A 57,671-nucleotide genomic window follows, 5' to 3' on the forward strand; every position below is an offset into this window, starting at 1 on the left:
TTTACGCGACTCGAGGGGCTAGGCGCTGTAGCTAGACAATAAAGAAAAGCGCAAGCGCCTGTTCAGCCCCGACAAGCGCTGTCTAGACGCTATAGGAATAAGTTGGTCTAGCAACGCAGCGTACTTTGCTGCATACAGGAGGGATACAATTTAATTCCTCCTCGGACGACTTATGACCCAAGTGTCTGGTGCCCGGAGCCTAGACAGAGATAAAAACGTATACTTTCTTATTTCTGAATAAAAGATAGGGATAAAACCAGCATTGTGCAAGAAGGGAGTCATTCTATGAAACAGTTGGGGGAAGGGCAATTTTTCTTAATAAGGGAAGATGTACTAACAGAATCGATGCAGAAAATGCTTGAGGCGAAGCGGCTCTTGGCGAGTGGAGAGGAATCGACGATTCAAGACGCCACAAAAAGGGTTGGTCTATCCCGTAGCGCATTTTACAAATATCGGGATACTGTTTTCCCGTTTGAATCGATCGCAAGAGAACGAATCCTCACGATTTTCATTCAGTTGGAGGATCGAAAAGGCTCACTTGCGACATTGCTGCAGATTATTTCGGAGACGAAATGTAATGTACTGACAATCCACCAGACGATTCCTGTTCAAGCACGTGCGAACATAACATTATCACTGGATGTAACAGAAATGAAGATAAAAATGGAGGAATTCCTGCAACGACTGAAATCGCCTGACTTTGTCGAGTCAGTTGTTTTAGTCAGTTCAGGAGCACTTTGAAGGGAGTATTATCGTATGAAAAATGAAAAATTCACACCAACTGTCGCTTATCTAGGACCAGAAGCATCGTTCACGCATGTTGCGGCAAACCATCTTTTCGGGGGGGCTGGACTTATGCCATACCCAACAATCCCGGATTGCATCGAGGCTGTGGTGGCCGGTCATGTCGCTTATGCGGTCGTCCCACTTGAAAATGCGTTGGAAGGTTCTGTTCCAATGACAATCGATTATCTGTTTCATGGCAGCGAATTATTCATCAACGCCGAAATTGCAACGCCAATCGAACAGCATCTAATGGTCAATGAAAAACAAGCAGATTTTGTCGATGAAATCGAGTCTGTTCATTCTCATCCACATGCACTTGCACAGTGTCACAAGTACTTGCAATATCGTTTTCGTCGCGTCCCGCTCATGCAGACAACATCGACAGCGGCTGCCGCGAAATATGTTTCTGAAAATCCAGATGAAAAAATTGCGGCAATTGGAAATAAGATGGCGGCAGTAAAATATGGATTGCATCTAGCTGATGAAAATATTCACGATTTCCATTTCAACCACACAAGATTTGTCGTCCTATCTTTACGGAAAGAAAAACTGGTGTATAAAGGGCATTCAGCTTCTATTAAAACGACGTTGATGGTGAAACTACCTGAAGATGACCGTTCCGGAATGCTGCACCAGATTTTATCTGTTTTCTCATGGCGCAGACTAAATTTAAGTAAAATCGAATCAAGGCCATTGAAAACCGGTCTAGGCAATTATTTTTTCATTATCGATGTACTAGAATCTGAAGAGCACCCGATGATGAAAGGGGCGATGGAAGAACTCGCTGCATTAAATTGTACTGCTCGATCATTCGGATCTTATTATACATATGAACAACAGCCGTTACGTCATTCCTAATGACTGTAGCGGCTTTTTACTAGGATGAACCTGAACCCCCAGAGAACGCGCGCAAGCAATCAATCCCGCTGTCGAAGCGACTAATCTTCGAATCAAGCGACTGATATTTGAATCAAGCAACCGATTCGCGCGTCGAAGCGACTGATATTTGAATCAAGCGACCAATTCGCGCGTCGAAGCGACTGATATTTGAATCAAGCGACCAATTCGCGCGTCGAAGCGACTGATATTTGAATCAAGCGACCAATTCGCGCGTCGAAGCGACTGATATTTAAATCAAGCGACCAATTCGCGCGTCGAAGCGACTAATATTTGAATCAAGCGACCAATCCGTGCGTCGAAGCGACTAATATTTGAATCAAGCGACCAATCCACACACCTAAAAATCAGCAACTGCGTTTTTCTCATGTATATAATGACCTGCTCCGCAATATACATGGGAAGAGGGGAAGTTCCGTATGAAATTCTCTTCACAAAGGCGGGTGTCTATTCATACGATGGATTGATGGAAGGAGGAATTTTTAAAAGTGAAAGTCCATATTGTTGTAAAAGGGGATACGTTGTGGAAAATAGCGCGGCAACACGGCATCCCGTTCGAAGAATTGAAGCGGGTGAACGCGCATCTTGCTAATCCAGATTACATTGTGCCTGGGATGAAAATATTTTTGCCTGAAAAACACCAAGGGAGCCATGGTGCAAAAGTTCCTGGTAAAAGTCCTATAAAAGGTCCGGAGAAGGGGAAGGAACCGGTTAGACCGACGCCACCAGTGCCTGTAAAACCGACTCCGCCGACGCCACCAGTACACCCAGTACATCCGCCGCCAGTACGACCAACACCACCAGTACCGGTTCCACCAATACCAATACCAACGCCACCAGCGCCGATACCGCCGACACCAGCACCGGTTCCACCAATGCCAATGCCATCAACGCCGATACCAATGCCGCCTCCGATGCCAGTACAATCACCGGTGCAAACGTTCCCGATGTCTCCTTGTATCCAGCCGATTATCGGAATTCCATGTGGATGGATGCCGATATACGATGCGGATTGTTTTCCATTCGTACATTCGGGTCAAATCCAAGCCGTCCCGGCAGTCCAAGCTGCTGAACAACAAGCGCCAATGCCAATGCCGATGCCAATGCCACCACCAATGCCGCAGATGTCACCACCAATGCCAGCACCGCAACGTCCAATCTTTGAGATGGAATCTGAAGAGTCACCCATCTTCTCAAGTCAAGGTCCAGCAATACAACCGTCATACAATCAAATGCCAGACGGCTGGCAACTGCTTGAATCGCCAAACATGACAGAAATGGCAGGCATGGCAGACATGACAGACATGGAATCGCCAGCCATGTGTATGCAATCTCCACCAATTTGTTCACCTGAACAAGGCTATATCCCGCAAGTTGTTTCGCCCGCTATGCAAGGCGGATGGGGCCCTATGCAGACAGGTCATTCGATGATGCATTTCCCTGCATTTTATCATTTTTGTGGGTGCGGCGGACAACATCCAATGATGCCAATGCATTGGGGTCACCCATGCCATTGCAATGTACCGATGCAGCCTACTCCTTATCAAATGATGCCGATGTCTAATCAGGGATTCCACGGGTACGGAGCAGATTGAGCAGCGTATGGTACCGGATGGGAAATTAGAAAAAATCAAAGACAATGTGTGGAAGATGGAGAAGGAAGGTAAACATTTTTCAGTGAAAAGGTATTATTCCATTTCGACCGCTTTGAAAGTGCATCGTATTCATGATACCTTGCATTCCATCGATTTCCCACATATCGTACCAGTGATGTCTGAAGAGAGGCAGCTGGCGTTTATTCAACCCTGGGTGGACGGTGCGAAAGCAGTCAACTTTAAGAAGAGGGCAGATCGAACAGACTCGCTATCGGCTCTTCAGACGCTCCATGAAACAGCATCACATATTGATTGGCACGCCTCGACGTACTTGCATCCGTACCCCCTCATTGCGAAATGGGAGGATCGGATTCGTCGTTTCCGTGAAATTAGCGGAGCATGTGAGGCGTATATCGGAAAAGGCCATGTTGATGAAATCCTTTATTATGCTTTAAACGCGTTTAGTATTGTAAAAAGAAATGACGCAGATACAACGGAGGACACTTTGCTTCATGGTGACATAGTCCACCATAATATTCTCCGAGACCAAGACGGCATCATTCGCTTCATCGATTTTGATCTGGCCTGTACTGGACCTGCAGACACCGAAATCGCATTATGGATTCACCGTGTATTACCTCATATCGACTACGACATCGATTTTTTATTGGATGAACAGCCTTCATTGCGAGAGTTGGATCACGCATCAAAGACATTGCTCCTTTTTCCGAATGAATTGCTTCGTGAATGGCTCCATCTCTTTACATTGTCACCCTCGGGTAGGGAGAGACAGGTGAAACAACTAATCCCTTTCACAAAATCCGCACTCTCACATTGGCCGAAATTATGGTATGATGTAGGACGGAATAACATATAGGGTAAGGTCGTGGCTGGCCATTCCAAGTGGGAAAACATTCAAAATCGTAAAGGTATTTAAGATACGCTGACGAAGATTAGGTCATCATGGCGGCGCTCGAAGCTAGAGGAATCGAATTTGTTTCAGCTGAAATCGAGATGATTCCATCGATGTATATGGAACTTACGGAGACAACGTCGAGATGTTCAAGAAGATGCTCGAAGTGTTTGAAGACGATTAATGACGCTCAGGACAGCTATCATAACGCAAGTAAGTGACCAGTGGCCGCCGACAAAGCGGCCATTTTTTTCTGCGTCGGAAGTGATGGATTATGGCAAGGCGGTGATAACCAAGTCCAAGGCGGTGATAACCAAGTCCAAGGCGGTGATAACCACAAACCATTACTCCCGCGAATGAACAGCTAAAACTTCTATAAAGGAAGAAAGTGCGTTCGTATGGTATAATCGACTTTGACCATTAGGGTAGGGGGAGAATTTCTTGTACGACTACATAAAAGGGCAGATTACACGCGTGACGCCAGAATACATCACACTCGAACAAGGCGGAATTGGCTGGCTTATCCTAACACCGAATCCATATGCATTTCATAAAACGGAAGACATTCAACAGGTGTTCACTCACTTGCATGTACGAGAAGATATCCAGATGCTACTTGGTTTCAAGACACTTGAACAGCGGGAACTCTTCAAAAAACTTATCACCGTGTCAGGCATTGGTCCGAAGGGGGCTTTGGCCATCCTCGCGAGTGGCATTCCATCTCAGGTGATTGGCGCGATTGAACGTGAAGATGAAACGTTCCTTGTTCAATTTCCAGGCGTGGGCAAAAAGACAGCTCGCCAAATGATCTTGGATTTGAAAGGGAAACTACATGATTTATTCAGCGAAATCGATTTGCAGGATGAAGACATTACACTGCCTACGATGGTGGAAAATGGTGCACTAGATGAAGCACTCCTAGCGCTTCAGGCACTTGGCTACTCACAGCGTGAATTGACAAAAGTGAAACCAGAATTGGAAAAAGAAGAGCTTGACACAGAAGGATATATGAAATTGGCACTCCGGTTATTATTGAAACAGTAATGATCGATGTAGATGTCAGAAAGGAGGCGGACGATGGAAGAGCGTGTCATTTCGAGTGAAGTATCGGATTTTGATGAACGATTTGAACAATCACTCAGGCCACAATTCCTAAGCCAGTATATCGGTCAGGAGAAAGTGAAAGATAATCTAAGCATATTCATAGAAGCAGCGAAGGGCCGTAAAGAAAGTTTGGATCATGTCCTGTTGTATGGGCCGCCTGGTCTCGGGAAAACGACACTCGCAACAGTCATCGCCAATGAGATGGAAGTGAACGTACGAATGACGAGTGGGCCGGCAATTGAGCGCCCTGGTGACCTTGCCGCAGTTGTCTCTTCACTTGAACCAGGAGATGTGTTATTCATCGATGAGATTCACAGATTGAATCGTGCAATCGAAGAAGTTCTTTATCCGGCAATGGAAGACTTTTGCCTTGATATCGTAGTAGGAAAAGGCCCGTCTGCAAGGTCTATTCGGCTCGACTTGCCACCTTTTACACTCATCGGAGCAACGACCCGAGCCGGTGCATTGTCCGCGCCTTTACGAGACAGATTTGGTGTGCCACTTCGTCTCGAATATTACGAAGTGGAGCCGCTTCAGGAAATTGTCGTTCGTAGTGCGGGACTGTTTGATGTGTCAATTGTTGAACAGGCGGCAATGGAAATCGCTCGGCGTTCTCGCGGCACTCCGCGAATCGCGAACCGTCTATTACGACGAGTACGTGATTATGCACAAGTGAGAGGGGACGGCAACATTACAATCCAGATGGCGAATGAAGCGCTGGAGATGCTGCAGGTAGATTCTCATGGACTGGATCATATTGACCATAAACTGCTTACAGGAATGATTGAACGTTTCCGTGGTGGTCCTGTCGGTGTTGAGACGATATCCGCAAGCATTGGTGAGGAATCGGTGACGATTGAGGATGTCTACGAACCATATTTATTGCAAATCGGTTTTATTCAACGAACCCCGCGTGGACGAGTTGCGACACGACTTGCTTATGATCATTTCGGCTATGTATTTCCCGAACACAACGACCATTAACTCAAAAGTAAAGGGAGACCTTATAAAAATGGAAGTAAATGATTTTGATTTTGACTTACCTGAACGACTTATTGCACAAACTCCGCTTAAAGACCGTACCGCCAGTCGGCTCATGGTGCTCGACAAAGTAACTGGGGAAGTGGAACATCGTCATTTCCGGGATCTTTTTAATGAATTGCAGCAAGGAGATGTCCTTGTCCTAAACGATACACGTGTCCTCCCAGCTCGTCTGATGGGTGTGAAAGAGGAGACGGGTGCGACAATCGAAGTTCTTCTTCTAAAGGAAACGGGCAATGATGAGTGGGAAACGCTTGTAAAACCTTCAAAACGGGTGAAGCTTGGAACAATTGTTACATTTGGAGACGGGCAGCTGCAAGCCGAATGTACCGGCATTTTAGAACAAGGTGGCCGTACGTTTAAATTTATTTATGTAGGGGTTTTCTATGAAATCCTCGATGCACTTGGACAAATGCCGTTACCGCCTTATATTACGGAAACACTAGATGACCAAACGCGTTACCAGACCGTTTTTGCGAAAGAACGTGGCTCCGCCGCTGCTCCAACTGCCGGTCTTCATTTTACGGATGAAATATTTCAGGAACTCCGGGCGAAAGGCGTCGGAATTGAATTCATTACACTGCATGTTGGGCTTGGCACATTCCGCCCGGTCAGTGTCGATTCGATTGCAGAACATACGATGCACTCCGAATATTTCAGTGTGGCCAAAGAATCCGCAGACGCGATTAACAAGGCGAAAGCGCAGGGTGGACGAGTGATTGCTGTTGGGACGACTTCGGCAAGAACACTTGAAACGATTGCCGCAGCGAACAATGGAAAAGTTGTTCCTTCAAGTGGCTGGACATCAATTTTCATCTTCCCAGGTTACGAATTTAGACTACTGGACGGGCTTTTGACCAATTTTCATTTACCTAAATCGACTTTGATCATGCTCGTTTCGGCACTTTCGACTCGAGAACATGTTCTTAACGCATATAACACAGCAGTCGCAGAAAACTATCGCTTCTTCAGTTTTGGAGATGCAATGTTCATTAAACCGCCCAAGAGGAAGGAATCATAAAAATGGTAGCAATCAGATACGAACATATCAAAACATGCAAACAGACCGGAGCGCGACTCGGAATTGTTCATACGCCGCACGGATCATTCGAGACGCCAGCGTTCATGCCGGTTGGTACACAGGCGACTGTGAAGACGATGTCACCGGAAGAACTAAAGGAGGTCGGCGCAGGCATCATCCTAAGTAACACCTATCACCTATGGCTCCGTCCGGGTCAAGATATCATAAAGGAAGCGGGCGGGCTACATAAATTTATGAACTGGGACAAGCCGATTTTGACAGATTCGGGTGGTTATCAAGTATTTTCATTGAGCAAATTCCGGAAAATCGAAGAGGAAGGTGTCCATTTCAGGCATCATTTGAATGGTAGCAAGTTGTTCCTCAGTCCCGAAAAAGCAATGGAAATTCAAAATGCGCTCGGTTCGGATATTATGATGGCTTTCGATGAATGTCCGCCTTTTCCTGCGACGTATGAGTATATGAAATCGAGTGTCGAACGGACGTCTAGATGGGCTGAACGTTGTCTGGCCGCACATGCACGCCCAGAAGATCAGGGTCTATTCGGCATCGTTCAAGGTGGAGAGTTTGAGGAATTACGTAAACAGAGCGCGAAGGATCTTGTATCACTCGATTTCCCAGGCTACGCAATCGGTGGTCTGTCTGTTGGAGAACCGAAAGACATTATGAAACGGGTACTCGAATATACGACTCCGCTGTTACCGCAAGACAAACCGCGTTACTTGATGGGCGTTGGTTCACCCGATTCACTCATCGACGGCGCAATCCGTGGCATCGACATGTTTGATTGCGTGTTACCGACACGCATTGCTCGCAACGGGACACTCATGACGAGTGAAGGGCGACTAAATATCAAAAATGCGAAATTCGAAAGAGACTTCCGTCCGCTCGATGAAAAATGTAGCTGTCATGTATGTAAAACATATAGTCGCGCATATATCCGACATCTAATCAGAGCAGATGAGACATTTGGAATTCGTTTGACATCGTATCATAATCTCCATTTCTTGCTTAATTTAATGGAGCAGGTTAGAGAGGCAATTCGCCAAGATTGCCTGGGCGATTTCCGAGAAGAATTTTTTGAAAGCTACGGATTTAATAAACCGAATGCAAAAAACTTTTAAATCTTGTATAATGAATCGTGAGTGAAAAAGGGGGATAAATTAATGGGACAAAGTGCTATGCAGATTTTATTGTTCGGAGCAATGTTCGTAGTCATGTGGTTTTTGCTAATCAGACCGGCGCAAAAGAAACAAAAAGCGACGAGAGCGATGCAAGAAAGCTTGAAGCGCGGTGATCACGTCATCACAATCGGTGGACTTCACGGTACAATCGAAGCAGTAGACGAGTCATCGATTTTTCTTAAAGTGGCAGAAGGAACGAAACTGCAATTCGATCGACAAGCAGTAGGACGCGTGACTGATTCTAAAGCATTGTAATGAAAGTAAAGAGGCGATGATTTTGACGGAGAACATTCTGTCAAAATCATCGCCTTTTTTTCTTGAAAATAACATGGCAACTAATTTTTGAATCAAGCGACCAATCCCACCCACGGTGTACTCCTCTTAAATTCATTACAGGTATACAAATTGAACCAACAAGGGCATCCTTCTAGGAAAAGGGGAGGATCTTTGTGCATGATTTATTCATCATCGGCTACCGGACCGTATTTCTTTACGTATTAATTGTAATCATCTTACGGATTATGGGGAAACGTGAAGTCGGGGAACTTGGTGTTATCGACATTGTCGTCTTTGTCATCATGGCGGAAGTTGCCGCATTTGCACTTGATTCCCCTGATCAAAAACTGATTCAATCGATTGTCCCCATGTTTATTTTGCTTGTGATTCAGCTCGTGTCATCCTTCTTTTCATTGAAAAGCAAACGGTTCAGAGATATTGTAGATGGTGAACCGACGATTATCATCAGACATGGCATAATTATGGAGAAGGAAATGCGGAAACAACGTTATAATCTTGACGACCTGTTCCAACAACTCCGCGAGCAACAGATTGGCTCCGTTCACGAGGTTTCTTTCGCCTATTTGGAGCCTTCGGGAAATCTATCCGTCTTCACACATGATGCTAGCCAACCGGTTCTCTCGCTCGTTTCCGATGGTGTCGTTCAAAGTAAACATATCAACCTCATTGGTAAGACGGATGATTGGCTTAAACAGGAACTACAGATGCTTGGAGTAACGGACATCTCAACAATTTTTTATTGCACGTTTGAAAATGGTGAACTTAGATTTCAACTAAAAGAGGCGCATCAATGACGGCTCAACAATCTTCTAAATAGGAACAAATCGCTTTTCTTTACCTGACCTGTCAAAATCAGAATGACAAGCAGGAATAGCGTTGTAATCGCGCATTCAATTAGTAATCCGGAGTCACCGACCGGTATAAAAATGGGTCGCATGATGGACGTCATGATGAAAGCGGCATAAGGTAATGCAAAAATAGTAAAACCTGTATCGGTTGATTTGTTTTTACGCAGTGTCGCGATATGAAGAAACGATGTAATGAGCACACCGAAACCAATCGCAAGAACCGCACCTGTTTCCTGAAGGCCGGGCTGGGAGGCGAGGATGAACATCACACCGAGTTTCGCAACGCCACCGTACACCGAGTTCATCATCCCTGCTTTGGCGTCCCCTGTCGCCTGTAAAATGGAGTAGAGCGGGCTCTGGATATAATAAAAGAAAAAAACAGGTGCAAGCAACGTCATATAAGATGCTCCCTTAGTAACGTGGAAGAGCGATTCAGCCATCGCCTGTCCGTGGATATAGAAAACAGCCGCTGCAAAAGTCCCGGTCAAAGCGGATAATCGAAGTGATAAATGGATTCGTTCCTTTAATTTTTTCGTGTTTTTCGAAGCGGCGGCACCGCTAACCGCTGGCACTAGGACGACAGATAACGCGTAAGGAATGAAAGCCGGGAAAAGGAGTAGCGGAATAAGTACACCCGAAATAATTCCATATAATGACGTGGCAGCGATTGCAGTGACGCCCGACATTGACAGGGCGCGTAGAAAGATAATGGGTTCTAGAAACCATGTAAACGTGCCAAATAAACGACTTCCTGAGGAGGGAAGTGCAATCGCAAGAAGTGGTTCGAGTGGGAAACGTTTTGACTTTTCTTGCTCTTTTGGTGTTCGCTTTTTCTGTTGACCATATTTGAATAATAAATAAAGAACGGAAAGCACCTCTGCAAGAAACGTAATTCCCATGGCATACGCTGCATTCATTGCGGTATTCCCGTTCACGAGCAGATAAGGCAGCAGCCATGTAATAAGAATGATACGGAAAAACTGTTCAATAATTTGTGACCAAGCTGTTTCTTCTATCCGTGTAATCCCCTGAAAATACCCGCGAATCAGCCCTCCGATTGCAGCGACCGGAACGATGGCGATTCCAACATACAATGTCGTGGACGATGCCGAATTCCCAAGCAACGTCTCCGACAAGTAAGGAACGAACATGATACAGGCTGGGATGAAGACAATTCCAGTCAAAATTGTAATGAACGAAGCAGTCTTCATGACTGAAGATAGTTTCGCAGACTGCCCTTTCACCTGGAGTTCAGCAATCACCTTGGCGATGGCGATTGGAACGCCGAGTTGGACGAGTGATAGAAAAAAGATGAAAGCGGGGTAAGCGGTCATGTAGACTCCTACTGCCTCTTCACCTGCAATCCGCATAAATTGGATTCGGAAGACGAACCCTAAAAGTTTAGATATAAAGACAGCGACCATGAGGACGACTGTTCCGCGGATGAATGAAGACACTAAAAAAACAACTCCTTCTCAATTCCGGTCATTTCATATACACTAAACGTATGCAGGAATCTACGTGGATACAACTGTCCCTGAAAGGAATGAAGATGATGTCAATTCAATTCAGAAAAATTTTCATTCATATGTTACCTGTTATTGAAAGTAAAAAGACATCACCTATCGCGTAATCTACGTCTCAAATCGAATGATGAAAATGAAACAGAAAATATCGAACACCTTACGGTCGAAGGTGCTGAGCAATTTGCACGAATCCATGGCTTCGTTTTCACCCTACTAAAAATAGAACCGTGAAGTACTTTCTTTCCTTCTAATTTCAGTTCAGTGTGGTAGTTTTCTTTCAATTAAGTAACGCCTACTTAAAAATTATATCTTTAGTGAAAAGTACCCTATCCCGACGCAATTATGAATTGTGTCGGGATAGGGTACTTTTCGTTTTTTTTATTTGTAATTAAACTCCTATAATGATGATTTTTCATGCAACTTGAATAATTTGATAAACCTGCCAACCCGTACGATGAAGGCTGCATAGAGAGAGGCGCATTAGGCTTAGCTTTTTTATACATTTTCAATATAAATGAATTAATCATGAAGTTTAAATAGAATTGTATTAAGGAGTGGCGGCGTTATTCGCAACATTTGACATGTGTCTAGCGGTTCTTTGTTGTCCTTATAATGAAATCTCTTCATGACGCCTTATCTTTTTCGTTTCAGAGTCTTAGAAATCGCTTCTGAATTTGTAGTTTTTTTATTCGTCACTTCAAGTACGTCAAGTAGGAAAACAAAAACTGGTATTCCGATGATTAGCCCCCAAATACCAAAGAAATTTTGTGAAAAGATAAGGACTACAAACGTATAAAAAACAGGTAAATCCGTTTTTGAAGACATTAGCTTTGGATTCAAAATATATGCTTCAATCGCATGAATGATCATGATTGCCAATACAATATAGACAACTTTAAGAAATCCACCAATCGTAAAGGCGATTAAAGTAAGTGGAATGAGAGAAATAATTACTCCAGCAACAGGGATAAGCCCTAAAAAGAAAATCAAAATTGCCAATCCAATTATTTGTGGGAAACCTAAAATCATTAATGCAATTACTGACAAGATGGTATTGATGATAGCGATGATGAATTGAGCTTCAATCACTTTTCCAAACGTACGAGTAAATTTTTTGGAAAAGTAGTCAATCTCGTTGTAAAAAGGAGCAACTTTGCTGTTTTTAAACTTGATAGTGAATTCTTTTAATCGTGGTTTTTCGAGTAGGAAAAATAAGCTTAAAATCAAAGCTATCATTACTTGAATGCTTGTTTTACTGATGTCAGTGAAAGATTTCAAGAGAAAAGAAAAACCATTATCTAAATATGAGGCAATTTGATTGTTAGAAATAATTGTTTTTATGTAGTTAATTAAAACATTGTCGTGCGGTTGTGTATAGAATCCCGTAATCTGCTTGACGAGTTGACTAATCTGCATTGTGATAAGAGGTAAGTATTTCAGAGCTCCAAAAGTCAACAGTCCCACAATTAGTATATATATCAGGATAACTAGGAATTTACGGTTTATTTGTATACGCTTGACCATGAATTCTACGAGTCGGTCCAATAGGAATGTGAAAATAAACGTAAACAAAATTAAATCTATCATACTTCTCATGCTAAAGAGAAGTAATACAATTAAACTAAAAATAATAATACGTTTTACTCCCTTTTTTTGAAAAAAATTCGCTATAACATCCATATAATTCAAAACCCCTTATTAACTTTTTCGAAGTGGAAATATTCGTTACAAAGCTTCTTATTTCAGTATCTTCTTGTATCAAAGAGATTACAAGCAGGAACATCATTAGTCAATCACCTTTCTACATATATCACCCATTTAAATGGATAATATATGTAAAAAGGTGAAAATGAGATGAATATATTTACATAAAAGGACTTGGAAACCTAACTTTGACACTTAGTCAAAGACGCAAAAGCGTATTCTTTATTAATAATCCATTATTTTACAAGAAATTCAGGTTAGATTGGTGCTACGGAGGTCAAGATAGTAATCCATACAGGGTAGATTGAGTGTAAAGCTACGCGATTTTTCATGTCGAAAAATGGGTAAATTGGTGTGAAACAGTACAAGTCAATTGATAATTTGATATACTAAGCGAATACAGAAATGTGCATAGAGATGAGTGTCCTCGAGAGGAATGGAGATTATGTCAATTCAATTCAGTAAAATTTTCACTCATATGTTGCCTGCTATTGAGAGTAAAAAGACCGAATTCCATTTATTTGGCTATCCGACAGTAACCGAAGAGGAAATTTGGGCCTATTGTATCCAGAAAAAGTGGCGTAAAAAAGATATCAGTTCGATGAGCGTGCATGAAATTGTAAATGGAATCCTACGAATTACACCAGCAGAATATATGACGTACACACAAATCGAAGAACAACGAAACTCTGATTGGTTTTCCGATTTGAACAGTGACGAACTCCAAATTTTACTTGCACCACAGAAATCCAGAAAATAAGTTATACTAGATTAACGTAAGTCCATTTGACACATGGATGTCCATGTTTCATAATGGACATATTGTGTTTTTTGGGTCTAGGCTACAGCGCATATACTAAAGCGTTTGTGCTTTTCTGTGAGTACATACATAGGAAGATGCCGTGCCGCTCCATATAAAGAGGGGGAAATAAGATTATGAAAAAAAGAGGACGGATAATTGCGTTCTTGTTATTGCTCATCATGCTTGGTTCGATGATTGGAACAACTGTAAATCCGATTATGAAAGATGTGAAACTGGGGCTTGATCTGCAAGGTGGGTTTGAGGTCCTTTATCAGGTTGAACCATTGAAAAATGGTCCGAAAATAACAGAAGCTATTGTTAATGATACACAACAGGCGTTAGGTAGACGAATCAACGTACTTGGTGTTAGTGAACCAAGCATACAGGTTGAGTCGGGGAACCGAATTCGTGTGCAACTCGCTGGGGTTAAGGACCAGCAAACAGCACGTGACCTACTTTCCACTCAGGCAAATTTAACGTTCAGGGATTCGGATGACAACATCATTCTTGACGGTAATGATTTGAAAGCAGGGAAAGCGAAAGCAAACTTCGGGGAGAACAGCAACCCTGTCGTCACGCTTGAAATGAAAGACCCAAGTAAATTTGGTGAAGTGACGACAGCTATTTCAAGTAAACCAGTTCCAGAGAATGTCCTTGTCATTTGGCTCGACTTTGTAGAAGGTGTCGATTCATACAAAGCTGAAATGACTAAGCCGAATCCAAAATACATTTCGGATCCACGAGTCAAGGCGCCAATAAATTCATCGAACGTTGAAATATCTGGTTCTTTTAGTGTGGAGGATACAAAAAACCTTAAGGGAATCCTAAATGCAGGTGCGTTACCTGTCCATCTAAAAGAAGTCTACTCGACTTCGGTAGGAGCGCAATTCGGTGAACAGGCACTTGACAAGACAGTATTTGCGGGGATTATCGGTATCGCCCTTATTTTCGTCTTTATGTTGGTTTATTACCGTTTACCAGGATTTGTGGCAGTCGTCACATTATCCGTTTATGTTTACCTTATCTTGCTCGTCTTCACGCTCATTAACGGTGTGCTGACGCTACCAGGTATTGCTGCACTTATGCTCGGAGTCGGGATGGCAGTCGATGCCAATATCTTGACCTATGAACGAGTAAGGGAAGAATTACGAGTTGGTAAGTCCGTGAAGACAGCGTTCATGGCAGGGGCGAAATCATCGTTCACTGCAATTCTTGACGCCAATATCACGACACTTCTTGCAGCGACTGTTCTATTCGTTTTTGGGTCAAGTTCGGTTAAAGGCTTTGCAATCATGCTTATCATCAGTATTCTCGTCAGTTTCTTGACGGCTGTTTGGGGATCACGCATGCTTCTTGGATTGCTTGTTAACAGCGGAACTCTTGACGGGAAAACGTGGTTGTTTGGTATTCCGAAAAGCAGGGTCCATGCACCTAAAGAGCAAGTGGAAACACTTGAACTTACAACGAAATTTGACCGCTTTGACTTTGTTCATACGCGCAAGCGTTTCTATATCATCTCGTCTGTGTTGCTTATTACGGGTATCATCGTGCTTGGTATCTTCAAATTAAATCTAGGCATTGACTTCTCAAGTGGTACACGTGTTGAGGTGCTTTCCAAAGACGCTTTGACGAAAGGTGAAATTACAACATACCTGGACAAGATTGGACATCCGTCAAATGATGTAGTCATTTCAGGTGACACAAAGAATATTGGAGTTATCCGCTATAAAGTAGAATTCAAGCAAGAAGAAATAAACAAAATCAAAACGGAGTTCAAGTCTGAATATGGATCTGAACCGAATATATCGACCGTTTCAGATACGGTCGGTAAGGAACTTGCGAAAAGTGCGTTTTATGCACTCCTTTGGGCGGCACTTGGAATCGTCATTTATGTTGCATTCCGTTTTGAGTGGCGAATGGGTGCTTCAGCCATCATTGGTCTACTCCATGATGCATTCTTCATGGTAGCGTTGTTCAGTATCTTTAGGCTTGAAGTTGACATCACGTTCATTGCGGCAGTCCTGACAATCATCGGGTATTCTATCAATGATACAATCGTCACATTTGACCGTATTCGTGAAAATATTAACCATCGCGGCCGTATAGATAATGAAGCTGAACTTGCAGATATCGTCAACAAGTCCCTTCGCCAGACGCTAGGCCGTTCCGTAAATACGGTGCTAACAGTCGTTCTTGTTGTCACAGCATTAATGATTTTCGGCGCAGAATCTATCCAGACTTTCTCGATTGCACTTTTAATCGGATTGTTTGCAGGAACCTATTCTTCAATCTTCATTTCAGCTCAAATTTGGTTTGATCTGAAAAAACGTGAAATTAAAGATAAGGGCGCTATCAAAGTTGATCAAGATAAAAAGCAATGGGGATCAGACGAACCTATCGTCTAAACCGTTTCATATTTAAGATGAACAGGGTATACATTGGTATATCCTGTTTTTTCATAAAGAAAGGGGAAATTTTCATAAAAGTTCAATGGACATTGTTATTCGGTCTTTTATTTGCCATCATTATCGCTGTTTTTGCTGTCATCAATGTTGATGCGGTACAAGTCAATTATGTATTTGGCAATGCACAGTGGCCACTCGTCCTTATCATTCTATGTTCAGCTCTCCTGGGTGCTGCGGTTAGTGGTCTCTTTGCCATGTTCAGGTCTCTCCAATCTAATCGACGCATCAAAGAACTTCAAAAGGAAATCACTTCAAAAGAACTGACAATCGCGACACAACAGAATGAAATTGCGGAACTGCAAAAGCAACCAGTACTTGCCACTGAAAAAGTTGACATCATGAAAAATAGTACAGAGTAATAGACCAGCACCCTCCCGGATTAATTTCTGCTAAGGGTGCTTTTTTTATGGATAATTTTTAGGCGCACTGCTAAAACGACTGATCTCCGAATCAAGCGACCAATCCCGCCGTCGAAGCGACTGATCTCCGAATCAAGCGACCAATTCCGCCGCCGAAGCGACTGATCTCCGAATCAAGCGACCAATTCCGCCGCCGAAGCGACTGATCTCCGACTCAAGCGACCAATTCCGCCGCCGAAGCGACTGATCTCCGAATCAAGCGACCAATTCCGCCACCGAAACGACTGATCTCCGAATCAAGCGACCAATCTCTTAAACTAGCAATCAATCCACACAACAAAACAGCAAATCCTTCACTTTCAGAATCCGAGTCCATCCGTTATACTAAACATGAGGATGTGAAGTATTTTGATCGAATCAATGAAAAAATGGACCATGGACTACCCAGATAATGAACAAGTAGATTCTCTAATAACTAATCTTGGACTTTCATCGGTCCATGCAAAAATACTTGCTTCAAGAGGGATTACCGATTTAAAAGAAGCGGAAGCTTTTTTACATATGGATGCATCGTCCATGCACGACCCTTATTTACTGCATGGCATGGAGCATGCGGTTTCTATCATTAAAAATGCAATTAGTGCGAATAAGAAAATAGCAGTCTATGGAGATTATGACGGCGATGGTGTAACAAGTGTGACTGTTCTAATAACTGCATTAGAGCGTTTAGGGGCAGATGCGTTCTTCATCATTCCAAACCGCTTTGAACACGGCTATGGCCCAAATAAGGAACTCTTCCTTGAGATTTATGAAAAAGGAGCATCGGTAATCGTCACTGTCGACAATGGTATTTCTGGCGTCGATGAAATTACTTACGCAAAATCGCTTGGAATGGAGGTTGTTATTACAGACCACCACGAAATGGGCGATGTGTTGCCTCCAGCAGATGCAATTCTGCATCCACGGCATCCTTCGGGCAATTATCCATTCGGAGAGCTTGCGGGTGTTGGCGTGGCGTTCAAACTTGCCTGCGCGCTACTTGAGGATATCCCGTATGATCTGTTAGAGTTAGTCGCCATCGGTACGGTAGCGGATCTTGTACCCCTTCGAGGGGAAAATAGATATTTTGTCAAAGAAGGCATCAAGCATTTACGCATTTCAAAACGTCCGGCCATCCAAGCGCTTGCACGCATTTCAAGCACTGAACAATCGCAACTCTCGGAGGAATCGATAGGTTTTATGATTGGTCCCCGTCTCAATGCCGCAGGACGTCTGGGTGATGCTGCCCCGGCGGTTGATTTACTGCGAACGGAAGATCTAACGCTGGCGATGACATTAGCAAAAGAACTCGATACATTGAATAAAGAAAGGCAAGCGATTGTCTCTGCTATAAACAAAGAGACCGAAGAACTGATTGCGCAAATGTATGGAGAAAAGATTCCACTCGTTTTCGTCATTGCAGCAGAAGGTTGGAATGCAGGTGTAATCGGCATTGTCGCTTCACGTATTACCGAAAAATATCATCGTCCATCGATCCTTCTATCCATTGATGCTGAAACGGGGATCGCAAAGGGCTCTGCCAGAAGTATTGAGGGGTTTGACATGTTTGTCGAGCTATCCAAAAATGCCCACTTGCTCCCGCATTTCGGAGGTCATCAGATGGCGGCGGGTATGTCTCTTGCAATTTCGGATGTTGAAGGATTGCGTCATAATCTTAATGAACAAGCTGAGCAAGTGCTGACGACGGAAATGCTAGTGCCACAATTGACAATCGATGTATTGCTGTCGCTTGAGGAAATTGATGTCAAGGTACTTGAATCTCTCGAACTGCTACGTCCATTTGGCATGGACTTTCAAAAACCAGTCTATCTACTTGAGGACCTTTCTGCTGCAACTATTCGAAAAATCGGGGCGGCAAAAAATCATTTAAAACTGGAATTGGAGGAGAATGGGCAATCACTCGATGCCATCGGATTTAGCCTTGGACATATTGCCGATCAACTTACACCGGGTGTTAAATTATCCGTAGTGGGTGATTTGCAGGTGAATGAGTGGAACGGGAATAAAAAACCTCAATTGTTAATTAGCGACATTCGGTCTGATGAATGGCAGCTATTCGATTTACGTGGGGTACATGAACCGTCGCGCTGGCTCTCAACGGTACCACAGGTTAGTACACAGTTTGTTACATTTCACGAACAGACGGCAACCCATTTTCAATCAATGATGAACGGTGTACCAATTAATCTTTTTGGACAGGCACCGATTGTGCAGGCTGATAATCTCGTTCTGCTTGACATACCGGATGATGTGGCGCAACTTGAGGAACTCGTTATAACAAGCGCCTCTCACCGGATATATGCGCATTTCTATGCAGCCGAATCCAAGTACTTCGACGGTCTTCCAGGTCGTGATCAATTCGGGTGGTATTACAGTTTTCTGAAAAAACGCGGGACATTTGACATTGCGAAGAACGGAGAACAGCTCACAAAACATAAAGGGTGGAAGAAAGACACGGTTTATTTCATGTCAAAGGTGTTTTCTGAGCTCGAATTTGTTAGAATAGAAAATGGTTTTGCTTCTGTCATGGAGACAGCTGGAAAACGGGAACTTTCTGATGCACCTTCCTACAAAGAAAGGGAACGTCAGATTGAACTTGAAAAAAAACTGCTATACGCACCCTATATAGAGTTGAAACAATGGTTCGAAACAGTACGTAATGGAACCGTCATCGAGGAGGAACAGAAATGAACTTGAAAGACTATGTAACAATTGTACAGGACTATCCGAAGGAAGGAATCCGCTTCAAGGATATTTCGACAATTATGGATAATGGTCAAGCTTATAAATTTGCAACGGATGAAATCGTGAAATTTGCGAAAGAAGTAGGAACGGATATTATCGTCGGTCCTGAAGCGCGGGGATTCATCATCGGATGCCCTGTTGCCTATGCACTTGAAGTCGGTTTTGCGCCTGTCCGTAAACCAGGAAAGTTGCCAAGGGAAATCATTTCGGTCGAATACGATCTCGAATACGGAAAAGATACGTTAACCATTCATAAAGATGCTATAAAGCCTGGCCAACGTGTACTGATTGTTGATGATTTGCTTGCGACGGGCGGTACAGTTGGAGCCACGATTGAACTTGTTGAAAAGCTCGGTGGCATCGTTGCAGGCTGTGCATTTATCATCGAACTATCTTATTTGAACGGCCATGAAAAATTGCAAGGTTATAACAAACGCGCATTGATTACCTACTAAGAAAAGCGCAAATGTTCCTAGGCTAGGTGTTGGAGTCTAGACATGAAATACGACCCTCCGCATGAATCGCGGGGGTTTTTTCTATTCACAGCTCCAGGCGCCAGTCGCTCGGGTTATAAGAGGAATCGGCTACGTGGCAAAGTGCGCCGCTTCGCCGATTCAACTTATGCCGGTCGCGTCTAGATGGCGCCTTGCGCTTTTCTTTATTCTCAGCTCTTTACAAGTGGGCATCTTTATACATACAATAGAGGAATACTATCTTTTTTTGCGGAAAAGGTCGGAAGGGGTAAAAAAATGGCGAAAAATCGTGACATGACGGCGGAAGACATATTCTCACTTGTTGCTTCTTATATGAACGAAGAACACGTTACGTTCGTCAAACAAGCATATGAGGCTGCGAAGTTAGCCCATGAGGGACAATTTAGGAGTTCAGGTGAGGCGTACATCCTTCATCCGGTTCAAGTTGCGGGGATTCTAGCCGAGTTGCAAATGGATCCTTCGACAGTCGCTGCCGGATTCCTCCATGACGTTGTAGAAGATACGGATGTCAGCAGGGAAGACATCATTCGTGATTTTGGTGATGAAGTTGCGATGCTTGTCGATGGCGTGACAAAACTCGAAAAACTAAAATATAAATCTAAAGAAGAAAAGCAGGCGGAAAACCATCGCAAGATGTTCATTGCCATGGCGCAGGATATTCGCGTTATTCTTATTAAATTGGCGGATCGCCTTCATAATATGCGTACACTCAAACATGTACCTGAAGAAAAACAGCGCCGAGTTGCGGCTGAAACATTGGAAATTTTTGCTCCGCTTGCCCATCGGCTTGGAATTTCAGCCATCAAATGGGAACTAGAAGATACTGCATTGCGTTATTTGAATCCTCAACAATATTATCGAATCGTCAATCTGATGAAACGGAAACGAGTCGAACGTGAGAAATATTTGGAAAATGTCATGGAACAGATTAAGACAGAAATTGGCGAGATGGAAATTGACGCTGATCTTTCGGGTCGTCCAAAACATCTTTACTCCATCTACCAGAAGATGGTCATTCAAAAGAAAGAATTCAACGAAATTTACGATTTGCTCGCTGTGCGAATTATCATACCGAGTATCAAAGATTGCTATGCGGTTCTAGGAATCATTCATACGCTTTGGAAACCGATGCCGGGTAGGTTCAAGGATTATATTGCAATGCCTAAACAGAATCTATATCAATCTTTGCATACGACTGTTGTAGGCCCAGCAGGCGATCCACTCGAAGTACAGATTCGAACTGAGGAGATGCATAAGATTGCCGAGTTCGGAGTTGCTGCGCACTGGGCATATAAAGAAGGAAAGACATTAACTGCTAATCCAAGCGATATCGATTCAAAATTGAACTGGTTCAGGGAAATACTGGAAATTCAAAATGAATCATCGAATGCTGAAGAATTCATGGAATCTTTGAAATTCGACCTATTCTCGGACATGGTGTACGTGTTCACACCAGATGGAGATGTCATGGAATTACCAGCGGGATCAGTCCCAATCGATTTCGCTTATCGTGTTCATTCTGAAGTCGGCAACCGAACAATTGGTGCAAAAGTGAACGGTAAAATGGTCCCGCTTGACGCCGAATTATTTACGGGTGATATCATCGAAATTCTAACATCGAAACAATCATTCGGACCCAGCCGTGATTGGTTGAAAATCGCGAACACATCGCAAGCGAAAAATAAAATTCGTCAACATTTCAAGAAACAGCTCCGGGATGAAAATATCCTAAAAGGCCGTGAAATGATTGAAAAAGAAGTGAAGGCACAGGAATACGATATGAAAGATGTGCTGACACAAGAAAACATTAAACGTACGATTGAAAAATTTAGTTTTACATCTGAAGAAGACATGTATGCGGCTGTTGGATTCAATGGCATCACAGCGCAGCAGGTTGTGAACCGGTTAGCGGAAAAAATGCGGAAAGAACGTGAGCAGCAAGATACGATTGATAAAATCGTATCGGATATGAAGTCTGCGCAACCAGAAAAAATGACCGAATCCGGTGTCATTGTCAAAGGAATTGATAATCTACTAATTAGGTTATCGAAATGCTGTAATCCTGTTCCAGGTGATGAGATTGACGGGTTCATCACAAAAGGTCGGGGTGTTTCTGTCCATCGTTCGGACTGTCCTAATATTTTAACAGATGATAATGATAACGACAGAATTATTGATGTGGAATGGGCTACGGGATCATCGAATACGAAGAAGGAATTTAAGGTGGATATTGAAATCTCCGCTTTTGATCGAGATGGTCTGCTGAATGAAGTAATGATGGTCGTTGCCGATATCAAGACGCCGATTATTGCAGTGAGCGGCAAAGCGGATCGCGACAAAATTGCACGTATCCATATGACGATTAAAATTACGGATATTGCTCATTTGCATAAGGTCGTGGATCGGATCAAACAAATCCGAGATATCTATTCCGTGCAACGAGTCATCAATTGACGGGGAGGTGTAATGGGTGAGGGTTGTCTTACAAAGGTCGGGTCCGGCATCCGTTCGCGTCGACGGAGAAGTGACAGGGTCAATCGATAAAGGGTACGTGCTGCTTGTTGGTATCACTCATTCTGATACGGAAGAGGATGCGGCCTATATTGCAAAGAAAATCGCCGGTCTCCGTTTATGGGAAGATTCAGAAGGCAAGATGAACCGTTCGATTCTTGAAGTAGACGGAGCTATTCTGTCGGTCTCTCAGTTTACATTGTACGGTGATGTGAAAAAGGGAAGGCGGCCAAGTTTCATCGATGCGGCCAGGCCCGAACAGGCAAAACCGCTTTGGGAGACCTTCAATCGTCGACTAGAAGAAGAAGGGTTACATGTGCAAACAGGTATTTTTGGCGCAATGATGGCTGTCGAACTCGTCAACGATGGCCCAGTGACGATTTGTATAGACTCAAATTAGAAAAAGGATTTTTCCTACTCTGTAAGATTAAAGACAAGTAATTGTACATGATGTTTTATTACATCATAGCTTGTTTATAATGTTACACACAATATTAAAATTGCACATTACTAAAAGTGAATTTTAGTGGTGTGCATTTTAATTTCGGCTAACTTTTTCACCTAGATTTATTAAAAGGCTAAACATTTTACAATTACGAAGAAAAACATCAAGGTGGAACGAATGTTCTTTTCGAGGGGGTAATAATTGTATTGAAATGTGTATTGTCCGAAACATGTTAAAAGTAAATATCAGCTATTAATATTTAAAGATAACCAGCCCTTTCTACCTTTGATAGATTATTACTAAGGTTGTTTAGGGAGAATTGATAAGAGTTCTGCAACATCTTATTTAAAGTACTTACTACCATTAATCGTTTTTTATTGACATAACCATCGCCAAAAAGAGGTATATGCAGCTTTCGAAAGAGGAATTGGTGAATAGATTAATAGCGGTTGAAAAATACGTTGCGGAAAATCAAGAGCGATGGTAACTAATCAATTTAAGCAGTTCAAATAGATAATTAATGAGATACAAAAATAGCCTTGTTAAGTTACTTTTAACAAGGCTATTTTAACTATCTTGTTCAACTATCGCACCGCTAGTTTAAGTACAATATTTCACGAAATTTGGTTATACTGCTCTATATCTTGAATTAACCTTTGTACTGATTGTTGCCAAAACTCCGGCTGTGAAAGATCTAAATGGAAATGTTTTTTAATTAGTTGTTCAAGTGGCAGCATTCCAGTTTCGCTTAGGAACCCTTTAAACTTTTGGTTAAATGATTCATCTGTTTTAGCAAGTTTTAAAAGTCCAATACTTAACAAGAAGCCAAAAGAGTATGGATAATTATAAAAGGGAGTATTCGCTTGATAGAACTGCCCATATTTAATCCATACAAAAGGCTCATATTCACTTAAACTGCTTCCATATGCTTTTTCCTGAAATTGTAACGAAAGTTCTTCCATCTTTTTTGCATCTAATTGCCCATTTTTTCTAAACTCATAAAACCTTTTTTCAAATAAGAAGGCTCCTCTAATAGACATCAAGTAATTTAGGGAACGCTCAATCTTCGAACCAAGAATTGCTTTTTTAATAGTCACATCATTTGTGTTTTGAATTACATAATCAATAAATGCAGTTTCAAAAAAGATTGAAGAGGTTTCCGCCATTGTCATTTCAAATGTATCTTCTGAGAACCAAAGGGATGGAACATATTTCATTTGTTGAAAATGCCAAGCATGACCTAATTCATGTGCAAGTCTTCTAGCACTGTCTATGCTATTGTCATAATTTAATGAAATTCGTGATTCACCTTCTGGAGTAAATGGAGCACAAAACCCACCTGAAGATTTTGTTTTACGTTGTTCTGCATCTACCCATCCCTTTGTAATTACTCCTTTTACAAATTCACACATACTGCTGTCAATATTTACAAGAGACTTTGTTATTCCATCAATCGCTTGTGAGAAAGTAATCTGGGGAGAAACTTCTTGAGATGAAGTCATCAACTCATGCCAAGAAATATTCTTTTTCCCTACTTCTTCTGCTTTAATTCTTAAATAGCCGGAAAGGTCATGTATATTGGAATCTACTGCATCCCACATAGCATTAAGTGATGGTTTGGATATGCCATTCAATTGTAGTGATTCTTCAAGGTAATCTACTTTTCTTATCTTGTTTTCATTAAGTCTTAGTCCAACCATTTGATTGTAAATAGAAGCGAAAATATTCGCTTCTGTTTCAAGGGTTTTGTTTAGTTCTCTAAATACACGGTGCCTTTTAGATTGTTCTGGATGAGAAAAGGATAAATTGTTAGCTTCAGCAAAGGAAATTTCATTTCCTTCATGATCAAGATTGACTTTCAAGTTGTTACGAACTTGTCCATAAAGGTCTTCAAGACCACTTAATGTTTCACGAGCAAAATTTGATATAATAGTTTCTTCTCTACTTGTTATTTCTACATTCTTTAGTAACTCCGCTATCCAACTATTTTGATTAATCTTGTTAGACCAAACTGTAAATTGATTTTCACTCATATTACTTAGGTTTTCTTGCAGATTTGATATTATAAAGCGAACTTGGGATTTTAAAGCTGATATGGTTCCATTTAATGATGTTAGGAGGGAAGGGTCAATATTTTCTATGGTTAAGCAGTAATAAAAAGATTCTGCTGATTCAATCTTATTAATTGCTTGCGAAATAATGATCAATTCGCCGTCATTCAAGGTATTTGTTTTTGAATACTCCTCGACTTTTATCAATTTTTCTTTTATACTACCCAAATAATTTTTATACTTTTCCATGTCAAGACCACATAGAAGATTACTCAAATCCCAACGAATTGATGTATTGAATGTTTCCATACACTTCTCCTCCTGTTATTGATTATACGAAATCTCCATCTGTTTCTTTTTCTTCAATTGGTCTAAAGATACCAGCCACAAATTACCGAATCCCCCAGCAAAAATAAGTAGTGCATATTATCGTACTTCATCGTTTGGATGGGCAAAATATTGATAATAGTTATCGTAATAATCTTTGTTCCAATCAAAGGCTAGATCTAAATCAAATTCGATTTCTTTTAAAATACGCTTCGCTTTATCAACTAACGTCAATTGAATAAAGCTCGGGACTTGCACCCTATAGATTATGCTCATGCTGGGCACACTAAAAAAATGAGCGGAAATTAAATCCCAATCATTTTTACCTTTATAACACTAAATTTCCTCTATATCTCAACTCTTCGACTGATAAATGATTTGCTTTGCCGTCTAAAATATGTTCCACATCTTGTAGCGTTTGTGACATTGAAACAGCTTTACCTTGTTGTCCTGTATAAGCTTCTGCAACGAATAACGGTTGTGTGAAATACGCCTCTAGTCGCTCACCGAGGTTATATGTTTCTAACTCCGCTGCTGGAATTTTCTCAATCCCATGCACAGCTACTACTGAACGTAACTCACGATATCGGCGAAGTAATTTTTGTGCACGTTGTCTCAAATTAAAGTGACGTTGGTCCAAGTCTATCCCTTCCAAAATAGAAGAAGCTGAATAAATTGGATGTATAGCTGGGTATTGATGTCGTGTCGCCAAGTCTGCATCTAATTGCCACAATGTTTCAAGTGGACCATATGGCATCTCTTCATCCACAGCTTCACCAGAGAGATCAACAAGAATTGTTGTGATGTTTTGAACTCGTTCTGCCACTAATCGTTCTTGCAAATCTAATAGTTCACTAGACACATTAAAACTCTTGTCTGAAATAAAAATTACATCTCCGTTTTGTGAAGTTAACTTTGAAAATGTCTCGTCGATTGTCGCCGTCACTATATCAGCCAATTCAGTCGTACCTTCAAGCTCCGGATGATTCGTTGTTGGGAGTAAAAAGATAGTTGTGTAATCACTCTCTTTAAAACGGTGCATTAATTCAGCTAAAATAACAACTTGCCCCATGCCTGGACGGGCCACTAATCCAGTAGTTCCTCCTTTTACAAGTGGTGCAAAGAAATCCAATGTTTTAATTTTCGTCTCAATCATATTCAATTTCTCCCCTCGAATTATCAAGTCATCTACTGAACAGTTAGCAAGTGTTGCGAGACCGACTAAAGTGCGGACTTCTGCTTTTCCTAAATCGATTTTACCTGTGCATAAATTTGACACCGTAGCCGGTCGAATTCCAATTGATTTTGCTGCGGATGTCAAATTCGGCACTTTTCTTCTCAATAAAGCGACGTTTAATCGAATATCATCCATTCTAAAATTCCTCCTCTGTTACTTTAAACAGTAATTTATTTTACTCTTAAACGCAACGTTTATTACTTTAAACCGTAAATTATTTACTTTGAAAAATAAAAAAGACCGTCTATGACGATCTTCTCCTGTTCAACGCACCCGTTAGCTTAATAATAGTTTATTTATTCACCTGCCATATAGCCAATTACTTCATTGAAATCGGGGTCAACAAGTATTAAAGGTGTACCAACTACAACATTCTCTTTGTCTTTAAAAGAAACGGTTAATATCTCTTTTCCTTCATAAGTTTTATCCAACAATTCATAGCTATTATCAGCAATTATTTTCTTCACTTTTGCACTTTGCCAGCCTTCTTTAGCTGTGTCATTCCAACCTTTTTCTTCGATAAACTCCCAAGCAACTTCTCTAACTTTTTCATAACTATCTGTATCAGTGATATTCCCTACATCTTGATTATACGAACAACTAACAACCAACAATATTATAAATGCTGTTATTGCTAAATATAAAAATTTCAACTTCATATACTTTTCACCCACTTTTCTTATTAGTCGTTAATAATTTATTAAAGTTTCAGAAAACCTCGTTTTTCCACTAACCTGCGCCGTTAGTTGAAGAAAGGATAAAAAAATACATACACTATACTTTTATTTCATAAATATTTTCAGATTATATCTTTAGTCACAAATAAAAGCTGAACTAATACAAAAATTAGTTCAGCTTAAAAATAGCTTATTATAATGTTGCGCGTTGTATAAAGGATACTGATATAGTAAGTACACTACGTTATCTCTTGACTTTTAATAAAAAGTAAGTGGAAGGTCCTTTTTTCATACTCAATCATTCGAGTTAAAATAATCGAGAAGCCCATTATAGATTCCATGAGCCGCCTGTTCACGGAACATATTTGTCGTTATATTCTGTTCTTCCGTAGAATTTGACAGAAAGCCGAGTTCAATTAATATCGCGTTCTGTCTATTTTCACGGAGTACAATGAAATCTGATGGTTGCGAGCCTCGATTCCGTAGAGCAATGGATGATTCGAGTCCTTCGCTGATTGAAGAAGCGAGCCCTTTTTGATAAGGATGCGCATAATACGTTGTAAATCCTGTGATGGAAGAATCCAGATTGGCATCATAATGGACACTAATAAACGCATCCGCCTTAACTTGATTGCTGATTGCGACACGTTTTCTTAACGAAATATACGTATCCGCTTCACGGGTTAATACAACATTTGCGCCAGCCGCTTTTAGTTTTGTTGCTAGCAGTTCTGATGTCAAGAGAGTCATATCTTTTTCAGCAGTTCCTTGAACCCCTGTCGTTCCACGGTCATTGCCGCCATGGCCGGGATCAACGACAATCGTTAATCCTTTTAATGTGTCGGTAACACGTGCCATTGTTTGGTTATTTGAGGTTTCGGTTATTAATTTTTCATCATCAGTTGAAACAACCCATTTCGCAACAAAAGCGGATTTTGTTGTTGGTGAAGAAATTTCATACCAGTCGCCATCTTCTTTCATAATGGAGAACTTTTCACCAGCGTTTGCACGCAGGACAATTTGCGAAGAAGTTGTTGCGGCTTCACGGATGTTTGTCCCGTCCGAAAGGATTGTTACTGTTCCATGCGTTTCTTTTGCAGAGGTTTGTTTTACATTTGAAGAGAGGATTCCATGGAACGAATAGACCCATCCTTGTTTGTTATCACCAAAAGAAATTTGCACCCAATTACCATTTATATTGTTAACGACATACGTCTCATCTCGATGAATGAAACCGACTTTTTTTGATGTTTGGTCCGCATTCTCCCTTACATTCAGCGTATCAACTGATACGCTGAATGCCCTAGATGAAGCGACTTGTTCAACCTGAGGCATCGTTGTTTGACTTGCGGACTGCGTGATGTAATCACTATGTACCCAGCCATTTGTTCCGTTTGATGAAATGACGGAAACCCATTCACCATTCTGTCCCGTCATGACCGCTTTATCCCCTGCAGACATCCGTTCAAGCACTGCAGAGCTGATAGAGGGTCCAGACCTGACGTTTAACTGATCGACACGTGAAACAATTGTGGATGTAGTCCCACTTGAATGATTTCCAGAAGTGGTCAACCACGAGGCGATCCAACCCGATTGATTCCCATGTGTAATTTGGATCCAGTCTCCAGAAACAGATGTCACATTCACTTGAGTTCCTTTTTTTAACGAGCCCGTCACAGCATATGTCAGACCGGGTCCAGAACGGATATTAAGTGAATTTGTGTCCACCTTAACCGACTCTGTGTTGGCATAAGTTGTTGGGATGTAGTGAAATGTACTGAAGAGCAGTATGAATGCAAGGATCCATTTGCTGACTTTCGACAAGATATCCTCCCCCTTTAACTCTATTGTAGAAGTTTTTGAAACAAAAAACTACATCTAAATGAAAAAGGTTGACACTTGGCGATTGAATCATTAAGATTATGTTTAATTAACAATAAGAAAATTGCCGATGACGTGGAAAGTAATTGTATAACGGACTGACAAGAGAGGGGCGGACGTGGCTGAAATCCACCCTACAGAAGTTTGCAATGAACAACACCATTGAGGATTCGTACTGAACGATTTCAATTCAGTAGGTACGGACGGAACCGGTCGTTATCCGGGTGAAGAGTGGGCGCGAGTGGATGCGCCAATTTGGGTGGAACCGCGGAAGCTATAAAGGCTCTCGTCCCTTGCATAGGCAAGGGATGGGGGTCTTTTTTTAGTTGGAAGAAAGGGGAATTCACATGAATTTTAAAGTGCCAAGGGGAACACAGGACATTTTACCGTCTGAAACATGGAAGTGGCAACAAGCAGAAAAAGTCATTAGAGAAGTATGCGATGTTTATCGCTATAAGGAAATTCGTACGCCGATTTTTGAGCAGACAGAATTATTCCAACGTCTTGTTGGGGATACGACCGATGTAGTTCAGAAAGAGATGTACACGTTCATGGACAAAGGAAATCGTTCATTAACGCTACGCCCTGAGAATACAGCAGCTGTCGTCCGTTCATTCGTTGAAAATAAAATGTTCGGCTACCCAGATCAGCCTGTGAAAATGTATTACAATGGGCCAATGTTCCGCTATGAACGTCAGCAGGCAGGCCGTTATCGTCAGTTTGTCCAGTTTGGTGCGGAAGTGATTGGTAGCGCAGATCCCGCAATTGATGCAGAAGTGATTGCTTTGGCACTCGATGTGTATAAGCGCGTGGGATTGACGAAGTTGAAATTAGTCATCAATTCACTTGGTGATACGGAATGTAGGGCGGCACACAGGAAAGCGCTCATCGCACACTTCAGTCCACACATCGAAGAATTCTGTTCGGATTGCAAGAACAGGCTTGAAAAGAATCCTTTGCGCATACTGGATTGTAAAATCGACAGTGGGAACCCACTCATCGCATCGGCACCTTCCTTGGCTGATTATCTGAACGAGGAATCTGTAAACTATTTCGAAGAAGTGAAAAGTTATCTTGACGACGCAGGAATCGCTTATGAAGTGGATGCGAATCTTGTGCGCGGCCTTGATTATTATAATCATACGGCTTTCGAAATCATGAGTACGTCGGAAGGCTTCGGGGCAATCACGACGCTCTGCGGTGCTGGAAGATACAATGGACTCGCGGAAGAAATCGGCGGGCCAGCCGCACCGGGTATCGGGTTTGCAATGAGTATCGAGCGTTTGCTGCTTGCGATGGAAGCTGAAGGAAAGTCATTCGAAAGTGAACCGGCACTTGATGTCTATATCGTCACACTTGGTGAAAGTACACGTCGTCCCGGATTCAAACTGCTTGGTGAACTTCGGGAAGCGGGTATCCGTTCAGATATGGATTATATGGATCGGAAAATGAAAGCCCAAATGAAATCTGCCGACCGACTTAACGCACGGATAGTTGTCCTCATCGGTGAGGATGAACTAACAGAAGGTGTCGCTCAGTTGAAGAATATGGCGGATGGAACACAGGTAAAAGTTCCGATGGTCGAATTAATTGAAAAAATAAAGGCGAACTTGACATAAAGAGAGGTGGATGAAGGCGATGCAACGAACACATTACAGCGGCGAATTGACGGAACAACAAATAGGGGAAAACATCACATTAAAAGGATGGGTGCAAAAAAGAAGGGACCTTGGCGGACTAATTTTCGTCGACCTGCGGGATCGTACAGGACTCGTCCAAGCGGTATTCAACCCAGCCATTTCGAAAGAGGCGCTTGAAATTGCAGACAAACTGCGCAGTGAGTTCGTAGTTGAAATCACTGGTAAAGTGATTGAGCGTCAGGAAAGACAAAAGAATCCGAACATGAAAACAGGTACAATCGAAGTCCAGGTGGATCAATTGACAATCATCAACGGCGCGAAAAACCCTCCATTCATGATTGAGGATGAGACGGATGTGAGTGAGGAAGTCCGCTTGAAATACAGATACCTTGATCTCCGTCGTCCACAACTTGCGAAAACCTTCAAAATGCGTTCGGACATCACAAAAACAGTCCGTAACTTCCTTGATACGGAAGGGTTCCTTGAAGTAGAGACGCCAATTTTAACGAAGTCCACACCAGAAGGTGCACGGGATTATCTTGTACCAAGCCGTGTTCATGAAGGTGAATTCTATGCATTGCCACAATCACCCCAATTGTTCAAACAGATGCTTATGGTGGCGGGCTTCGATCGCTACTACCAGATTGCTCGTTGTTTCCGCGATGAAGATTTGCGTGCAGACCGTCAACCTGAATTTACGCAGATTGACATGGAGATGAGTTTCATGTCAATAGAAGAGATCATCACGTTGAATGAAAATCTGATGCAGAAAATAATGAAAGACGTCAAAGGAATTGACGTTCAGATTCCATTTAACCGCCTTCCTTATGATGAAGCAATGAGCCGTTTCGGTTCGGACAAACCGGATATGCGGTTTGGTTTAGAACTCATAGACGTATCAGAAATCGTCAAGGATTCATCCTTTAAAGTATTTACCGGTGCGGTCGAAGCAGGTGGCCAAGTGAAACTCATCAATGCGAAAGGTGCAGCGGATGGTTATTCGCGAAAAGATATCGACGCGCTCGGTGAATTTTCGGCACGTTACGGCGCAAAAGGACTCGCCTGGTTGAAAGTCGATGCAGAAGGATTGAAAGGTCCAATCGCGAAGTTTTTCGAAGGGGAAGCAGGAGCTGCACTGCAAACCGCTGCTGAGGCAGAAGTGGGCGACCTATTATTATTCGTTGCGGATAAAAAGAAAGTCGTCGCTGACGCATTAGGTGCACTTCGTTTGAAACTTGGAAAAGACCAAGGACTTATCGACGAATCGAAATTCAATTTCCTTTGGGTAACAGACTGGCCGTTGTTTGAATATGATGAAGAAGACGGACGTTACTACGCAGCGCATCATCCATTCACGATGCCAGCTGATGTGGACGAACTCATAACGAGTCCCGAAACTGTCAAAGCTCAAGCATACGACCTTGTTTTGAATGGTTATGAACTCGGCGGGGGATCGCTGCGGATCTACCAACGCGACGTCCAAGAAAAAATGTTCAAAGCACTCGGATTCAGCGAAGAACAAGCAAACGAGCAATTTGGTTTCTTACTTGATGCATTCGATTACGGAACGCCACCACATGGTGGTATCGCATTTGGACTTGACCGTATTGTTATGCTGCTCACCGGTTCTACAAATTTACGGGATACAATCGCGTTCCCGAAAACAGCAAGTGCAAGCTGTCTACTGACTGCAGCTCCAGGTCGCGTCGACAACGGACAACTCGCGGAACTCGGTATCCAAGTCGCAGCGAAAAAGCAATAAGGATTTATACGTTGAAACCGGCAATCAATTAAGCATTGAACTGTCTGACGATGTATGCTATTATAGGTTTATATCAATCCTGAAGTGTTCGTTATTTGCCAATCAGTTTTGACCGAACATTTTATCGTCGGGAGTCTGCGTTTCGATTAGAATGACATGCCTTTAAATAGGACGTCAAAGGAATCGAATAGGACACCCACCTGCTGAGTGCGGGTTCAAAACGATACTACAAAGACGGCACATTCGGGATTGTTCCTTAATTAACTGATAGGCCCCTCTGGCATACGGAGGGGTTTTTTTTGAAGAAAAATACGGATTTCCATACATATATAAGTTGAACGGAAGATCCTCGGCCCATTTATACTTGAATAGCTGAAAAAATCGCGTCAAACAAGTATATGTAGAATTAATAAAAGTATAAAACTTAAATTCAACTTACATAGAAGGGCGGAATTGCATTGTTACATCAATTTTCACGGAATGAACTAGCTATTGGTACGGAAGGCGTCAAACGGATGCGCGACACAACTGTCGCTATACTTGGTGTCGGGGGAGTAGGTTCTTTTGCTGCAGAAGCGTGTGCAAGAAGTGGAATTGGCCGCATTATCCTCGTAGACAAGGACGATATCGACATCACAAATATTAATCGTCAGCTTGTTGCTTATTTATCGACAATTGGACGTTCTAAGGCGGAAGTCATGCAAGAACGAATTGCGGACATTAACAAAGAGTGTGAAGTCATTTCACTTCATATGTTTTACACAGAAAAGACGGCAGAAACGTTTTTTAGCTATCAACCTGATTACGTCATTGATGCATCCGATACGATTAGTTACAAGATTCACCTCATCAAAGAATGTGTCACCCGCGGCGTGAAAATCATTTCAAGCATGGGTGCGGCAAACAAAATGGATCCGACACGATTTCAAATCGCGGATATTTCAAAAACACATACCGATCCGATTGCGAAAATGATTCGACGCAGACTTCGTAAAGAAGGAATCTACAAAGGCGTACCTGTCGTATTTTCCGACGAGAGCCCGGTTGTCATCAGAGAAGACGTCGTCGACACGGTAGGTAAACCAGATGCCACCATCCGTAAAGCGAAAATGCCACCCGCCTCAAACGCTTTCGTCCCATCTGTCGCCGGACTCGTCTGTGCAAGTTGGGTAATGAACGAAATTGTCGCGGATATCCCAGTGAGAAGGATGAAGGATAAGGTATGATCTCATAGGGATCTGCGCAATTCTGTTCCACCGTCTTCGCGCTTGTGTATGGTATAATGATGGAATAAAAATTGGTTAGAGGAATTGTATAAGTTGAATTTAAGTTTTACACTTTTATTAATTCTACATATACTCGTTTGACGCGATTTTTTCAACTATTCAAGTATAAATGGGCCGAGGATCTTCCGTTCAACTTATATAGTTGATCAATTATCAGTGTCGGCACAACAATCGGCATTAGATTTCAAGGCGTTTCTCTCAACAAGTTATATTCGCCAAGATAGAGACAAAATTATGAAATCACGGCCTAATGATAATCCCCTAAATGCGGAAGCACCGTAGCAGTTAATCAAGTAGCCAAACGTGCACACACTCAGACAGGCATTCGAACCGGTGCAATCCGGATACGATGCCTGTTTTTTAAAATTAAGTTTCACAGGGTAAGTGTTTTACAATGCCACCAATTTATCGTAAAATGAATAATAGTTTGTAGGAAAGGAAGTTTAGATGTGCAAAAACTCATTAGGGTGATGGGTATCGGTTTACTTGCCCTCCTGTTAACAGCTTGCAATACCAATGTGGAAGCAAAAAAGGGAATGACAGCCCGGGATCTTTTGGAAAAAGGGAAGACTGCATCTGAAAAGTTGGAGAAAGTCCATACCGAAATTGTTTTTGATGACTCTTCACGGACGGATATACCCGAAGAGAGGACGAGCATGAAATTTGAAATAAACTCGGATGCATCTTTACATCCATTAACGCTCCATCAGTATACAACAGTGAAAGCACGATACAAGGATCCGTGGGAGATAGACTTGTATAAGACGGAAGATCGTGTTTTCATTAATGATAATCGACAACCAACTTGGGAAGAGCTCCCTACCGATTCGAGCGCGGAACTATTCGGTACGATCGTCGCAAATTCGATTCCAACATTGGATCTAACACTTTTCGATGAATTTGCAGACGATCTTGTCTTAGAACCAATTGATTACGGGTATGCATTAAAACTTTCCTTATCAAGAGATCAATATAAGCGCTTCAATAAAATCGTGCTTGGTGTAAAAGCTGATGATGAGGATAGCGATGCGTTTACTATCATACACAAGATGGACATCGAAATACAGTTCGATAGTCGTACTTTCTATACGACTGATTTCAAAATGACGAAACAGGTGACAACTTATATCGATGGAAAGTTCCGCGTCTATAAACAGAAATTCAATGCAGCTTATAGCCGATTCGATGATATTAAAGATGTAAAAGTTCCTCAGAAAGTGTTGGACGCTGCAGCGCAATAATCTATGTGCCGCCGAAAAATAAAAGGCTGACTCATAAGGGAGTCATCCCCCTAGAGTCGGCCTTTTCATTGTAAATTGGTTCATTCAAACATTTCTTCAATGTCCCATCGATGGGTCAAGTGTCTTCAATTGTCTCTCCACTTTTTCCGCTAGACATCCGACAATGAGACCCCAGTCTTTACCATGGGGCGACATAGAAGTGAATTAAGTTCTACTAAATTGACTTAATAGATGCTAGCGTATAATGTGAAATAGATAAAGGGTATAAAGTATCAGGTAATGAGAGGGGAACTATTGGATGACGAAACAACATGAATTACTCCTTGAGAGTGGTACAAATGAACTGGAAATTATTGAATTTGAAATGGGAAATAACCGGTATGGCATTAACGTAATCAAAGTTTTGGAGATCATTTTACCTATGAAAGTTACGTTTATCCCGCATGCTCATCCATCGATTGAGGGGATTATTCAATTGCGCGGAGAGGTTTTACCTGTTATCAATATGGAGAAAGTGCTTGGAATTCCTTCATCAAACGATAAAAGTGAAGAAAAGTATATTGTTGCGGCATTTAACAAGCAACAGGTTGTCTTCCATGTACATAATGTGACACAAATTCATCGGATTTCCTGGGATCAAATTGAAAAACCGTCAGATATCTATTCTTCAGGTACATCACAAGTAATCGGTGTGGTTAAGCGTGAAGGTGAGATGTTGTTATTACTGGATTTCGAGAAAATCATACTAGATATTAATCCAGAAACCGGCATCAATATAGATCAAGTGAAAAAACTAGGCAAGCGAGTTCGGTCCGATAAGCGGATTATTGCTGCGGAAGACTCACCGTTACTCCGCGAATTATTACAAATGACGTTACACGAAGCCGGTTATGTGAACGTAGAGTTTTTTGAAAATGGAAAAGATACATTGACCTATTTAGAGGGCATTGTTGCCAAAGGGAAAAAAGTTACAGATGAAGTGCAACTTGTAATCACTGATATCGAAATGCCACAAATGGATGGCCATCATTTGACTAAAAGAATTCGAGAGAATAAAGACTTAGAGTCGTTACCAATTATTATCTTCTCTTCACTCATAACAGATGCCCTAAAACATAAAGGAGAGAGAGTAGGGGCGGATGATCAAGTAAGTAAACCTGAAATTGCAGAACTTGTATTGAAAATTGACCAACATATTTTATGATGTCGAGTACTTGCTACGTTCAGACACTATTCTGAAATTTCATACATAACCTCTCGATTGGATTACCAGTCGGGAGGTTATTCGTATACTTCATTTCGGGACATCGTAAAATTTGCCATTTCTAAAGAACAAACTTTTTGTAAGATATGAAAGGAAGGTAAAAAGATGAAAGTAAGTATTTTAGGTGGTGGCAGTGAAGTTGGCGCTTCTTGTTTACATATTGAAATCGGAGGAACTAATTTACTAATCGATGCTGGAATGCGAATGCATGGAGAGGACCTCTTGCCGGCCCTTGGGATGCTTGATGAACTTAGTTCTCCTGATTGTATCCTCGTAACACACGCACATGCTGATCATATCGGTGCTTTGCCAATTGTACATTCGCTATTCCCAGCTGTACCAATCTACACGATGCCACCGACAGTGGATCTTATGAACGTAATGATGAAAGATGCATATAAAATTCTTGAACAGCGCTCGAAGCTTATGAATAGTCTACCGTTCTATACAAAAGAGCAGGTGGATGAGTTGCTTCAGTCGTTGCTTCTTTTTCCGGCAAACGGCGTTTTAAAAGTTGGAGATGTAACCATTACAAGTTACCGGGCGGGCCATATCTTAGGTGCGGTTATGTTTTTAATCGAAGGGGATGGGGAGAGCCTCCTTGTAACTGGGGATTTAAGCTTCAAAGCAGGGCGAACAATCCCTGGTGCCGAAGTGCCACATGGTGTTCATCCTGACGTAGTTATTATGGAATCTACGTATGGTAATCGAGCTCACACGGACCGGAATACGGAAGAGCGGCGTCTCGCTGAACATGTGTCTGAAGTAATTGCAGGCGGGGGCTTTGCGCTTATTCCTGCATTTGCGTTGGGGCGGGCACAAGAAGTACTACTCGTGCTGCAAGATTATATGGAGAAAGGACTAATCCCTGAGTTTCCAATTTATGTGGATGGACTTGTTACGCCAATAAGCCGAATCTATAAAAATTATCCGCACTTTCTAAAAGGGCCGGTAGCACATCGGATTAGAAGAAATGGAGACGCTTTTTTAACTGAAGGAAGATGCAAGGCGGTTAATCCACAAGAGCGTGAAATGATTTTGAAAGGAAAACCAGGTTGTATCGTTGCCTCTTCTGGGATGCTGACGGGTGGTGCGAGCTCTTGGTATGCAGAGCAACTTATTTCAGGAGAGAAGAACGCGATATTTATCACTGGCTACCAAGATGAGGAAAGTCCCGGAAGGAAATTACTTGACCTCGCTGATGGTCTTAAACAGACGCTGGATTTAAACGGGACAAGTTATGAAGTTAAATGTCGAATTGGGAAATATGGCCTATCTGCGCATGCTGATGCGAATGAAATGAATCGGTTTATTCAATCATTGAAACCGACTTATACATTGCTTGTCCATGGGGATGATGAGGCAAGAAGTCGTCTTGGAGAACTTATCGATCCTAGATTTGGACCTGTTCTTGTCGAAAATGGTGAAACGTATCCGTTCGAGAAACGAACATCTGGTAACGGAATTATAGGGAAAAGGTATAAGGTCAATAATCCTGTTTTACGTCTACAAGAGAAGATTGGCAGTTTATTGCTTTATCGTTCTGAAGATCAGGACGTTTTGAAGTTGGCTCTTTGTACTGGAGTTCATCCAAAAACCTCCGCACTTATTTGTCAAACGCTAAAAGGTAAACCGGTCCGATTGACGCTAGATCAGGTAGTTGAAACTGTTGGTCGTTGGAATGGTCCGATAAATGAGTTGGAAGAAGCCGCAAGACAAGTATTTAGTTTTAGTCGTCCGATTCTTGAAAAGATAAGTTGGCTGGAACTTTCGGAAGGGGAAGTGTCCCTTGACGTTATTATCGATACGTTATGCTTAACGGAGATGAAGGACAAACTAGCGGTAGCTGTGGCCTTGCAAAGTTTACCTGAAGAACATCGTAGAAAACAAAGTGACGAGTCAGTCTGTTATTTGGTGGATGAAAAGGTGAAAATTAGCCTGAAAGAGTTGACGCTACCGATTCAGTCACTCAAAGTAAATTCAGCAGCTGCGATGGAAACAACTAGGAATATACTTGAAAACCATCCCCGTTTCATGCGTTGTGGAACGAATGACTTAGGCACAGAAAAAGAACGACTTTTGCTCTACTTTGATTTTCCTAACGTTATATCGGAAAGTGAAAGAGGGGAATTAATCGAGCAATTAAAGAACAAAACAGGTTGGGATATTGACTTTTCCGACTCTATCCGTCAAGACCTTCTAAACAATAGGCTTATGGAATTGTTTGGGTCGGCGATTGGCACTCCGTCAATCCATCTTCATGACAGAAAAATAGTTATTTCTACGGAAAGATTAGAGGATGCCGAAAAATTGATAACCCAATTTGAAGAAATAACCGGTTTTCGGCTGCAGTTCAAAGAAGAACCCAACGCTGCAGTGGTATTTGGTGATAATACTAGTACTCAAGTGGAAAGCTCTGGAAATAGGTTGGAAAACAATCAAGCAATCGAAGAGACGAAACGATGGGCCAAAGACCGTGGCATCACCCTTTATAAAGTGGGCATCAAACAAGAAATGATAGAGGTTCACTTTATCTCACCAGAAATTGCCGTAGGTCATGAAACTGACTTAGAGGAACTATCCTGGAGAATCGGAAGGCCAGTTAGTTATGCTACACAACCAAAACAAAATGAGATTATACGCATTACAATGGCGAATCTGCCATCAGCTTGGGAATCAAAAAAAATGCCTTCTATTCATATGGATAGAGCGATAGTAGCACTAAAACTAACTAACCTACCAGAAGAACATGAACAGAACAATGTTCGTGAGAAAATTAAAAAAGAAACTGGATACACCCTGGAAGTAACTACGTGACACCAGGTATTTCCAATTCGAACTAATGAAAAACGCCCTTCTCTATGAGGAGCGTTTTTCATTTTCATAAAAGCTTTTTATGATGTGACCATTCCCACTAGCGAAGCGATTGAACTTTTATCCAACTAATCCATTCCTTCACCAAAGCAACGATTCTTTCGCATAAACGACCCTTCTCATCACTATAGCGACGCCAACATCACTCATTTCTTACGAAAACCTTTCAACTTTTCGTAGATTGCAGCCAACTTCTTCTCTTCGCCTGCGATGACGGGTGTGTAAAATTCGACGTTTTGAATTTTATCTGGTAAATAGTGTTGGTCAGTCCAACCGCCGAATGAGCCAATTGGGGTATTATGGGGATATTTGTAGCCGACATGTCCAAGGTCCGCAGCGCCTGCATAGTGGGTGTCCCGTAAATGAAGCGGGATATCGCCGGTTTTCCCTTCGTTGATGGCTCTTATCGCTGCGTCGACAGCTTTGTAAGCTGAATTTGACTTGGAGGCCAAACACATCTCGATAACTGCATTTGCAAGTGGGATACGCGCTTCTGGCATACCGAGTCTCACTGCGGCTTCGGTCGCGGCTAGTACATGCGGTCCGACTTCCGGCGCAGCGAGGCCAATATCTTCATAAGCCATGACCAGCAACCGTCTGGATACAGCGACAAGATCACCGATTTCGAGTAAATGCGCAAGATAATAGACAGCTGCATTGATATCACTGCCGCGAACTGATTTTTGAAGAGCGGACAATAGATTATAGAAATGGGACCCTTTTTTATCGCCAAACAAACCGATTCGACCAATCAGGTTGTCAATCAGCCAATCCTCAATAACTATTTTTGCATCGACCTCATCACTTGCCGAGACCACAGATTCAAGAATGGTTAACGCTTTTCGGGCATCGCCATTGACACCTTCAGAAATTTTTACTAATTGATCATTCGTTATGGCAATTGCAATTTTTCCAAGCCCACGTTCTTCATCCACCAAAGCTCTTTGAAGGACCGCCATCAAATCATTCGGCTCTAAACGGGATAATTGCCTAATTTCACCGCATCTTGAACGGATTGCGGGATTGACGTCATGGTAAGGATTTTCAGTTGTTGCACCAATTAAAATAATTGCGCCACTTTCAACATGTGGAAGCAACGTGTCTTGCTGTAATTTATTGAACCGGTGTATTTCATCGAGGAATAACAGTACCTTCCCCGTAATTCTTGACTCAGCAACGACAGCTTCGACATCCTTTTTACCAGAAACAGTTGCGTTCATTGCGATGAAGGGTAGGCTACTTGTACCAGCGATGGCGTGGGCGAGAGAAGTCTTGCCGATGCCGGGGTCCCCGTAGAGCAACATTGAAGGGACGTGTCCGTTTTTAATCATTCGGTAAAGTGCCGTTTGCTGACCGATAATTTCTTGTTGTCCAGCGATCTCGTCTATGTTTCTAGGGCGCATACGATACGCCAAGGGTTCATTATGCAACAGTATCACTCCTCGTACATCCGTTCCTTCATTATACACATCGTTTACCGGGAAATCATGTTAACTTTATTCGGCAGAAGTTCAAACCCTGCTGAAACGGAAGAACTCTGGCTAAAATCGCCGAGGCGTATTTGATGTAAGCGAACACGCTGAATATGCTATACTATTTTGAAGCAATTAGCTAAAAAGGACGGGATTTCACATGAAGATATCTACAAAAGGACGTTATGGACTAACCGTTGTCGTCGAACTTGGCCGCAAGTATGGGGAAGGTCCTATACCACTCCGGAAAATTGCAGAAGAGCAAGGCCTATCCGAAGCGTATTTGGAACAACTGATTCCGCCGCTCCGGAATAACGGAATTGTTAAAAGCGTACGCGGTGCGTATGGAGGATATAAACTTGTGAAACCACCCACGGAAATTACTGCGGGCGATGTCATTCGGGTAATGGAAGGGCCAATTCAAGTTGTAGAGGGGTTGGATGAAACCGATATGCCACAACAGGAATTATGGAGGCGAATCGGTGACGCTGTCCGCGGCGTAATCGATACAACGACCATCGCAGATTTGATGGAAACCGACAAAGGTTCTAAAAATGATAGTTATATGTTTTACATTTAAAGGAGTCTTACTATGAAACCAATCTATCTAGACCACGCAGCGACCACGCCGGTCCATCCGGCAGTCAGTGCTACATATATTAAGCTACTCGAATCTGTTTTTGGCAATCCTTCTAGTATTCATAGTTTCGGTAGGGAAGCCCGGAAATGGCTTGATGATGCGCGGAAAATAGTAGCGCAGTCCATTCAAGCAGAATCGTCGGAAATTATTTTCACCTCGGGCGGAACGGAAGCGGACAACATAGCGATTTTCGGAACCGTGGCGGCAATGAAAAACCGAGGGAATCATATCATCACGACAACAATCGAACACCATGCCGTGTTGAACCCATGTAAACAATTAGAATCGCAAGGATACGAAGTGACCTATTTGCCGGTAAATGAAAACGGGGAAATTCGTGCTGAACAGGTGAAGGACGCATTGACAGACAAAACGATACTCGTATCCATTATGTACGGCAATAACGAAGTGGGTACAATCCAACCGATTCGTGAAATCGGGCAACTGCTGCAAAACCACCAAGCCATTTTCCATACAGATGCTGTTCAGGCATATGGGCTTGTCAAGCTGGATGTAAACGACCTTGGCGTCGACCTATTATCAGTGTCGGCACATAAGTTAAACGGGCCAAAAGGTGTTGGCTTCCTTTATCAACGAAAGGGGCTGAATACGTCACCGCTTCTTTTCGGAGGGGAACAAGAACGCAAACGTCGAGCAGGCACCGAAAATGTTCCGGGAATTGTAGCTTTTGCTGAAGCCGTGACACTTGCGCAACAAACGATGCAGGAAAACAGTGTCAACTATGAAAAATACGCAACCATCCTAACGGAAACATTCACTAAACAAGCAATCGCCTATGAAGTGAATGCCAAAAGTGAGGACAAGCTCCCGCATATCGTCAATCTAAGTTTTCCTGGAACGGACATCGAATCCTTGCTCGTCAATCTTGATATGGCGGGAATCGCCGTCTCAAGTGGTTCGGCATGTACGGCAGGCTCCCTCGATCCATCCCATGTGCTGACAGCGATGTATGGAGAAGATTCTCCGAAGCTTAGGAATTCCGTGCGCTTCAGTTTTGGCCTCGGTCTTGATGAAATAAGTATAAAAGAAGCCGCAGAACAAACGGCAGCAATCATTAAACGACTCGTAAAATAAAAAGATAAAGGATGAAGGACAATGAGTAATTCTAATGCACCTAGAAATTCAAAAGTACCAAAGAATTTCAAAGCACCTAGAAATTCAAAAGTACCAAAGAATTTCAAAGCACCTAGAAATTCAAAAGTACCAAGTGATACACGTGTTGTCGTTGGAATGTCAGGCGGCGTCGATTCATCTGTAGCAGCACTTTTATTGAAAGAACAAGGCTATGATGTCATCGGTATTTTCATGAAAAACTGGGATGATACGGACGAATTCGGTGTCTGTACAGCGACGGACGATTATGAAGACGTCATCAGTGTATGCAATGATATCGGCATACCTTATTATGCGGTCAATTTTGAAAAGCAATATTGGGATAAAGTATTTACGTACTTTCTCGAAGAATATAAAGCAGGACGGACGCCAAACCCGGACGTCATGTGTAACAAAGAAATCAAGTTCAAAGCGTTCATGGAACATGCGATGAGTCTTGGAGCAGATTATTTAGCAACAGGCCACTATGCACAAGTCGTCGAAGTGGATGGCGGTGTTGCTATGTTACGTGGAAAAGATGAAAATAAGGACCAGACCTATTTCTTAAACCAATTATCCCAGAAGCAATTGGAAAAAGTGATGTTCCCAATTGGTGATATGGAAAAGAGCTTAGTACGGGAAAAAGCGGTCGCAGCAGGCCTTACAACCGCTGCTAAAAAAGATTCAACGGGTATTTGTTTCATCGGCGAACGGAATTTCAAAGAATTCCTGGGCCAGTATCTACCGGCACAACCAGGAGATATGAAAACAATGGATGGTGAAGCAGTCGGTCGTCATGACGGACTTATGTACTATACAATCGGTCAGCGTCACGGTTTAGGCATTGGTGGGGCAGGAGAACCTTGGTTCGTCCTTGGAAAAGACCTCAAATCGAATGTTCTGCTTGTTGGTCAGAATTTCCATAACGATGCACTCTATTCTGAAAGTCTCACTGCAATCGATGTTGGATTTTCAACTGTACGCAATCTGCCGACTACATTCGAATGCACGGCGAAATTCCGCTACCGTCAGCCTGATACGAAAGTAACTGTCGAACTGCTTGGCGACGGGAAAGCAGCCGTCCGATTTGCAGAGCCAGTACGCGCGATTACACCTGGACAAGCTGTCGTTTTCTATAATGGAGACGAATGTCTTGGCGGAGGAACAATTGATACAGTCATTAAAAATGGTAAACAACTTGATTATGTTGGATAAGGGGATCTGAATGATGGAATACAATGAAATCGGAATTACTGCATTACAAGAAGGTTCCTACGAAAAAGCAGTCGAAGCATTTATGAAAGCAGTCGAGCAGGATCCGAAAAATGCAATCGGCTACATCAACCTCGGAAATGTCTTCGCATCACTTAGCGATGCTGAAAAGGCGGAACCCTTTTTCCAGAAAGCAATTACACTGGATAAGGAAGCGGGCACAGCTTACTACGGGCTGGCCAATCTTTATTACAATAAAGAGCGTTATGAAGAAGCGGCGAAGTTATATGAAACGGCAATCCGTCAAGGTGTGGAAGAGGCGGATGCTTATTTCATGCTAGGAAAAAGTCTTGAACGGACGGGGAATGAAAAGCTCGCATTGCCTTATTTGCAACGGGCAGCTGAATTGGCACCGGAAGACTTAGAAGCTCGATTATCCTATGGGATTTTACTTGCCAACATGGAGCTGTTCAAAGAGGCGGGAGCTGAATTCCGCTTCATTCTTAAACAGGATGAAGAACACGCAGATGCTCATTACAATCTTGGATTATTATATGCTGTATCGACAAACGACAAAGCCGACGCACTTCTTCATTTAAAAAAGGCATTTACGATTGATCCAGAGCATATTCAAGCACGCTATATTTACGACATGATTCAATTGGGCGAAAACGACAAGTAAGGGAGGACAAGAATGGAAGTGAACGGCGAAGTAGGAAAGACGGATGAGATATTTTTATCGGGCAGACCGGTCGTAACGATCTTCCATAATCCCGACAACCTTTTTAGCATTGTTAAACTGAAGATGAAGGAAACGAACAGCGGGTATGAGGACAAGGAGATCATCGTTAAAGGGACTTTTCCTCAACTTACACCTGACGAGGATTATAAATTTACCGGTAGACTCGTCAATCATCCGACCTATGGATCACAATTTGATGCCCAAACGTTCGCCAAAGTGATGCCAGCAACAGAGACGGGGTTGGTTCATTATTTGTCAGGGGATCTATTCCCTGGAATTGGCATGCGAACTGCGGAGACGATTGTGAAAAAGCTGGGTAAGGATGCTGTTAAAAAAATAATGGATAATCCCGCTGTACTCGACGTAATTCCAAGATTGTCTGCTGAAAAAAAAGAAACACTCGTCACCGTACTTGAGCAAAATATGGGGCTTGAACGCACGATTGTCCAATTGAATGAATGGGGATTCGGTCCTCAAATTGCCATGCGAATCTATCAAACCTATCGAGAAGAAGCGATTTCTCAGCTAACGGAAAATCCCTATCGGCTGATAGAAGAAATCGAGGGTGTCGGCTTCCTACGTGCCGATGAACTCGGGAAGAATCTTGGAATCACAGGAGATCATCCAGCTAGGATTAAAGCTGCCATCCTTCATTCAATGAACCAGGCGGTGCAATCGAATGGTCATGTATTCCTCAAATCGGAAGCTGTTTTACCCGATGCGAAACGCCTTCTCGAAAGTAGCCAACGCGTGGATATCCCGTTTGCAAGTATTTCCCAGGCAATTATCGAACTGGTCGAGGAAGGAAAACTGTCTGCGGAAGAGCGTAGACTTTATTTGCCATCCCTTTATTTCTCCGAAGTTGGAATCGCCTCGAAAATTGATCGACTGAAGCAAAACGATACAACGGATCAGTTTCCGGTATCTGAGATTCGAAAAGCAGTTGGTGAAGTCGAGGAACGGCTCGGTGTCAATTATGCGGAAACGCAAGTAGCAGCGATTGAAACTGCTCTTCATTCGCCACTTATGATTTTGACGGGTGGACCAGGAACAGGAAAGACAACTGTCATTCGAGGTCTTGTCGAAGTGTATGCGGAACTTCATGGACTATCGCTTGACCCAAAAGAGTATGTGAAAAAGAAAGAACCGTTTCCAATTGTTTTAGCAGCTCCGACGGGACGTGCAGCGAAGCGTATGTCGGAATCGACCGGACTGCCAGCAATGACAATCCACCGACTCCTTGGATTTACAGGGTTGGAGAAGGAAGAGGAAACGGAACGGCAAGTGGAAGGTCGCCTCATTATTATCGATGAGATGTCGATGGTGGATACCTGGTTGGCGCATCAACTATTGAAGGCGCTCGCCAACGACGTGCAACTCCTTTTCGTTGGCGACCAGGACCAATTGCCGCCTGTCGGACCTGGCCAGGTACTTCGGGACATGCTTGACTCGGGCGAAGTACCCGTCGTCGAGTTAACAGAAATTTTCAGGCAAAGTGCAGGTTCAACAATTATTGAAATGGCACATATGATCAAACGGTCAGAATGGTCAGATGATATTACCAAAAAAACGTCGGATCGCTCTTTTCTCAAAGCGAACGGAGAACAGATTTTAGACACGGTCCAACAAATCGTCAAAAATGCAATTACAAAAGGCCATCCCATAAAAGACATTCAAGTTCTAGCACCCATGTACAGGGGACCTGCAGGAATCGATGGGTTAAACAAAATGATTCAAGAAATGGTCAATCCACCTGGTCCGAAGCGAAAAGAAGTCGTTTTCGGGGAAGCTACTTACCGAATTGGCGACAAAGTCCTTCAGCTTGTCAATCAACCCGAAAGCAATGTGTTCAACGGGGATATGGGTGAAGTCATTGCCATCATTAAAGCGAAAGAGACAGTGGATAAAAAAGAACTGCTCGTCGTTTCCTATGACGGCATTGAAGTAACCTACGAACGCAGTGACTTGAATCAGATTACGCTTGCTTACTGTTGTTCGATTCATAAATCGCAAGGGAGCGAATTTCCGATTGTCATCATGCCAGTCGTACGAAGTCATCGGAAAATGCTACGTCGCAATTTGCTTTATACCGGCATCACCCGAGCGAAGAACTTTCTCATTCTCTGTGGGGAACCCGAAGAGTTTAAAGCAGGTATTGGGCGAACAGATGAGATGGAGAGACAGACAACGCTGAAGGAACGACTAACGGGTGGCGTTGTTGAACTGGTAGCGACGGAAAGTCCAGAACGAAAAACAAATACGACAATCGAGAAGCCGTCAGCCGCGGATTCGAATGATTTGGAGCCAGTAGTCTTTGAGTTAAGAATGGATAACTTCATCCAAATCGACCCGATGATCGGTATGTATGGCGTCACTCCGTACAGCTATCTTGAATCTTCCGATTGACAAGCAGCAGGAACTTTTCTATAATCCAGTTAATCATACGAAATAACACGTAACACGTTGACGGAGAAAGTACGCATGTCTACTCGTCCAGAAAGAAGTCCCTTTGGCTGAAAGGATTTTCGAGTTAGACTGACGGAAAGCTACTCCTGAGTGCAGCTTATCCCTGCCGTCCGCCGCGTTAAGGCAACCAGAGATGCCGAATAGAACTTGTTCGGTAATTAGGGTGGTACCGCGAGACTAACATCTTCGTCCCTTGTTTAGGGGCGGGGATTTTTTTAATTTCATCTAGCAAAAGTTCAAACCCCTGCTGGACGTACTTCAATATCAAGGAGGAATTATTTATGAAAAAGTTAACTTCAACCGAAATCCGTCGTCTATTTTTAGACTACTTCAAAGAAAATGGACACACGATTGAGCCGTCTGCACCACTTGTACCGATTGACGACGCATCCCTGCTTTGGATTAATAGCGGAGTTGCAACGCTGAAAAAGTATTTCGACGGGCGAATTATTCCTGATAATCCACGGATTGTTAATGCACAAAAGTCAATCCGTACAAACGATATTGAAAATGTTGGGAAAACTGCTCGTCACCATACATTTTTTGAGATGCTTGGGAATTTTTCGATAGGGGATTATTTCAAAGAAGAAGCTGTCATTCGCGCATGGGATTTCCTGACGAATGAAAAATGGATTGGTTTTAACCCTGAATTACTATCCGTCACAATCCACCCTGAAGACGAAGAGGCGTATGCAATCTGGCGGGACAAAGTTGGTATTCCGGAAGAGCGTATCATTCGTTTGGAAGGGAACTTCTGGGATATTGGAGAAGGTCCGAGTGGTCCGAACTCTGAAATATTCTATGACCGAGGACCAACGTACGGCGATGATTTCTCTGATCCGGAATTGTATCCAGGTGGCGAAAATGACCGTTATTTGGAAATCTGGAATCTTGTGTTCTCGGAATTTAATCACAACCCAGATCATACGTACACGCCATTACCGAAAAAGAACATTGATACGGGAATGGGACTTGAGCGTATGGCATCCGTCATCCAAAACGTTCCTACTAACTTCGATACTGATCTATTCATGCCGATCATCCGTGCAGTGGAGGAAGTATCAGGGGAAAAATACAATCAGGATGAAGAAAAGGATATGGCATTCAAAGTGGTTGCCGATCATATCCGTACAGTCGCTTTCGCAATCGGAGACAGTGCATTGCCGTCCAATGAAGGGCGCGGCTATGTCCTTAGAAGGTTGTTGCGTAGAGCGGTCCGTTTTGCGAAACAATTAGGCATTAACAAACCATTTATGTACAATCTCGTACCGGTTGTTGGCGATATTATGAAAGACTTTTATCCTGAAGTGGATGCTAAAAAAGAATTCATCATGAAGGTCATAAAAAATGAGGAAGAACGGTTCCATGAAACATTGAATGAAGGAATGACTATCCTTTCTGGTGTAATCAACCAAGCGAAATCATCTGGAACATCTGTCGTACCGGGAGCGGACGCATTCCGACTGTATGACACATATGGTTTCCCGTTTGAATTGACGGAGGAATTCGCAGAAGAAGCGAATGTCACAGTCGACCGCGCAGGATTCGATGAAGAAATGGATAACCAACGCAAGCGTGCACGTGCAGCCCGTCAAAACGTCGATTCCATGCATATCCAATCAGGTGTTCTCGGTGAAATCCACGATGCAAGTGAATTCATCGGCTACGAAGAGCTTCAATGTGAAGCGATGGTTGTTGCTCTTTTACAAGGTGGTATTCTAGTCGACCGTGCATCTGAAGGCGATGAAGTGCAGATCATCCTTAACCGTACGCCATTCTATGCAGAAAGCGGCGGACAAGTAGCAGACAAAGGGACAATCAGTAGTGAAGCATTCATTGCCGATATCAAAGACGTCCAAAAAGCGCCAAACGGTCAAAACTTACACACGGCAATCATTCGTTCTGGTGAACTATCAAAAGACGCTAAAGTCGTTGCGGAAGTAAATGAAGAAGCAAGGAAACTGACGATTCGTAACCATACAGCGACACATCTTCTTCACAAAGCGTTAAAAGAGGTGCTGGGTGAACATGTCAACCAAGCAGGATCTTATGTGGGTCCGGATCGCCTTCGTTTTGACTTCTCGCATTTCGGTCAAGTGACGAAAGAGGAACTTGAGCAAATCGAGCAAATCGTCAATGATAAAATTTGGCGGGATATGTCGGTCTTAATCGCAGAAAAACCAATTGCCGAAGCGAAAGAGATGGGCGCGATGGCTCTTTTCGGTGAAAAATACGGGGATATCGTCCGTGTGGTAACCGTTGGTGATTATTCTTTGGAACTATGCGGCGGATGCCACGTATCCTCAACGTCTGTCATCGGGTTGTTCAAACTCGTATCGGAAGGCGGAATCGGTGCTGGGACACGCCGTATTGAGGCGCTTACCGGGCAACAGGCGTTCCGAGTATTCAAAGAAGAAGAAGCGGTTCTTACAACTGCTGCAGGACTTCTGAAATCGAATCCGAAAGACCTTGTAACAAAAATCAGTACCGTTTTAGCAGACATAAAAGAACTACAACGCGAAAACGAATCACTATCTGCTAAACTCGGTAACAGCCAACTAGCGGACGTTATGGTAGCTGCACAACAGATTGGGGACGTGACTGTCATAGCAACACGAGTCGACGTGAAAGATAACAATGCGCTTCGTCAGATGATGGATGAGACGAAACAGAAGTTGTCCAAAGGGGTCATTGTTCTTGGCGCGGCAGTGGACGGTAGAGTGCTGCTTGTTTCGGGTGTGACAGAAGATTTGAAAACCGGGAACTATCATGCAGGCAAAATCGTCAATCACGTAGCGTCGCAATGCGATGGAAAAGGCGGAGGCCGTCCAGACATGGCCATGGCGGGTGCGAAAGATGCATCAAAACTTGATGATGCTCTTCAATCCGTGTATGATTATGTCAAATCGGTTTAAGAGATAGTTCAATTTAGAACTATACTTTAATCAAAAGTTCAAATCGTGTATAATGAAAAACGGATGATCTGAAAGCGGGGTGTCGATTATGGATACACACGACAAGACGATGAAATTCAACTTCCCTGAAGAGTCAATGGAACAGGAAGTGAAGCAGGTCATGCTCCATGTGCACAATGCACTTGACGAAAAGGGATATAATCCAATTAACCAGATTGTCGGCTATCTACTTTCGGGGGATCCAGCTTATATTCCCCGTCACGAAGATGCGCGTAATCTGATTCGGAAACTAGAACGAGACGAGATCCTGGAAGAACTTGTGAAGTTTTATGTCCGTGAAAACGGAGGTAAGGCGGATTGAGGACGATGGGATTGGATGTTGGATCCAAAACGGTCGGCATAGCGATCAGCGATGCGCTTGGGTGGACAGCCCAAGGCATTGAAACAGTAAAGATCGATGAAGGTGCCGGCCAGTTTGGCATGGAAAGAATCCAAGAACTCGTGAAAGAATACGAAGTAAATGGATTTGTAGTAGGTTATCCTAAGAACATGAATAATACAGTCGGTCCAAGAGGGGAAGCATCTGAAAATTATGCGGAGCTTCTGGAAAAGACATTCGGTTTTCCTGTCACCCTGTGGGATGAACGTCTCACAACGATGGCAGCTGAACGCGTGTTGATCGACGCAGATGTAAGCCGGAAGAAAAGAAAAACTGTAATCGATAAGATGGCAGCTATCATGATACTACAAGGGTATCTTGATAAAAATAATAGATGAGGTGATTGGAATGGAACACGGACAAGAAACAATGACAATCGTAGATGAACACGGCAAAGAACATGTATGTGAAGTTATCTTCACATTTGAATCAGAGGAATTCGGTAAATCATATGTACTTTATCACATACTAGATCAAGACGACGCAGACAATGAGGATGAAGAAATTGAAATCCATGCATCTGCATTCATGCCATCAGAAAACAATGAAGACGGCGAATTAATGCCGATTGAAGATGACGCCGAGTGGGAAATGATTGAAGAGATGTTGAATACGTTCCTTGCAGAAGAGGACGAAGACGACGAAGAGTAAACCATATGTGCACGGCCGGGACGGTGCAGACCGTTCCGTTTTTTGTGTAATTATATAAATCGAACGAAAAATTATCGACTCATTGTACCCGAATAGTTGAAATAAACGCGTCAAACAAGTATGTGTAGAATCAACAAAAGTATAAAACGTAAATTAACTTATATAGATAAGGTTTCCGAGTGAAAGAGGTGGATTCCGCATGGAGAATGACTCGAAAAAAGAAGTCATGTTCACACGAATGCGTGAAAAGAAAAAAGAAGTGAAGGTAGTTAGAAGGATTGTACTTGGAATTACACTTGTACTTCTTCTCATCGGTTTTATAGGAGGTCGATCTGTCTATAAATATATTACAGGAGCACTCCAACCTGTTGACCCGAATTCTGAAGAAATAGTCCAAGTAGAAATTCCAAGCGGTTCCGGACTCTCTTCGATTGCAGCCCAACTTGAGAAAAAAGGGATTATCAAAGATGCGCGTCTCTTCAAGTATTATGCGAAATTCAACAATGAATCTCAGTTCCAAGCGGGAACGTATGATTTGTCGAAAGCGATGACGCCGGATGAATTGATACAAAGTTTGAAGACAGGAAAAGTATATCGAGAGCCTGTATTCACAATTACCATCCCTGAAGGATTGACCTTGAGTCAGATTGCAAAAGTCGTAGAGAAACGGGCAGGTATCCCGCAGGCAGAGTTCTTAGCCTATGTGAATGATGAAGAGACAATCAATATGCTAATGGGAAAATTCCCATCCATATTGACAGAGGATATCAAGGCGGAAAACATCAAGTATCCGCTGGAAGGCTATCTATACCCTGCCACATATCCTTTTTTCGAGAAAAAGCCCTCAGTGGGAACGATTGTAGATTCGATGGTTAGAGCAACGGCAACAAATGTGACCCCCTATTTAAATTATCTCCAAACTGAAGAGAAATCGGTACATTGGCTAATGACGTTTGCCTCTCTTCTAGAGCGGGAAGCGACAGTCCAGTCGGATCGGGAAACGATTGCGAGTGTATTCTATAATCGGTTGAAGGTCGATATGCCGCTGCAAACGGATCCAACCGTTCTTTATGCACTTGGAGAACACAAAGACCGTGTCCTCTATAAAGATTTAGAAGTGAAGGACCCTTACAATACGTACCAAAACAAAGGATTGCCACCTGGACCAATTGCCGGAGCAGGCAAGTCGTCGCTCGAAGCGGTAATTGACCCCGCCAAGACAGATTACATCTTTTTCCTAGCAGACAAAGAAGGCATTAATCATTTCACTGATACTTATGAGCAGCATTTGAAAAATAAAGAGCTTTATTTATCCGGTAAGTGAGATACCTGAACAGGAGATAATCGGAATGGATAAGTACGAACAATACGTAGCAAGTTTCAAGGTGGATTCAGATTCATTCATCAAGGACATGGAGAACTATGCGGCAGAACATCATGTGCCGATTATGGATTGTGTTGGTATCGAGACATTTATTGGTCTATTGCGTATCCAAAATCCGGAGCGCATTTTGGAAATCGGTAGTGCAATCGGCTATTCCGCTATTCGGATTGCTGAAGCACTACCGAAAACGACCATCGTGACGATTGAAAGGGATACAAAACGGTACACGAAAGCGGTTGAATTTATCGAGAAAAAGTCGCTTGTTGACCGTATTCATATCATTGAAGCCGATGCTCTTCTAACGAAATCAACTGAAATTTTCAATCAGACATACGATGCACTCTTCATCGATGCTGCTAAGGGACAATATCAGCGTTTCTTCGAAAAGTATTCGCCTGTGATTGTCTCAGGAGGTGTCATTTACTGTGATAACATGTTCATGCATGGCGTTGTGTTACATGAAATTGAGGAAATACCGAGACGCAATCGCACAATGATACGCAATTTAAAGGAGTTTACACAGTGGATTATGGCTCATTCCGAATATGAAGCGTCCTTGCTTCCTATAGGAGACGGTCTGTTGATTGCTGTGAAAAAATGAGGAAACAATGGGTAGATGTTCTTGTTAACGGGATAGGCTCATGAGTTAGGGGAGTTTGAGTATGAAATCAAGAAAACCTCTCGTCATCGGTATTGCAGGTGGATCGGGATCTGGAAAGACAAGTGTAACCGATTCAATTTATGACGTGTTCAAAGAGCACTCTGTCGTTGTTATCGAACAGGATTATTATTATAAAGATCAAGCCCATTTAAAATTTGAAGAGCGATTGGAAACGAATTACGATCATCCATTGGCATTTGACACGGATTTATTAATTAGCCAGATCCAAGTCCTTCTTGATCGGAAACGTGTTGAAAAACCGGTGTACGATTATGCGTTACACACTCGCTCCGATGAGACGATTACCATCGAACCACAAGATGTTATCATTCTGGAAGGAATTCTAGTTCTCGAAGATGCAAGGTTACGTGAACTGATGGACATTAAGTTATTCGTCGATACTGATGCTGATTTGCGCATCATTCGCCGTATTATGCGTGACATCAAGGAGCGTGGCAGAACGATTGAATCCGTCGTTGAGCAGTATCTGTCTGTCGTTCGTCCGATGCATAACAAGTTTATTGAACCAACGAAGGGATATGCAGATATAATCATTCCAGAAGGTGGCCATAATGGGGTGGCAATCGACCTGATAGTTACAAAAATAAAAACAATTCTTGAATCTAGAACGGAATTGTAATATGATGATGACAGAATTCTATACAAAGAATATTATGTCGCATACCTGTAAGAGGAGCGGCATATTATTTTGTGAACTGTAATTTAAGGAGTGGTGTTAGTTAATGATTACTGAAAAGAAATTTCCAATGACAGCATTAGGTAAAGAAAAGATGGAAGAAGAACTTGAATTCTTAAAAACGGTCAAACGTAAAGAAGTAGTAGAACGCATTAAGATAGCTCGTAGCTACGGCGACCTATCGGAAAACTCAGAATACGATTCCGCTAAAGAAGATCAGGCATTCTTAGAAGGCAAAATTTCGAATCTTGAAGGAATGATTCGAAATTCAGTAATTATCACAGAAGACGAGCTGAATACAGACGAAGTGAGACTGGGGAAAACGGTTACATTCAAAGAATTACCAGATGGTGATGAAGAGACGTACACGATTGTCGGATCTGCTGAAGCGAACCCAATTGAAGGCCTTATTTCCAACGATTCACCAATTGCTAAAGGACTTATCGGTCGTTCTAAAGGCGATGAGGTTAAAATCATGACTCCAGGTGGAGAAATGATGGTTTCAATTATTGGGATAAAATGAAACAATGATAGCCGCCTTCTCGTTTGAGGGCGGTTTTTTCAACAATGAAACTAGATCTATAGAAAAACGTCCAATACCTATAAAGTATCCAACAAAACGGAATAGGAGATGATTGCGTATGACGGAACGAGAACCTGACTTTTCAAGAGTTAGTCGTAAAAAAGGACGAAACCGACCCAATAATGTATTGAACATCCTCATTTGTATTGTCGTTGTACTTATCGTTGTTCTGGCAACACCAATTTTCCTCGGTAACAAGGATGACGGACAAGCAGACGGTAAAAAGCCGCCTGTTGGGGAAGGAAATCCTGAAGGTATACAGAGAGATGACGAAAAGAAAGCCGATGAATCGGATGGAAATCTAAGTATGGACAAAGAAGATTCGACCGAGGATAAAGAAACATCGAAGGACACGGGTAAATCGGATTCTACCGTTGCCAAAGGTGCTGACAAGTCAAAAGAAACGAAGCCGGAAAATGCTACAGATAAAGGAAAAACGGATTCTGACAGTGAAGATCCAGGAACGGTTACATATATTCCATCTGGTGATGCGGTTATTTCTGAAACGGTCGTCGATACAGCATGGCAACCAGTTGGTACAACGCAAACAGGCAATCATGTATCGCAATACGATGGTGCATCGGTCGATTGGAACGAGAAGAAACAAGCGCTTGCTTACGCCACTGGACTGCCACAAGATTCAATGATTTTCTGGAAAATCAAGAATGGGGGGAACCCACAGAAAGCTGTTGGAGTTGTTTCATCCAGGGATAGTGTTGATAAATACCGTGTCTATCTTGAATGGGTAGACGGCCAAGGCTGGCAACCAGTGAAGATGGACGTACTGAACACATTAGAATTTGACTATTAATCTAAATCAATCTTTTAAGTTGCTGTAAACAAGTGGAGGGAATTTTATGAAGATAGCAGTAATCGGTGCAATGGAAGAAGAAGTAGAACTTTTACGTGATGAAATCGAGTCGGCACATGTGACAACGATTGCAGGTTGTGAATTTATTGAAGGGACAATCGGAACACATACTATCATCCTTGTGAAAAGTGGGATTGGTAAAGTGAATGCTGCGATTGCGACGACGCTTTTATTGAACAACTTCAAACCAGATGTCGTGTTGAATACGGGCTCGGCTGGTGGATTTAAAGAATCGCTCGAAGTTGGAACAATCGTCATTTCTGACGAAGTGCGTCATCATGACGTCAATGTCACAGCGTTCGGCTACGAGCATGGTCAGGTTCCAGGACAACCCGCGGCGTATCTTGCAGATCCAAAGCTAATTGAAATTGCACGGAGCGCTGTTGAAGAAATCGGAATACATGCGCATGATACAGGACTGATTGCATCAGGTGATACCTTCATGAGTGATGCAGCGCATGTGGAACAAGTGAGAGGTCAATTTCCAACGATGATTGCAGCGGAAATGGAAGCGGCGGCTGTTGCGCAAGTTTGCCATCAGTTTGAAACACCGTTTGTCGTGATTCGCGCACTATCGGATATCGCTGGAAAAGAATCATCCATTAGCTTCGATGAGTTCTTGCCTATTGCGGCTCGCCATTCGACGGATATTGTTTTGAAAGTTATCTCGAAACTTTGAGCATTTCATGTTAAAATAGGATTATCCCGCATTAATGGGCAGTAAGATTCCCACTTCAAGTCTTCGAGGAAACAAGAAGACTAAGTGGAGGATCAACTGCCCGAAGAGCTTGCGGAATATAGTTCGATTCCGCTTTAAAGCCCGAATGGTTAAACTAACAATCAGTGGGGGATAGGGACCCCCACTGATTGAAGATTAACTTTATGGATAGATTAGTTTCATTTTAGCGTTTTTAAGGAGGGAATCCACTATGGGTATGTTACTTTTAATGGGCGGCGTTTTTATGGCGACCACTTTTATTGCAATGTTTATTTTGCGCGAGGTTCGTGCTGACTGAGAAAGAATATGAAGAGGCGTTTCCAATGCTGGGATCACTCCTGCAAGGAAACGCCTTTTTGCTTGTCTAGCTGCAGGCGCCAAACGCTCGGGTCATAAGTCAAATCGATTATGCGGCAAAGAGCGCCGCGTCTTCGATTCGTCTTATGCCTGTCACGTCTGGACGGCGCCTTCCGCTTTTCATTTGTTGTCTAGCTCCAGCGGCCAGATGTTCGGGTCATAAGCCAGCCCGGCAATAGCGGCAAAGGACGCCGCTTTGTCGGTCCGTCTTATGCCTGTCACGGGCCTACAGGAAGTAGGTCACGTAGCCATTGCCGCAGGACGCGGCGGTCTTAGGCTACGTTCATTTTGGCGCTTCCGCTTTTCATTGTTGTCTAGCTCCAGCGGCCAGATGTTCGGGTCATAAGCCAGCCCGGCAATAGCGGCAAAGGACGCCGCTTTGTCGGTCCGACTTATGCCTGTCACATCTAAACGGCCGCTTCCGCTTTTCATTTGTCATTATATTCATGTTTGAATAACTGATACAATTTGACGATTGCTCGTTTTTCAATCCGCGACACATAGCTCCTGGAGATATCAAGTTGTTCTGCGATTTCTTTTTGGGTCATGGGTTTATCATCTAGCAGACCGTAGCGTCGCTGGATGATTTCAAGTTCTCGTTCATCGAGCTTGCCAAGATGTCGATACAATCGCTCATGTCGTTCTTTTTGTTCAACTTCCTCAATCGGGGCTTTATCGTTCGTTTGAAGTAGATCCGCGATTTCTAACGATTGACCTTCACTATCCATGCCAATTGGATCGAAGAGGGAAACATCTTTTTGAACTTTTTTTTGTGTACGTAAATACATGAGTATTTCGTTTTCAATACAGCGTGCTGCATATGTGGCGAGTTTCGTTTTCCGATCGGGTGTGAAACTATTCACTGCTTTCATCAGTCCGATTGTTCCGATTGAGATATAATCATCAAGCAGTTCGTGTTTTGGATGGAATTTTTTAACGATGTGTGCAACAAGGCGCATATTGCGCTCAATGAGTTCATCCCTAGCATCTTCATCGCCTCCTGCAAGGCGTTCGAGGCAAGCAGCTTCTTCCTCTTTGGATAAGGGACGCTGAAATGCCTGCCCCCGAATATAGCCAATCACCGCAGGAACTTCGAGCCATAGCTGAACAATTGCCATGACAAACCCGCTCATCTGGCCACCTCCCGTGTCGTTGTATGACAGCATATGTAGGTCGGGTCCTGTCCTATCACCGATTATTCAGTCGGACATGCGGTAATGGATATCCATTATTGTTTAGGTAGGAACAATGCGTTTTTGCATGACTTCATGCTATAATCGGTTCAGAATTAGAAACAAATCGGAGTGGATAACGTGTACAAGTTTTTTTTGCCAGATGAATATGTCAAAGACGTATTCGAGATTACCCCGGAAAAATTGAAAGAAAAAGGCATCAAAGGTATTATTACAGACCTAGATAACACGCTCGTTGAATGGGATCGTCCAGAAGCGACTCCCGAAATTATTGCTTGGTTAAAGGGAATGCATGATGCTGGCATCTTAGTAACGATTGTTTCGAACAATAATGGGTTGCGTGTGATGAAATTTTGTGAACCAATAGGTACCCCATTCATTTGTGATGCACGCAAACCGATGGGTAAGTCTTTTAAAAAGGCGCTTGTCACTATGAACATCCGCAAAGGGGAAGCAGTTGTTATCGGTGATCAGCTCATGACAGATATCCTGGGCGGCAATC

General features: G+C 42.7%; 51 protein-coding genes, 1 other RNA gene and 1 other annotated feature (1 of these 53 only partly in view). Of the genes, 41 read left to right on the forward strand and 11 right to left on the reverse strand.

Annotated elements, in window-relative coordinates; all coding sequences use genetic code 11:
• Positions 1–285: 285 nt before the first annotated feature.
• Both H4683_RS08185 and pheA read left to right on the forward strand, forming a co-directional pair.
• The gene (locus H4683_RS08185; protein ID WP_192598366.1) at positions 286–741 is read left to right on the forward strand and encodes an ACT domain-containing protein; all 456 of its coding nucleotides are present in this window, start codon (positions 286–288) and stop codon (positions 739–741) included.
• A 15-nt stretch (positions 742–756) separates the two neighbouring features.
• A complete protein-coding gene (gene pheA, locus H4683_RS08190) occupies positions 757–1,644 on the forward strand; it encodes a prephenate dehydratase (protein ID WP_192598367.1) in 888 nt (295 codons plus the stop codon).
• Positions 1,645–1,920: 276 nt separating this feature from the next.
• Here pheA and H4683_RS21900 read toward each other — a convergent pair whose 3' ends face one another.
• Complete coding sequence (locus H4683_RS21900; RefSeq protein WP_275403071.1) at positions 1,921–2,052, reverse strand: hypothetical protein; 132 nt, start codon at positions 2,050–2,052, stop codon at positions 1,921–1,923.
• A gap of 119 nt (positions 2,053–2,171) precedes the next feature.
• Between H4683_RS21900 and H4683_RS21905 the strand changes: the two genes are divergently transcribed.
• The 9 genes from H4683_RS21905 (at position 2,172) to H4683_RS08230 (ending at position 9,650) form a co-directional block, all read left to right on the forward strand.
• Complete coding sequence (locus H4683_RS21905; protein ID WP_192598368.1) at positions 2,172–3,278, forward strand: LysM peptidoglycan-binding domain-containing protein; 1,107 nt, start codon at positions 2,172–2,174, stop codon at positions 3,276–3,278.
• Between the two features lie 7 nt (positions 3,279–3,285).
• Positions 3,286–4,155 carry a phosphotransferase gene (locus H4683_RS08200; RefSeq protein WP_192598369.1) on the forward strand — a complete coding sequence of 290 codons (870 nt, stop codon included), beginning with the start codon at positions 3,286–3,288 and terminating at the stop codon, positions 4,153–4,155.
• A gap of 86 nt (positions 4,156–4,241) precedes the next feature.
• A complete protein-coding gene (locus H4683_RS21330; protein WP_225941977.1) occupies positions 4,242–4,412 on the forward strand; it encodes a hypothetical protein in 171 nt (56 codons plus the stop codon).
• A gap of 220 nt (positions 4,413–4,632) precedes the next feature.
• Positions 4,633–5,235, forward strand: coding sequence for a Holliday junction branch migration protein RuvA (gene ruvA / locus H4683_RS08205; protein ID WP_192598370.1), 603 nt, complete (start codon positions 4,633–4,635; stop codon positions 5,233–5,235).
• A gap of 33 nt (positions 5,236–5,268) precedes the next feature.
• On the forward strand, positions 5,269–6,279 hold the full coding sequence (ruvB, locus tag H4683_RS08210) for a Holliday junction branch migration DNA helicase RuvB (RefSeq protein WP_192598371.1): 1,011 nt from the start codon (positions 5,269–5,271) through the stop codon (positions 6,277–6,279).
• A gap of 28 nt (positions 6,280–6,307) precedes the next feature.
• A complete protein-coding gene (gene queA / locus H4683_RS08215) occupies positions 6,308–7,357 on the forward strand; it encodes a tRNA preQ1(34) S-adenosylmethionine ribosyltransferase-isomerase QueA (protein WP_192598372.1) in 1,050 nt (349 codons plus the stop codon).
• Positions 7,358–7,359: 2 nt separating this feature from the next.
• On the forward strand, positions 7,360–8,499 hold the full coding sequence (gene tgt, locus H4683_RS08220) for a tRNA guanosine(34) transglycosylase Tgt (protein ID WP_192598373.1): 1,140 nt from the start codon (positions 7,360–7,362) through the stop codon (positions 8,497–8,499).
• Positions 8,500–8,541: 42 nt separating this feature from the next.
• The gene (yajC, locus tag H4683_RS08225) at positions 8,542–8,814 is read left to right on the forward strand and encodes a preprotein translocase subunit YajC (protein ID WP_225941978.1); all 273 of its coding nucleotides are present in this window, start codon (positions 8,542–8,544) and stop codon (positions 8,812–8,814) included.
• Between the two features lie 194 nt (positions 8,815–9,008).
• Positions 9,009–9,650 (forward strand): YetF domain-containing protein, encoded by a 642-nt coding sequence (locus H4683_RS08230; RefSeq protein ID WP_192598374.1) that lies wholly within the window; start codon positions 9,009–9,011, stop codon positions 9,648–9,650.
• On the opposite strand, the gene H4683_RS08235 is transcribed toward H4683_RS08230, so the two are convergent.
• Together H4683_RS08235 and H4683_RS08240 are read right to left on the reverse strand one after the other, a co-directional pair.
• Positions 9,644–11,161: an oligosaccharide flippase family protein gene (locus H4683_RS08235; protein ID WP_192598375.1), complete on the reverse strand. Its 1,518-nt coding sequence runs from the start codon at positions 11,159–11,161 to the stop codon at positions 9,644–9,646. The genes H4683_RS08230 and H4683_RS08235 overlap by 7 nt on opposite strands.
• A gap of 702 nt (positions 11,162–11,863) precedes the next feature.
• Positions 11,864–12,910 (reverse strand): AI-2E family transporter, encoded by a 1,047-nt coding sequence (locus H4683_RS08240; protein WP_192598376.1) that lies wholly within the window; start codon positions 12,908–12,910, stop codon positions 11,864–11,866.
• Between the two features lie 469 nt (positions 12,911–13,379).
• On the opposite strand from H4683_RS08240, the gene H4683_RS08245 reads away from it, so the two are divergent.
• From H4683_RS08245 to H4683_RS08255, 3 genes are all read left to right on the forward strand, one after another.
• The gene (locus tag H4683_RS08245; RefSeq protein WP_192598377.1) at positions 13,380–13,694 is read left to right on the forward strand and encodes a post-transcriptional regulator; all 315 of its coding nucleotides are present in this window, start codon (positions 13,380–13,382) and stop codon (positions 13,692–13,694) included.
• 176 nt (positions 13,695–13,870) lie between these two features.
• Complete coding sequence (secDF, locus tag H4683_RS08250; protein ID WP_192598378.1) at positions 13,871–16,141, forward strand: protein translocase subunit SecDF; 2,271 nt, start codon at positions 13,871–13,873, stop codon at positions 16,139–16,141.
• Positions 16,114–16,560 carry a LapA family protein gene (locus H4683_RS08255; RefSeq protein ID WP_338062428.1) on the forward strand — a complete coding sequence of 149 codons (447 nt, stop codon included), beginning with the start codon at positions 16,114–16,116 and terminating at the stop codon, positions 16,558–16,560. Before secDF ends, H4683_RS08255 begins: the two co-directional genes overlap by 28 nt.
• 214 nt (positions 16,561–16,774) lie before the next feature.
• Here H4683_RS08255 and H4683_RS08260 read toward each other — a convergent pair whose 3' ends face one another.
• Positions 16,775–16,936: a hypothetical protein gene (locus H4683_RS08260; protein ID WP_192598379.1), complete on the reverse strand. Its 162-nt coding sequence runs from the start codon at positions 16,934–16,936 to the stop codon at positions 16,775–16,777.
• Positions 16,937–16,968: 32 nt separating this feature from the next.
• Between H4683_RS08260 and recJ the strand changes: the two genes are divergently transcribed.
• From recJ to dtd, 4 genes are all read left to right on the forward strand, one after another.
• Positions 16,969–19,311: a single-stranded-DNA-specific exonuclease RecJ gene (recJ, locus tag H4683_RS08265; RefSeq protein WP_192598380.1), complete on the forward strand. Its 2,343-nt coding sequence runs from the start codon at positions 16,969–16,971 to the stop codon at positions 19,309–19,311.
• Positions 19,308–19,820 (forward strand): adenine phosphoribosyltransferase, encoded by a 513-nt coding sequence (locus H4683_RS08270; protein ID WP_192598381.1) that lies wholly within the window; start codon positions 19,308–19,310, stop codon positions 19,818–19,820. The genes recJ and H4683_RS08270 overlap by 4 nt, the downstream gene beginning before the upstream one ends.
• Positions 19,821–20,114: 294 nt before the next feature.
• Entirely contained in the window at positions 20,115–22,313 is a 2,199-nt protein-coding gene (locus H4683_RS08275; protein WP_192598382.1) for a RelA/SpoT family protein, read from the forward strand.
• Between the two features lie 16 nt (positions 22,314–22,329).
• Positions 22,330–22,770 (forward strand): D-aminoacyl-tRNA deacylase, encoded by a 441-nt coding sequence (dtd, locus tag H4683_RS08280; protein WP_192598383.1) that lies wholly within the window; start codon positions 22,330–22,332, stop codon positions 22,768–22,770.
• Between the two features lie 659 nt (positions 22,771–23,429).
• Here dtd and H4683_RS08285 read toward each other — a convergent pair.
• The 5 genes from H4683_RS08285 to H4683_RS08305 form a co-directional block, all read right to left on the reverse strand.
• Positions 23,430–25,175 (reverse strand): M3 family metallopeptidase, encoded by a 1,746-nt coding sequence (locus H4683_RS08285; protein ID WP_192598384.1) that lies wholly within the window; start codon positions 25,173–25,175, stop codon positions 23,430–23,432.
• 117 nt (positions 25,176–25,292) lie between these two features.
• The gene (locus H4683_RS08290; protein WP_192598385.1) at positions 25,293–25,469 is read right to left on the reverse strand and encodes a hypothetical protein; all 177 of its coding nucleotides are present in this window, start codon (positions 25,467–25,469) and stop codon (positions 25,293–25,295) included.
• Positions 25,470–25,521: 52 nt separating this feature from the next.
• The gene (locus H4683_RS08295) at positions 25,522–26,565 is read right to left on the reverse strand and encodes a F0F1 ATP synthase subunit beta (RefSeq protein ID WP_192598386.1); all 1,044 of its coding nucleotides are present in this window, start codon (positions 26,563–26,565) and stop codon (positions 25,522–25,524) included.
• Positions 26,566–26,726: 161 nt separating this feature from the next.
• Positions 26,727–27,089, reverse strand: a complete 363-nt coding sequence (locus H4683_RS08300) for a hypothetical protein (protein ID WP_192598387.1) — start codon at positions 27,087–27,089, stop codon at positions 26,727–26,729.
• Positions 27,090–27,401: 312 nt separating this feature from the next.
• A complete protein-coding gene (locus tag H4683_RS08305; RefSeq protein ID WP_225941979.1) occupies positions 27,402–28,931 on the reverse strand; it encodes an N-acetylmuramoyl-L-alanine amidase family protein in 1,530 nt (509 codons plus the stop codon).
• 118 nt (positions 28,932–29,049) lie between these two features.
• Positions 29,050–29,285, forward strand: a binding site (T-box leader).
• A 50-nt stretch (positions 29,286–29,335) separates the two neighbouring features.
• On the opposite strand from H4683_RS08305, the gene hisS reads away from it, so the two are divergent.
• The 7 genes from hisS (at position 29,336) to H4683_RS08340 (ending at position 38,998) form a co-directional block, all read left to right on the forward strand.
• The gene (gene hisS, locus H4683_RS08310; protein ID WP_192598388.1) at positions 29,336–30,607 is read left to right on the forward strand and encodes a histidine--tRNA ligase; all 1,272 of its coding nucleotides are present in this window, start codon (positions 29,336–29,338) and stop codon (positions 30,605–30,607) included.
• A gap of 19 nt (positions 30,608–30,626) precedes the next feature.
• Complete coding sequence (aspS, locus tag H4683_RS08315; protein ID WP_192598389.1) at positions 30,627–32,390, forward strand: aspartate--tRNA ligase; 1,764 nt, start codon at positions 30,627–30,629, stop codon at positions 32,388–32,390.
• 73 nt (positions 32,391–32,463) lie between these two features.
• Positions 32,464–32,644: non-coding RNA, 6S RNA (gene ssrS / locus H4683_RS08320), on the forward strand.
• A 204-nt stretch (positions 32,645–32,848) separates the two neighbouring features.
• Positions 32,849–33,616 (forward strand): tRNA threonylcarbamoyladenosine dehydratase, encoded by a 768-nt coding sequence (locus tag H4683_RS08325; RefSeq protein ID WP_192598390.1) that lies wholly within the window; start codon positions 32,849–32,851, stop codon positions 33,614–33,616.
• Positions 33,617–34,125: 509 nt separating this feature from the next.
• Entirely contained in the window at positions 34,126–34,917 is a 792-nt protein-coding gene (locus H4683_RS08330) for a DUF6612 family protein (RefSeq protein WP_192598391.1), read from the forward strand.
• A 298-nt stretch (positions 34,918–35,215) separates the two neighbouring features.
• The gene (locus tag H4683_RS08335; protein WP_192598392.1) at positions 35,216–36,121 is read left to right on the forward strand and encodes a chemotaxis protein; all 906 of its coding nucleotides are present in this window, start codon (positions 35,216–35,218) and stop codon (positions 36,119–36,121) included.
• A gap of 165 nt (positions 36,122–36,286) precedes the next feature.
• Entirely contained in the window at positions 36,287–38,998 is a 2,712-nt protein-coding gene (locus tag H4683_RS08340; RefSeq protein ID WP_192598393.1) for an MBL fold metallo-hydrolase, read from the forward strand.
• 203 nt (positions 38,999–39,201) lie between these two features.
• On the opposite strand, the gene H4683_RS08345 is transcribed toward H4683_RS08340, so the two are convergent.
• Positions 39,202–40,485, reverse strand: a complete 1,284-nt coding sequence (locus H4683_RS08345; protein ID WP_225941980.1) for a replication-associated recombination protein A — start codon at positions 40,483–40,485, stop codon at positions 39,202–39,204.
• A 202-nt stretch (positions 40,486–40,687) separates the two neighbouring features.
• Here H4683_RS08345 and cymR point away from each other — a divergent pair, with 202 nt between their 5' ends.
• The 15 genes from cymR (at position 40,688) to mtnN (ending at position 55,580) form a co-directional block, all read left to right on the forward strand.
• Positions 40,688–41,107, forward strand: coding sequence for a cysteine metabolism transcriptional regulator CymR (cymR, locus tag H4683_RS08350; RefSeq protein WP_192598394.1), 420 nt, complete (start codon positions 40,688–40,690; stop codon positions 41,105–41,107).
• A 12-nt stretch (positions 41,108–41,119) separates the two neighbouring features.
• Positions 41,120–42,262, forward strand: a complete 1,143-nt coding sequence (locus tag H4683_RS08355) for a cysteine desulfurase family protein (RefSeq protein WP_192598395.1) — start codon at positions 41,120–41,122, stop codon at positions 42,260–42,262.
• 21 nt (positions 42,263–42,283) lie between these two features.
• Positions 42,284–43,495, forward strand: coding sequence for a tRNA 2-thiouridine(34) synthase MnmA (gene mnmA, locus H4683_RS08360; RefSeq protein WP_192598396.1), 1,212 nt, complete (start codon positions 42,284–42,286; stop codon positions 43,493–43,495).
• 13 nt (positions 43,496–43,508) lie between these two features.
• A complete protein-coding gene (locus tag H4683_RS08365) occupies positions 43,509–44,174 on the forward strand; it encodes a tetratricopeptide repeat protein (RefSeq protein ID WP_192598397.1) in 666 nt (221 codons plus the stop codon).
• A gap of 12 nt (positions 44,175–44,186) precedes the next feature.
• A complete protein-coding gene (recD2, locus tag H4683_RS08370; RefSeq protein ID WP_192598398.1) occupies positions 44,187–46,640 on the forward strand; it encodes an SF1B family DNA helicase RecD2 in 2,454 nt (817 codons plus the stop codon).
• Positions 46,641–46,981: 341 nt separating this feature from the next.
• Positions 46,982–49,615 carry an alanine--tRNA ligase gene (alaS, locus tag H4683_RS08375; RefSeq protein ID WP_192598399.1) on the forward strand — a complete coding sequence of 878 codons (2,634 nt, stop codon included), beginning with the start codon at positions 46,982–46,984 and terminating at the stop codon, positions 49,613–49,615.
• Between the two features lie 88 nt (positions 49,616–49,703).
• The gene (locus tag H4683_RS08380; protein WP_192598400.1) at positions 49,704–49,976 is read left to right on the forward strand and encodes an IreB family regulatory phosphoprotein; all 273 of its coding nucleotides are present in this window, start codon (positions 49,704–49,706) and stop codon (positions 49,974–49,976) included.
• Positions 49,973–50,392 carry a Holliday junction resolvase RuvX gene (gene ruvX, locus H4683_RS08385; protein ID WP_192598401.1) on the forward strand — a complete coding sequence of 140 codons (420 nt, stop codon included), beginning with the start codon at positions 49,973–49,975 and terminating at the stop codon, positions 50,390–50,392. The genes H4683_RS08380 and ruvX overlap by 4 nt, the downstream gene beginning before the upstream one ends.
• A gap of 10 nt (positions 50,393–50,402) precedes the next feature.
• Positions 50,403–50,705 (forward strand): DUF1292 domain-containing protein, encoded by a 303-nt coding sequence (locus tag H4683_RS08390; RefSeq protein ID WP_192598402.1) that lies wholly within the window; start codon positions 50,403–50,405, stop codon positions 50,703–50,705.
• 199 nt (positions 50,706–50,904) lie between these two features.
• A complete protein-coding gene (gene mltG, locus H4683_RS08395; protein ID WP_192598403.1) occupies positions 50,905–52,029 on the forward strand; it encodes an endolytic transglycosylase MltG in 1,125 nt (374 codons plus the stop codon).
• A 25-nt stretch (positions 52,030–52,054) separates the two neighbouring features.
• Positions 52,055–52,690 (forward strand): O-methyltransferase, encoded by a 636-nt coding sequence (locus H4683_RS08400; RefSeq protein WP_192598404.1) that lies wholly within the window; start codon positions 52,055–52,057, stop codon positions 52,688–52,690.
• Positions 52,691–52,751: 61 nt separating this feature from the next.
• Positions 52,752–53,390 (forward strand): uridine kinase, encoded by a 639-nt coding sequence (udk, locus tag H4683_RS08405; RefSeq protein ID WP_192598405.1) that lies wholly within the window; start codon positions 52,752–52,754, stop codon positions 53,388–53,390.
• 103 nt (positions 53,391–53,493) lie between these two features.
• Positions 53,494–53,970: a transcription elongation factor GreA gene (gene greA / locus H4683_RS08410; RefSeq protein ID WP_192598406.1), complete on the forward strand. Its 477-nt coding sequence runs from the start codon at positions 53,494–53,496 to the stop codon at positions 53,968–53,970.
• A 118-nt stretch (positions 53,971–54,088) separates the two neighbouring features.
• Positions 54,089–54,841, forward strand: coding sequence for a YrrS family protein (locus tag H4683_RS08415; protein ID WP_192598407.1), 753 nt, complete (start codon positions 54,089–54,091; stop codon positions 54,839–54,841).
• Positions 54,842–54,887: 46 nt separating this feature from the next.
• Complete coding sequence (gene mtnN, locus H4683_RS08420) at positions 54,888–55,580, forward strand: 5'-methylthioadenosine/S-adenosylhomocysteine nucleosidase (protein ID WP_192598408.1); 693 nt, start codon at positions 54,888–54,890, stop codon at positions 55,578–55,580.
• Positions 55,581–56,404: 824 nt separating this feature from the next.
• On the opposite strand, the gene sigK is transcribed toward mtnN, so the two are convergent.
• Positions 56,405–57,109 carry an RNA polymerase sporulation sigma factor SigK gene (sigK, locus tag H4683_RS08425; protein WP_192598409.1) on the reverse strand — a complete coding sequence of 235 codons (705 nt, stop codon included), beginning with the start codon at positions 57,107–57,109 and terminating at the stop codon, positions 56,405–56,407.
• Between the two features lie 180 nt (positions 57,110–57,289).
• Between sigK and H4683_RS08430 the strand changes: the two genes are divergently transcribed.
• Positions 57,290–57,671, forward strand: partial view of a YqeG family HAD IIIA-type phosphatase gene (locus H4683_RS08430; protein WP_192598410.1) — the 5' portion only. Its footprint extends 134 nt past the window's final position; only the first 382 of its 516 coding nucleotides appear in the window; it begins with the start codon at positions 57,290–57,292; the stop codon falls past the right edge of the window.

The organism is Sporosarcina limicola, assembly GCF_014873855.1.
In the GTDB taxonomy this organism is placed as follows: domain Bacteria; phylum Bacillota; class Bacilli; order Bacillales_A; family Planococcaceae; genus Sporosarcina; species Sporosarcina limicola.

Coding starts and splice junctions, on each gene's coding strand:
- hisS (WP_192598388.1), top strand. CDS start 29,336: ATGAATTTTAAAGTGCCAAGGGGAACACAGGACATTTTACCGTCTGAA.
- aspS (WP_192598389.1), top strand. CDS start 30,627: ATGCAACGAACACATTACAGCGGCGAATTGACGGAACAACAAATAGGG.
- H4683_RS08365 (WP_192598397.1), top strand. CDS start 43,509: ATGGAATACAATGAAATCGGAATTACTGCATTACAAGAAGGTTCCTAC.
- ruvB (WP_192598371.1), top strand. CDS start 5,269: ATGGAAGAGCGTGTCATTTCGAGTGAAGTATCGGATTTTGATGAACGA.
- H4683_RS08275 (WP_192598382.1), top strand. CDS start 20,115: ATGGCGAAAAATCGTGACATGACGGCGGAAGACATATTCTCACTTGTT.
- mtnN (WP_192598408.1), top strand. CDS start 54,888: ATGAAGATAGCAGTAATCGGTGCAATGGAAGAAGAAGTAGAACTTTTA.
- H4683_RS08200 (WP_192598369.1), top strand. CDS start 3,286: ATGGTACCGGATGGGAAATTAGAAAAAATCAAAGACAATGTGTGGAAG.
- H4683_RS08290 (WP_192598385.1), bottom strand. CDS start 25,469: ATGAGCATAATCTATAGGGTGCAAGTCCCGAGCTTTATTCAATTGACG.
- alaS (WP_192598399.1), top strand. CDS start 46,982: ATGAAAAAGTTAACTTCAACCGAAATCCGTCGTCTATTTTTAGACTAC.
- H4683_RS08400 (WP_192598404.1), top strand. CDS start 52,055: ATGGATAAGTACGAACAATACGTAGCAAGTTTCAAGGTGGATTCAGAT.
- H4683_RS08355 (WP_192598395.1), top strand. CDS start 41,120: ATGAAACCAATCTATCTAGACCACGCAGCGACCACGCCGGTCCATCCG.
- mltG (WP_192598403.1), top strand. CDS start 50,905: ATGGAGAATGACTCGAAAAAAGAAGTCATGTTCACACGAATGCGTGAA.
- H4683_RS21900 (WP_275403071.1), bottom strand. CDS start 2,052: ATGAGAAAAACGCAGTTGCTGATTTTTAGGTGTGTGGATTGGTCGCTT.
- H4683_RS08240 (WP_192598376.1), bottom strand. CDS start 12,910: ATGGATGTTATAGCGAATTTTTTTCAAAAAAAGGGAGTAAAACGTATT.
- recD2 (WP_192598398.1), top strand. CDS start 44,187: ATGGAAGTGAACGGCGAAGTAGGAAAGACGGATGAGATATTTTTATCG.
- greA (WP_192598406.1), top strand. CDS start 53,494: ATGATTACTGAAAAGAAATTTCCAATGACAGCATTAGGTAAAGAAAAG.
- H4683_RS08380 (WP_192598400.1), top strand. CDS start 49,704: ATGGATACACACGACAAGACGATGAAATTCAACTTCCCTGAAGAGTCA.
- tgt (WP_192598373.1), top strand. CDS start 7,360: ATGGTAGCAATCAGATACGAACATATCAAAACATGCAAACAGACCGGA.
- H4683_RS08260 (WP_192598379.1), bottom strand. CDS start 16,936: ATGGACTCGGATTCTGAAAGTGAAGGATTTGCTGTTTTGTTGTGTGGA.
- H4683_RS08285 (WP_192598384.1), bottom strand. CDS start 25,175: ATGGAAACATTCAATACATCAATTCGTTGGGATTTGAGTAATCTTCTA.
- sigK (WP_192598409.1), bottom strand. CDS start 57,109: ATGAGCGGGTTTGTCATGGCAATTGTTCAGCTATGGCTCGAAGTTCCT.
- H4683_RS08340 (WP_192598393.1), top strand. CDS start 36,287: ATGAAAGTAAGTATTTTAGGTGGTGGCAGTGAAGTTGGCGCTTCTTGT.
- queA (WP_192598372.1), top strand. CDS start 6,308: ATGGAAGTAAATGATTTTGATTTTGACTTACCTGAACGACTTATTGCA.
- H4683_RS08295 (WP_192598386.1), bottom strand. CDS start 26,565: ATGGATGATATTCGATTAAACGTCGCTTTATTGAGAAGAAAAGTGCCG.
- H4683_RS08185 (WP_192598366.1), top strand. CDS start 286: ATGAAACAGTTGGGGGAAGGGCAATTTTTCTTAATAAGGGAAGATGTA.
- H4683_RS08300 (WP_192598387.1), bottom strand. CDS start 27,089: ATGAAGTTGAAATTTTTATATTTAGCAATAACAGCATTTATAATATTG.
- H4683_RS21330 (WP_225941977.1), top strand. CDS start 4,242: ATGGCGGCGCTCGAAGCTAGAGGAATCGAATTTGTTTCAGCTGAAATC.
- udk (WP_192598405.1), top strand. CDS start 52,752: ATGAAATCAAGAAAACCTCTCGTCATCGGTATTGCAGGTGGATCGGGA.
- H4683_RS08335 (WP_192598392.1), top strand. CDS start 35,216: ATGACGAAACAACATGAATTACTCCTTGAGAGTGGTACAAATGAACTG.
- H4683_RS08245 (WP_192598377.1), top strand. CDS start 13,380: ATGTCAATTCAATTCAGTAAAATTTTCACTCATATGTTGCCTGCTATT.
- H4683_RS08390 (WP_192598402.1), top strand. CDS start 50,403: ATGGAACACGGACAAGAAACAATGACAATCGTAGATGAACACGGCAAA.
- yajC (WP_225941978.1), top strand. CDS start 8,542: ATGGGACAAAGTGCTATGCAGATTTTATTGTTCGGAGCAATGTTCGTA.
- H4683_RS08270 (WP_192598381.1), top strand. CDS start 19,308: ATGAACTTGAAAGACTATGTAACAATTGTACAGGACTATCCGAAGGAA.
- H4683_RS08255 (WP_338062428.1), top strand. CDS start 16,114: ATGGGGATCAGACGAACCTATCGTCTAAACCGTTTCATATTTAAGATG.
- cymR (WP_192598394.1), top strand. CDS start 40,688: ATGAAGATATCTACAAAAGGACGTTATGGACTAACCGTTGTCGTCGAA.
- mnmA (WP_192598396.1), top strand. CDS start 42,284: ATGAGTAATTCTAATGCACCTAGAAATTCAAAAGTACCAAAGAATTTC.
- H4683_RS08415 (WP_192598407.1), top strand. CDS start 54,089: ATGACGGAACGAGAACCTGACTTTTCAAGAGTTAGTCGTAAAAAAGGA.
- secDF (WP_192598378.1), top strand. CDS start 13,871: ATGAAAAAAAGAGGACGGATAATTGCGTTCTTGTTATTGCTCATCATG.
- pheA (WP_192598367.1), top strand. CDS start 757: ATGAAAAATGAAAAATTCACACCAACTGTCGCTTATCTAGGACCAGAA.